Here is a 57456-nt window from a genome sequence, read left to right on the forward strand (position 1 = left end):
TCGAAGGGCCACCACTCCCAGGGCCCGTCGAAGCGCCAGGCCCGCCCCGCGGCGTCCGCGATCTCGTCACCGGGTTCGAGGAACGCGTAGGGGCGCAGCACGAGTTCGAGGACGAAGGGGATGTCGTCCTCGGGGTAGAACTCCTCGCCCTGCTCGTCGAACTCCCCGGGCTCCGGGTCGCGGGCCACCCCGGCCTCCAGGACCGTCACCGACACGGTGGGGCGGGGCAGCCGTCCCGTCTCCAGGGGCGGGTCGAAGCGGTCGACCCGGATGACGTGCGCCACGACCGCAGGGATCCCGACCGTGCAGGTGTCGCCGACGGTGAGCCGGTCCGGCGGCGGATCGGTGCGGAACAGGGAACGGTCGCCGGGGGCGGTGCCGAACGGCAGGGCCACCCGTCCGTTCCAGTGGATCCAGTCGCAGTCGGGGTCCCGCCGCCACCAGGGCCAGTCCAGGGAGATGTCGTCCCGGGAGACGCAGGCCACCGTGGCCGGGGTGTCCGGGCAGCTCACGCGCAGCACATCGCCCGGCCTGAAACTCGGCTCCAACGGTCCCTCCGTCTCAACGTTCCAGCAACATACGCTGCAACTCCCGCGCCGCCCGGGGCGGGGCCACGTCGCTGCGGTGGGCCAGCGCGATGGTCCGGTGCAGCCCCGGCCGGGCCAGCGGGGTGACCCGTAGCCCCCGTCCCGAGCGCGCGGCCACCATCCGCGGTACGACGGCCACGCCCAGCCCCGCCCGGACGAATCCCAGCACCGCGTCCATCTCGCCGCCCTCCACCGCGAAGTCCGGCTCGAAGCCCTCGGCGCGGCATGCGGCCACCGTGAGTTCCCGCAGGTCGTAGCCGTGCCGGAACATCACGAGCCGCTCGCCCTCCAGGTCGGCGATGCGTACGGTGCGGCGGGTGGGGCCGCCGGGTGCGGGGGCCTCCGGCGACGAGACGACGACCAGGTCCTCGCGCAGCAGTTCCACCGTCGTCAGCGCGGGGGAGGGCGTCGGCAGCGGGAGGACGACCAGGGCCAGATCGAGGGCGCCGCGCGCGAGCTCCCGTACGAGATCGTGGGAACCGCCTTCCTCGATCAGCAGCCGGATGCCGGGATAGCGGTCGTGGAAGGCGCGCAGCACGTCCGGCAGCAGACCCGTGCACAGACTCGGCGTGGCACCCAGCCGGACCCGGCCGCTGCGGAGCTGGACCAGTTCCTGCACCTCGTGCCGGGCCGTGTCCGCGTCGGCCAGGATTCGGCGGGCCAGCGGAAGCAGCGCCTCGCCCGCGTCGGTGAGGGTGATGTTGCCCCGCGCCCGCTGGAACAGATCGGCCCCGAGCTCCCGCTCCAGCGCCTTGATCTGCTGGGACAGGGACGGCTGCGCCACGTGGACCAGGTCGGCGGCGCGGGTGAAGTGCCGGGTCTCGGCGACCGCCACGAAGTACTGGAGCTGCTGGAACTGCATCCTCGTACGATAGCCGTTGCCTATCGAATCAAGCCGGACCATGTCTTGGACCGATCGGCCTGATGGGCCCTAGCGTCTTGACTCATGGCTCTGGCAACGCGGACGGACCGACGACCGTCCATGGCACGCACGGTGTGGGACAGCTCCGTCGGCAAGAAGACCGTCATGGCGGTCAGCGGGCTGATCATGCTGATGTACCTGGTCGTCCACATGATCGGCAACCTGAAGATCTTCTTCGGGCCGGGGGAGTTCAACCACTACGCGCACTGGCTGCGCACGCTCGGCGAGCCCTTCATGCACTACGAGTGGACGCTGTGGGTGATCCGGGTCGTGCTGGTGGCCGCGGTGGTCGCCCACGCGATCTCGGCGTACCAGCTCAGCCGCCGCGACATCAAGGCGCGCCCGACCAAGTACGTGCACAAGAAGCCGCGGTCCAGCTATGCGACGCGGACCATGCGGTGGGGCGGGATCATCCTCGGCCTGTTCATCGTCTGGCACCTGCTGGACCTGACGACCGGCACCGTGCACTCGGGCGGTTTCCAGGAGGGGCGGCCGTACCAGAACGTCGTGGACACCTTCTCCACCTGGTACGGCAACGTCATCTACATCCTGGCGGTCTCGGCCCTGGGCCTGCACGTCCGGCACGGCTTCTGGAGCGCCGCCCAAACGCTGGGCGCCGGCAACCGCACCCGCGACCGGGCCCTCAAGGCCACGGCCGACATCCTCGCGCTGGTGCTCACGGTCGGCTTCCTCGTCGTGCCCGTGAGCGTGATGACCGGAGTGGTGAGCTGAAGATGACTTCTTACACCGACTACGCGACCGGCGAACCGGTCGTCGACACCAAGGCTCCGACAGGGCCCGTGGCCGAGCGCTGGGACAGGCGCCGCTTCGAGGCGAAGCTGGTCAACCCCGCCAACCGGCGCAAGCACACGGTGATCGTCGTCGGGACCGGTCTGGCGGGTGGTTCTGCGGGTGCGACGCTTGCCGAACAGGGCTATCACGTCGTGCAGTTCTGCTATCAGGACTCCCCGCGCCGCGCCCATTCGATTGCCGCGCAGGGTGGTATCAACGCGGCGAAGAACTACCGCAATGACGGCGACTCCATCCACCGGCTCTTCTACGACACCGTCAAGGGCGGGGACTTCCGGGCGCGGGAGTCGAATGTGCACCGGCTGGCGCAGATCTCGGTCGAGATCATCGATCAGTGTGTGGCGCAGGGGGTGCCGTTCGCGCGGGAGTACGGCGGTCTGCTGGATACCCGCTCCTTTGGTGGGGTGCAGGTGTCGCGGACGTTCTATGCGCGGGGTCAGACGGGTCAGCAGTTGCTGCTGGGTGCGTATCAGGCGCTGAGCCGGCAGATCGCGGCCGGGAACATTGAGATGCACGCGCGGACCGAGATGCTGGATCTGATCGTCGTGGACGGGAAGGCGCGGGGGATCGTCGCGCGGGATTTGATCACCGGTCGCATCGACACGTATTTCGCGGACGCGGTGGTGCTGGCCTCAGGTGGTTACGGCAACGTCTTCTACCTGTCGACCAACGCCATGAACTCCAACGCGACGGCCGTCTGGCGGGCCCATCGCCGCGGTGCCTATTTCGCCAACCCGTGTTTCACGCAGATCCACCCGACGTGCATTCCGCGCACCGGTGATCACCAGTCGAAGCTGACGTTGATGAGTGAGTCGTTGCGTAATGACGGCCGGATCTGGGTGCCGAAGGCCAAGGGCGACACCCGCCCGGCGCACCGGATTCCGGAGGAGGAGCGGGACTACTACCTGGAGCGCATCTATCCGTCGTTCGGCAACCTGGTCCCGCGCGACATCGCCTCGCGTGCCGCGAAGAACGTCTGCGATGAGGGCAGGGGAGTGGGCCCGGGCGGCCAGGGCGTCTACCTCGACTTCGCCGACGCCATCGAACGCATGGGCCGTAAAGCCGTCGAGGCCAAGTACGGCAACCTCTTCGACATGTACCAGCGGATCACGGATGAGGATCCGTACGAGGTGCCGATGCGGATCTATCCCGCCGTGCACTACACGATGGGCGGTTTGTGGGTCGACTACGACCTCCAGACCACCATCCCCGGCTTGTTCGCGGTCGGCGAGGCCAACTTCTCCGACCACGGCGCGAACCGCCTCGGCGCCTCGGCCCTGATGCAGGGTCTCGCCGACGGGTACTTCGTCCTCCCGGCGACCATCAACGACTACCTGGCCCGCAACCCCCACCAGTCCACCGTGACGGCCGAACACCCGGCCGTGCAGGAGGTGCTGGCGGAGACCGAAGACCGGCTGCATCTGCTGCTGTCCGTGGACGGCGACCGCACCCCCGACTCCTTCCACCGCGAAGTCGGGGAACTGATGTGGGAGTTCTGCGGCATGGCCCGCACCGATGCCGGGCTGCGCAAGGCGTTGGAGCGGATCCCGCAGATCCGCGAGGAGTTCTGGCGCCGCATCAAGGTCCCCGGCACCGGTGAAGAGTTCAACCAGTCACTGGAGAAGGCGAACCGGATCGTCGACTACCTGGAGCTGGCCGAGCTGATGTGCCTGGACGCACTGCACCGCGCCGAGTCCTGCGGCGGCCACTTCCGCGAGGAGTCCCAGACCCCCGACGGTGAAGCGGCCCGCAAGGACGACGAGTTCGCCTACGCGGCCGCCTGGGAGTTCACCGGCACCGGTGATGCCCCTGTTCTGCACCGGGAAGACCTGGTCTTCGAGTACGTCCACCCCACCCAGCGGAGCTACGCATGAAGCTCACCCTGCGCGTCTGGCGCCAGAAGAACGCCGCCACCGAAGGCGCCATGTCCACCTACCAGGTGGACGGAATCTCCTCGGACATGTCGTTCCTGGAGATGCTCGACACCCTCAACGAGGAACTCATCCTGCGCGGCGAGGACCCGGTCGCCTTCGACCACGACTGCCGTGAAGGCATCTGCGGCGCCTGCTCGCTCGTGATCAACGGCGATGCGCACGGGCCCGAGCGGACGACCACCTGTCAGCTGCACATGCGGTCCTTCCAGGACGGCGACACGATCGACATCGAGCCGTGGCGGGCCTCGGCCTTCCCGGTGATCAAGGACCTGGTCGTCGACCGCACCGCCTTCGACCGGATCATCCAGGCCGGCGGCTACATCACCGCACCCACCGGCGCCGCACCGGAGGCCCACGCCACGCCGGTGCCCAAGCCGGACGCGGACGTCGCGTTCGAGCACGCGGAGTGCATCGGCTGCGGTGCCTGCGTCGCCGCGTGTCCCAACGGGGCGGCGATGCTGTTCACCTCGGCCAAGGTCAACCACCTCAACGTACTGCCCCAGGGCGCTCCCGAGCGGGAGACCCGGGTGCTGGACATGGTGGCGCAGATGGACGAAGAGGGCTTCGGCGGCTGCACGCTGGCCGGCGAATGCGCGACCGCCTGCCCCAAGGGCATCCCGCTGGTCTCCATCACCGCCATGAACAAGGAATGGCTACGAGCCACCCGCAAGGTGGCGAAGCGGTAGCGCCCCTCACCGACCGTTCGCCGTCCCGTGCGGACGGGCGGGACCGGGCGTGGTGCTCAACCCCGGTCCCGCCAAGTTCACACGGCCAGCGCCTCGTCGATCAGCTCGCGGAACTCCTCGTCCTGGAGGATCGCGCGATAGTCGCCGTACGCCGAGATACGACGGTCCTGGTCGCGCAGCGCCCGCAGGGCGTCCCGTACCGCCGGGCCGATCGCGCGGAAGCGGATCAGCGTCCGCAACGCGGAGTGGAACAGGCCGTAGAACTCGTGGTCACCCGAGGCGAACGCGAGCACCTGCTCCTCCAGAAGCGGGCGGGCGGGCTCGGGTACCTCCGTCACCGTCCACAGGGCTATGGCCACCTCCACGCCGAAGACGTCGTCGGCCTCCGCCAGAATGCGCCGCAGCTCGTCGGCGTACGGCGCGGCCCGGCGGCCGAAGTCGGCGAGCTGACCGAACGGGAAGTACGGCGGCTCGCCCGGCTTCGGCAGGGTTTCGCCGAGCGCCCGCAGCGCCTCGGCCGGGTCCGCGCCGCCGACGCGCCAGAGGACCCAGTGCAACCACCGGCGGTTCTCCGGTGGTTGGAGGGCCATCTGCTCGCGTAGCGCGGGTGCGGCGGAGACAGCAGCGGGGCCCATCGCCGCGAGTGCCATGGCGGCTTCGTGCCGGCGGAAGCGGTCCGCCAGGGCGGCCGTGACCTCCGGCAGCGCGGGCAGCGCGGCCGGTCCCCAGGTCTTGAGCGTCGTCAGGAGATCGGCCAGCACGGAGCCGGGCAGGTCGGGGTCGGCCAGTTCCCGCCGCAACTCCTCCCGCACCGCGGGCAGGAGAGTCTCCGCGTGCGCCCGGAGCGGGCCCAGGACGTCCGCGAGGTCGGGGCTGCGCGGGTCGCTGATGACGTAGCCCCGGCCCTGGCGCTCGCGCCAGGTCGCGCAGAGTCCCTCGACCAGGCCCGGCAGTGCCCGCGGGTCGTCCATCCGGGTCAGCGCCCAGCGGGCGTGCTCGCCGACGGTGCCCTCCAGGAACTCGTCCTCGCCGGGGTCGTCGAGCAGCGCGGCGAGCCGGTCGGCGTGGGCGGCGGCCCCGGGGCCGAGAGCGGCGAGGAGATGGACGGCCCGGTAGCGCACGGCAGGGTCGGAGTGGTCCAGGAGACCGGCGGCGAGCGGGACCAGCGCGGGTTCGACGGACCGTCGGCGGGTCAGCAGCCGCCAGGAGTGGTCCAGTACGGCCAGCAGCAGATCGGTGTCCTCGGCCGGGTCCGCCCTCGCGGCCAGCCGCGTCAGGAACGCGGTCGCCTCGGCAGGCGTGCCCTCGAACAGGACGGCTGTCCAGAAGGCGACCGCCTCGCGGGTGAACGGGTGTTCCCCGTCCGGCATGTACCAGACCGCCTCCCAGCGTGACCGTACGGCGGGGTCGACGAGGGCTGCCAGCAACTGCTCCCGTTCCCGCAGCGCGATCCCGGGGTCCGACCCCGAGGCGGCGTGCACCGCCGCGGCCCGTACGACGGGGTCGTCGTCCCGCAGTGCCTCGGCCAGGACCGCGCGGACCTCGGTGTCCTCGGGGAGCCGGCCCAGCATGAACAGCACGGGCAGCCGTACCGACAGATCCGGCTCGGTCCGCCACCGCTCCAGCAGCCGGGCGGAACCCTCCGCGAGGGGCACGGCCAGCCGTCGTACCGTCGGATCCGGGTCGCAGAGCAGGGCCTGGATCGTGGCGCGCTCCCGTTCCCAGGCCTGCGGCCAGCCCGGGTCCACCAGGTGCGGCGCGCAGTGCTGCGCACACGAGGCCAGGCTGTCCAGCAGCTCGACGAGCGTGCCGCGGGCGCCCGTGCGGGGGTCGGCGGCGAGCGCGACGACGAACGGCAGGGTGGCCGTGGCCGCCGGGCCGACACCGAGCTCCTGTTGCGCCAGGGCGGAGAACAGCGGCCAGCAGTCGTCCTCGGTCGACGCCGGACCGCTGCGCAGGAGATGGAGCAGCACCCGGCGGACCTCCTGGATCGACACGCCGGGATACATCGACGTCAGCCGCTCCCAGGGCAACTCATCCAGCGCCTGTACCGACGGTTCCCCCACGCGCGTGCGCCTCCATTGCCGGTGATCAGTTCCGGAAGAGAGACGGTCCTGCGGGGCCCGGGGTTGCCTCACCCCGTCGGCCACCTGTCCGACACCGGCCCGTCGACGGAGCCCGGCACGCCCGACACCCGGCCCGAGCCGTTCAGCCTCCCCACACCCGCGCTCCCGGAACCGGTCACGTACACGCCAATCGGCGCAGGAAGAACAGAGGGTGCGGGCCGGACCCACCGGCCCACCGGGTGCCGTCCCCGAACCGGCCCGTGACCTGGAGTGAGCCATGACCGCCGTATCCGCTCCGGCCTCCCCGCCCCTTTCCGCCGCTTCCACCCGCTACACCGTCACCCTCGCCCGCGACGAGTCCGACGTACGCGCCGCCCAGCGGCTGCGGCACGACGTGTTCGCCGGAGAGATGGGCGCCCTGCTGTCCTCCCCGCAGCCGGGCCACGACGTCGATCCCTTCGACGCCTACTGCGACCACCTGCTCGTCACCGACACCCTCACCGGCCAGGTCGTCGGCACCTATCGGCTGCTGCCGCCGGAGCGGGCCGCGGTGGCCGGACGGCTGTACTCGGAGAGCGAGTTCGACCTGTCCCGCATCGACGCCCTGCGGCCCGGCCTCGTCGAGGTCGGCCGCTCCTGCGTGCACCCCGACCACCGGGACGGCGCCGTGATCGGGCTCATCTGGGCCGGCATCGCCCGCTACATGCTCGACCGCGGCCACGAGTGGCTGGCCGGCTGCTGCTCGATCCCGCTCGCGGACGGCGGCGCGCTGGCGTCGGCGGCCTGGGAGCGGGTGCGGGACAAGCACCTGGCACCGCAGGAGTACCGCGTACGACCGCTGCTGCCCTGGGCCCCGGGACAGCCAGCCGCCGGCCGCGGTGAGCTGCCCGCCCTGCTGCGCGGCTACCTCCGCCTCGGCGCCTGGGTCTGCGGGGAGCCCGCCCACGACCCGGACTTCGGGGTCGCCGACCTGTACGTGCTGCTGTCGATGCGCCGCGTCGACCCGCGCTATCTGCGGCACTTCCTCTCCCTCGTACCGGCCTGATGAGCGGCTGGCTGCCCAGCGCGCCCTGCACCCCCGGGGCGTGTGTGGAGCCGACCGGGTCCGGCACGGCGGTACCGCGCGCCGTGCTGCGCCTGGCGGCGGTCCTGGTCCTGGTGCTCGCCGGGGTCGTGCTGTCGCCGTTCGGCGGGCTGATCCCCGCCGAGTCGGTGCGGCGGTGGTGCCGGTGGATCGTACGGGCCGCTGGGGTCCGGGTCCGGGTCACCGGCGCCGCCGCGCCCAGCGGCGGGCTGCTCCTGGTCGCCAACCACATCTCCTGGCTGGACATCCCGCTGCTTGCCGCCGTGCGCCCGGCCCGGATGGTCGCCAAGACCGAGATCCGGCAGTGGCCGATGGCGGGCGCGGTGGTGGCCCGGGCCGCGCTGTTCATCGAGCGGGACCGGCTGCGCGCCCTCCCGGACACGGTCGCCCGGATCGCACAGGGACTCCGCGGCGGGCAGGCGGTCGCGGTGTTCCCCGAGGGCAGCACCTGGTGCGGACGTGCCCAGGGCACCTTCCGCCGGGCCGTGTTCCAGGCCGCCCTGGACGCCGGGGTCCCCGTTCAGCCGGTGCGGCTGCGCTACCGGCTCGACGGCGGCACGGCCAGCACCGCGGCCGCCTTCGTCGGCGAGGACACACTGCTCGCCTCGGTGTGGCGGGTGGTGTCGGCGCGGGGGCTGGTGGCCGAGGTGGAGGTACGGGACGTCATCCCGCCCGGCAGCCACGCCGACCGCCGCTCCCTCGCGCTGGCCGCCCAGCCCGCGACGTCGCACCGACCCGGCTGGATCCACTCGGCGCTGGTCGCGGAGGTGATGTGATGGCGGGGTGAGCCGCACCGCCGAAGAGAGCAACCGCCGCATGCTGCGGGCCCGGGACGCCATGGACCGCGCGTACGCGCAGCCGCTGGACGTGCCGGCCCTGGCCCGGATCGCCCATGTGTCCCCGGCGCACTTCGCCCGCACCTTCCGTGCCACGTTCGGGGAGACACCGCACCGCTATCTCCAGCGGCGCCGGGTCGAGCGGGCGATGTTCCTGCTGCGGGAGACCGACCGCAGCGTGACCGACATCTGCTTCGCGGTCGGCTTCGGCAGCCCGGGGACCTTCAGCCGCACCTTCCGCGACATCGTCGGCCGGTCACCGAGGACGTACCGCGGGCAGACCGCGACGATCGCCGTGCCGACGTGCTTCACGAAGGCGTGGACGCGACCGAGGGCCTCGGCCGACTGAGCAGTTCTGGATAAGTTTTCGTCCGGCCCGCTCGGTAGCGTGAGGCGCATGCTCACCGCGATCACACACTCACAGATCTACGTCCTCGACCAGGACGAGGCCCTCGATTTCTACGTCGGCAAGCTCGGCCTGGAGGTCCACACCGACGCCGACCTCGGCTTCATGCGCTGGCTCACCGTCAACGTCCCCGGCCGGCCGGACCGGCAGATCCTGCTGGAGCGGCCGGGGCAGCCGGCGCTGTCCGAGGAGACGGCGGCTCAGGTCCGCGACCTGCTCACCAAGGGCGCCATGGGGGGCCACCTCATCTTCAGCACGGACGACTGCCGCAAGACGTGCGAGACCCTGCGCGGCCGCGGCGTCGAGATCACCGACGAACCCACCGAGCGCCCGTACGGCATCGACTGCGGTGTACGCGACCCCTTCGGCAACAGCATCCGCTTCACCCAGCCGAACGACTAGGGCCCCTCGTCGGCGGGGGCGCCCGGTGCTCCGAGCGCCGCGGCCAGGTACGCGGCCGTGGTGCTGCCCTGCGCCCGGGCCACCTCCGTGGGCGGTCCCGTCGCCACGACGCGGCCGCCCGCGTCCCCGCCGCCCGGTCCCAGGTCGATCACCCAGTCCGCGTCCGCGACGACGGACATGTCGTGCTCGACGACGATGACGGTGTGTCCGATGTCGACGAGTCCGTGGAGCCGGCGCATCAGCACCTCGACGTCGGCCGGGTGGAGGCCGGTGGTCGGTTCGTCGAGGAGATAGAGGGTGTGGCCGCGGCGCCCGCGCTGCAACTCACTGGCCAGCTTGATGCGTTGGGCCTCGCCGCCGGAGAGTTCGGTGGCGGGCTGGCCCAGCCGCAGATAGCCGAGGCCCACGTCCAGGAGCGTGCCGAGGCTGCGGGCGACGGCGGGGGTGTCGGCGAAGAACTCCGCCGCGGACTCCACCGTCAGATCCAGGACCTGGGCGATGTTCCGCCCCCGGTACGTCACTTCGAGCGTCTCGGCGTTGTAGCGGGCCCCGCCGCAGTCCGGGCACGGCGCGTACGTGCTCGGCAGGAACAGCAGCTCGACGCTGACGAACCCCTCGCCCTGACAGGTCTCGCAGCGTCCCCCGGCCACGTTGAAGGAGAACCGGCCGATACCGAACCCGCGTGTGCGTGCCTGGTCCGTGGCCGCGAACTCCTTGCGTACGACGTCGAAGAGGCCGGTGTAGGTGGCCAGGTTGGAGCGCGGGGTGCGGCCGATCGGCCGCTGGTCGACCCGGACGAGCCGCCCGACGCCCGCCGACTCCTCGGTGATCTCCCCGATGAGTGTGGACTTCCCGGACCCGGAGACGCCCGTCACCGCCGTGAAGGCGCCCAGCGGGAACTCCGCCGTCACCCCGCGCAGGTTGTGCCGGGTGACCGGGCCGACCTTCAACTGCCCCTTCGGGGACCGCACTTCACGGACGGGCGCGGGGGAGCGGCCGAAGAGGAACCGCGCCGTCTCCGAGCCCTCGACCGCGGCCAGTTCCGCCACGGGACCGCTGTGCAGCACCTCGCCGCCGTGCTCACCGGCGCCCGGACCCACGTCCACCAGCCAGTCCGCGCCGCGCACCACGTCGAGGTGGTGCTCCACCACGAACACCGAGTTGCCGGCCGCCTTGAGCCGCTCCAGCACCGTCAGCAGTGCCTCGGTGTCCGCCGGGTGCAGTCCGGCGGAGGGCTCGTCGAGGACGTACACCACTCCGAACAGTCCGGAGCGCAGCTGGGTCGCGAGCCGGAGCCGTTGCAGCTCACCGGCGGAGAGGGTGGGGGTGGAGCGGTCGAGGCTGAGGTAGCCCAGACCGAGTTCGAGGACGGGGGCGGTACGGGAGGCGAGGTCGTCGGTGAGGACACGCGTGGTCTCGTCGACGGCGCGCAGGTGCCCCATGAGCTCCGTCAGCGGCAGCGCCGCGAGCTCGGCGATCGTCCGGCCCGCGAAGGTCACCGCGAGCGCCTCCGGCCGTAGCCGGCTGCCGCCGCACGCGGGACAGGGCGCGCTGCTGAGGAACCGCTCCGCCTTCGTCCGCAGCGTCGGGCTCTTGGAGTCCGAGAAGGTCTTCATCACATAGCGCCGGGCGCTCATGTACGTGCCCTGGTACGGCCGTTGGATGCGGTCCGCATCCCGCACCGGATGCACCGTGACGACCGGCTGCTCGTCGGTGAACAGGATCCACTCCCGCGCCTCGGCGGGCAGCTCGCGCCACGCCCGGTCCACGTCGTACCCGAGCGCGTCCAGGATGTCCCGCAGGTTCTTCCCCTGCCAGGCGCCCGGCCACGCCGCGATCGCACCCTCCCGGATCGACAGCGACGGATCGGGGACCAGCAACTCCTCGGTCGTCCGGTGCACTTGACCCAGCCCGTGGCACTCCGGGCACGCCCCCGCCGCCGTATTGGGCGAGAAGGAGTCCGAGTCGAGCCGCTCGGCGCCGGGCGGATAGTCACCGGCCCGGGAGAACAGCATCCGCAAGGAGTTCGAGAGGTTGGTGACCGTCCCGACGGACGAGCGGGACGTCGGCGCCGCACGCCGCTGCTGCAGCGACACCGCCGGCGGCAACCCGGTGATCTCCCCGACCTTCGGCGCCCCCACCTGATGGATCAGCCTGCGGGCGTACGGCGCGACGGACTCGAAGTACCGCCGCTGCGCCTCCGCATAGACCGTCCCGAACGCCAGCGACGACTTCCCGGACCCGGAGACCCCGGTGAACACGGCCAGCACGTCCCGCGGGATATCGACGTCCACACCCTTGAGGTTGTGCTCTCGGGCGCCGCGGACTCGGACATACGGGTCATGTGGGTGGTGCATGAGGGGGAACTCTAGTCGGAGACGATCGAGGCGAGCCGTCGGTAGGAGTCCAGCAGCGCGTCACGGTCGTGGCTGCTGGTGGTGACGAGGACCTCCTGTGCGCCCGTCTCCTTCAGCACCGTTTCCAGCTCGTGCGCCACCTGGTCCTCGGTGCCGGCGATGTGGCCGGTGAGGCCGGACTCGTAGAGGTCGCGCTCCTTCGCGGTCATGGTGAGTGCCTCGACGCGCTCGGCGGCCGGCAGGGGCGGGAAGGTGCCGTGGGTGCGGGAGTGGGCCATGGACCAGGCCTCCGGGACCAGGAGGCGGCGGGCGTCCGCGGGGGTGGCGGCGACCGCGATCGTGCCGGAGATCACGACGTACGGTTCCGGTGCCCAGGGGGAGGGGCGGAAGTGGGTGCGGTAGTGGTCGATGCCGCGCTGCATCCGGTCGCGGCCGCGGAGGTCGCCGATGACCATGGGCAGGCCGGCGCGGGCCGCGATCGCGGCGCCCTCGCCCATCGCGAGGACGAACGGGGGCACGGTCAGACCCTCCGCGGGGCGCGCGTGCACACCGGTCGGGGAGGTGCCGCGGAACCAGCCGAGCAGTTCGTCGAGCTGGCCGGCGAAGTCGTCGGCGTCGTCCTTGCCGCGGCCCAGTGCCTTGCGTACGCCGTCGGTGAAGCCGACCGAACGGCCCAGCCCCATGTCGATGCGGCCGGGGAAGAGGGACTCCAGGACACCGAACTGTTCGGCCACGACCAGCGGCCGGTGGTTGGGCAGCATCACACCGCCCGTCCCCACCCGGATCGTCCGCGTCGCCGCGGCCACGGCGGCGGCCAGCACGGTCGGGGCGGAACCGGCGACGCCGGGTACCCCGTGGTGCTCCGAGACCCAGAACCGGTGATATCCGAGCCCCTCCAGCTCCTGCGCGAACCGCACGGTGTCGCGCAGCGCCTCGGCGTTCGAGTGGCCCTCGCGGGTGCGGGAGCGGTCGAGGACGGAGAAGCGGGTGGCGGTGGTCAGGTGGGTCACAGGGAGTTCAACGCCGGGGACGCCGTGACATTCCCGGCGTCACCCGGTGTCAGTGGACGGACACGGCGTGTTCCTGGGTGGATACGGCGTGTTCGTGCTCGCAGGTGTCCTCGATGCCGTACGTGTCCCAGGCCGGGAAGGGGTCGGCGCCCGGGACGCTCTCCTGCGGGTCCATGAGGCAGGCCGCTAGGGCGCTGTGGAGTCGCGCGGCCTCCAACTGTGTGCCGATGAAGACCAGTTCCTGTGCGTACGGCGCCTCGTCGTCGCGTGCCGCCGACGGTTCGAAGCGGGCCACCGAGCCGGCCTGGGACCACAGGCCGGTGACGTGGGGGCGGCCGGCCAGGGTGAAGAAGCCCTTGGAGCGCAGGACGCGGCCGTACGCGCCGCTGTCCAGGTGCTCCGTGACGAAGGACCACAACCGGGCGGGGTGGAAGGGGAGTTCAGAGCGGAAGACCGTGGAGGAGACGCCGTACTCCTCGGTCTCCGGGACGTGCTCGCCGTTGAGTTCCTGGACCCAGCCCGGCGCCTGCTGTGCGCGCTCCAGGTCGAACAGGCCGGTGCCCAGGACCTGTTGGAGGTCCAGGCGGGCGTGGCGTGCGTCGACGATCCGGGCGACGGGGTTCAGGCGGTGCAACGCCGCCCGCAGCCGGGCCGCGGCGTCCGTGTCCACCAGGTCGAGCTTGTTGAACATCTTCCGCTTGGGGACAGCCATGACAGGGACCTCCTCGGTGGGACAGCGAGCACCGAGGACGCTACATGAAAATGGATCCCATTAACAATTGGCTGCGGAGGGGCCTCCCGCCTCCGCCTGCGGGTTCTAGGGTGGAGTGCGTGACCGACAGCAGCAGACCGCCCCTCGCCGTGTTCGACCTGGACAACACCCTCGCGGACACCGCCCACCGGCAGCGCTTCCTGGAGCGCATGCCCCGCGACTGGGACGGCTTCTTCGCCGCCGCGCCCCAGGACCCGCCCCTGGCGGAGGGCATCGCCCTGGTCCTGGAGAGCGCCGAGGAGTGCGAGGTCGTCTATCTCACCGGCCGGCCCGAGCGCTGCCGACAGGACACCCTCGACTGGCTCGCCGCCCAGGGACTGCCCGAGGGGCGTGTCCACATGCGGCGCGACAACGACCGCAGGCCCGCCCGGCGCACCAAGCTGGAGACCCTCCGCCGGCTCGCCAGCACCCGTGAGATCCGGGTGCTGGTGGACGACGACGAACTGGTCTGCGAGGACGCCGAACGGGCCGGGTTCACTGTCGTACGTGCGCGCTGGACCGCCCCCTCCGCCGCGCTGAGGACCGCGCAGGAGCGGGAGGGGCGGACCTGAGCCGGTGTCGCTACTCCGAGTCCGACTCGTCCAGGCGGAAGCCCACCTTCAGGCCCACCTGCCAGTGCGCGACCTGTCCTTCCTCGATCTGGCCCCGCACCTGCGTCACCTCGAACCAGTCGAGGTTGCGGAGGGTCTGTGAGGCACGGCCGATGCCGTTGCGGATGGCCTGGTCGACGCCGTCGGGCGAGGTGCCGACGATCTCGGTCACCCGATAGGTGTGATTCGTCATGGCTCCACCGTGCCCCAAGTGGCGGCGGAGCGCGAGCCGTCCGTCACCGCACCGTGCTCAGCGACAGCGCGAACCGGCCCTGCTCGTCCGTCCACCAGTGGTCCAGTTCCAGTCCGGCGGCGGACAGTTCGGCCCGCACGCCCTCCTTCCGGAACTTCGCCGAGACCTCGGTGTGCAGCTCCTCGCCCGCCGCGAAGTCGATGGCGAGATCCAGCGTCGGGATCTTCACGGTCTGCGCGGTACGGGAGCGCAGCCGCATCTCGATCCACTCGTTCTCCGCGTCCCAGAGCGCCACATGGTCGAAGGCGCCGGGATCGAAGTCGGCACCCAGTTCGCGGTCGACGACGGTCAGGACGTTCTTGTTGAACGCCGCCGTCACCCCGGCCGCGTCGTCGTACGCCCTGACCAGTGTGTTCTCGTCCTTGACGAGGTCCGTGCCGAGCAGCAGGGCGTCGCCGGGGGAGAGCAGGGCACGGACCGAGGTGAAGAACTCCGCCCGCTCGGCCGGCAGCAGATTGCCGATCGTGCCGCCGAGGAACGCCACCAGCCGGGGGCCCGGCGTCCCGGGCAGGGCGAGCTCGGCCGTGAAGTCGGCGATCAGGGCGTGCACGTCCAGCCCCGGCCGCTCCGCGATCAGCGCGTGCCCGGCCTGCGTGAGGGCGCTCTCGCTGACGTCGACGGGCACGTACGTGTGCAGGTCGTTCAGCGCGTCGATGACGTACCGCGTCTTCTCCGAGGAGCCGGAGCCCAGCTCGACGAGGGTGCGGGCGCCGGAGGCCGCCGCGATCTCGGCGGCCCGGGCGACGAGGATCTCCCGCTCGGCGCGGGTCGGGTAGTACTCGGGCAACTCCGTGATTCGGTCGAAGAGTTCGCTGCCGTGGGCGTCGTAGAACCACTTCGGCGGCAGGGTCTTCGGGGTGCGGGTCAGGCCGCGCAGGACGTCGGCGCGCAGGGCGGCCTCGGTGGCGTCCTCGGGCAGGGTGCGGGTGAGAAGGAACGGGCTCACGTACGGGGCTCCTTCGACGGTGCGATGGCCGAGGCGGCGTCACTCGGCTCCTTCAGTGGGGTGAGCAGTACGTCCGTGCGGCTCGCCGCGAGCAGGGTGTGGTCGGGGACCTCCTGCCAGCGCGGATCGTCGTCGTAGGGCTCGGAGGCGACGACCGTGCCGCGGGAGGACGTCAGGTACCACAGGGTGTCGCCCCAGGTGGTCGCGGCGATGGTCTCGCCGTTGGTGAGCAGGAGGTTGAGGCGCGAGCCGGGGGCGGCCTCGGCGACCTCCAGGACCGTGTCGGCCAGCGCCTGGCTCTCGTCGTCGCCGGCGCGGAGGCGGGCGAGGACCAGGGCCCAGACGAACGCCGAGTCGTTGCGGGCCTCCATCGCCAGCAGGTCGGCGGCGGGCAGGGTCGGGGTCAGCGGTGCCAGGGAGCGCGGCCAGCCCTTGACCGCGCCGTTGTGGCTGAACAGCCACGACCCGCTCGCGTACGGCGCCGCGGCGGCCTCGGCGTCCGCGCCCGCCAGCGTGGCGTCACGGACCGCGGCGAGCAGCGCCGAGGTCCGTACGACGCGGGCCAGGTCCGCGAAGGACTGGTCCGCCCAGATGGGCCCGGCCCGGCGGTAGCGGGCCGGCGCCGGGTCGTCCTCTGCGTACCAACCCACCCCGAAACCATCGGCGTTGACGGTGCCGTGGCGCTGGTGCCGGGGCTCCCAGGACTGGCGGTACAGACTGTGCGGGGGCTCCGTGAGGAGCCGCCCGAGCGGCTCCTCGTGGCCCAGATACGCCAGGTGACGGCACATCAGACGCCCTCCGCGGAACGGGCGGTGCGGAAGCCGGAGAAGATCTGCCGCCGGATCGGGTAGTCCCAGTTGCGGAACGTGCCCCGGCAGGCGACCGCGTCGACGGCGAACGAGCCGCCGCGCAGCACCTTGTGCTCGGGGCCGAAGAACACCTCCGAGTACTCCTTGTACGGGAACGCCTCGAAGCCGGGGTACGGCTGGAAGTCGCTCGCCGTCCACTCCCACACGTCGCCGATCAACTGGCGCACCCCGAGCGGGGATTCGCCCTCCGGATAGCTGCCCGCCGGGGCCGGGCGCAGATGCCGCTGGCCGAGGTTGGCGTGCTCGGGCGCCGGGTCGGCGTCACCCCACGGGTAGCGCGTCGAGCGGCCGGTGGTGGGGTCGTGGCGGGCGGCCTTCTCCCACTCGGCCTCGGTGGGCAGCCGCCGCCTGGCCCAGCGGGCGTACGCGTCGGCCTCGTACCAGCTCACGTGCACCACGGGCTCGTCGGGCGGCACGATCTCGGTGACGCCGAAGCGGCGGCGCAGCCACTGGTTGCCGTCGCGCCGCCAGAACAGCGGGGCGTCGATGCCGTGCTGCCGGATGTGGTCCCAGCCGGCCGGCGCCCACCACCGGTCGAGCCGGTAGCCGCCGTCCTCGATGAACTCCTGGTACGCCCCGTTGGTGACCGGCGCCGTGTCGATGTAGAACGGCGCCACCTCCCGCCGGTGCGCCGGGCGTTCGTTGTCCAGCGCCCACGGCTCGTCGGAGGTGCCCATCATGAACGGGCCGCCGGGCACCAGGACTTCGGCCGGCCCGGTGTGCAGGGGCGCGGGGTCCGGGTCGGGGGCGGTCAGGGCCTGGGGGCCGGTACGGAGCTGATGGGTGATCAGCATCGTCTCGTCGTGCTGCTGTTCGTGCTGCGCGACCATCCCGAAGGCGAAGCCCGCCTCGGTGAGCCGCGTGCCGTGGAACGCGGTGGACTCCAGCAGGTCCAGGACCCGTCCCCGCACCTCCCCCGCGTAGCGCCGGGCCTCGTCGGGCGGGAGCAGCGGCAGCTTCGGCCGTTCCGCGCGCGGGTGTTCGAACGCGTCGTACAGGCCGTCGATCTCGGGCCGCATGGCCTCGCGCCCCGCGACGTTCCGCAGCAGCCAGAGCTCCTCCTGGTTGCCGATGTGCGCGAGGTCCCACACCAGCGGGGACATCAGCGGTGAGTGCTGGGCGGTGAGGTCGGGGTCCTCGACGCAGCTGGTCAGCAGCGTCGTGCGGTCGCGCGCCGTGGTGAGGGTGTGCAGCGCCCGGACGCGGAGCGTCTCGGCGTCGTCGGTCATGAGCGGAGGTCCTTCCCGTGCAACCGGTCCAGCAGATCGTCGGCGGGGCAGCGGCCCTGGCGTACGTACCGCTCCAGGTACGCCGCGACGGCGTCCGTCACCTCGGCGGTCGCGCCGAGCCGGGGCAGCGCGTCGAGGGCGGCCGTGAAGCACTGGACGGCCACGTCGTGCAGTTCCGGGTCGCCGAGGCCGGTGCGGGCCGCGTCGAGCCAGAGCGGGTTGTGCGGGGCGGGCAGCCCCAGTGCCCGCTCGGCCAGCGGTTTCACCGCGCGGTAGGCGGTCTCGGCGGCCTCGGGGTCGTCGAAGAGCGCCGTCGTCACGGCGAGCGGCACGATCCAGCCGTCGTCGCCGGGCTGGGCGTCGATCATGCGCAGCTCGAGGTGGCCACGCGGTCTGATCGGCGGGAACAGCGTGGTGAGGTGGTAGTCGAGGTCCTCGCGGGTGGGCGGCCTCGGGGTCGCGGAGCGGGTCCAGTCGCGGAAGGTCATGTGGTCCGGGACGTCCCAGGCGCGGTCGTCCTGGCGGATGCACATCACCGGGGCGTCGAGCACGTGCCGCGCCCACGACTCGCGCGGATCCCCCTCCAGCGGGGGAGCGCCCGCGCGGCCCGCGCCGATCTCCATCCACAGCAGCTGGCGGGTGGAGACCCAGCCGGTGGGCTCGCGGCCGGCCAGCGGGGAGTTGGCGAACGCGGCGACCAGGACCGGGCCCAGCTGGTGGGCCAGCCACCAGCGCCGCCCGTGCCCGAGCGGCCCCGGCTCCTCGTAGCCGGCGTCGAGGCACACCTGCACGGAGGCGGAGGTGCACATCATCGCGCGACCGGCGGGGCCCGTACGGTCCAGGCAGGCTTCCATGGCGTCGTAGCGGGGTTCGCGCAGATACCGGCGGGGTGCGTGCCAGGGATCGTTGCCGACGCCGACGAGGCCGAGACCGTGCTCGGCGAGCGTCGCGCGGACGGCGTCCAGGTCGGCGGAGACGGTGCCGATGCACTCCGTCAGGGAGGCGGCGGGCAGGGAGCTCAGCTCCAGCTGGCCGCCGGGCTCGACGGTGAGCGCCGAGTTCAGCGGAACGGCCCGCAGTGCGGCGTAGGCCGCTTCGAGCCGTTCGGGTGGGACGGGGAGCTGCGGCAGGCGCAGCTCGTGGACGAGCCATTCCACCTCGACCCCGACGGTGCGGGGTGGTCCGGTCTTGAAGCAGATGCCCCGGACAAGGGCCTCCACCTCGGCGGCGGACAGAGCGGTGCGGGGCTCCGTACAGTCGCTACAGTCGGTAACCGAATCGGACATGTCGGGATCCTCCTGAGATTCCACCATGCCGCCGGCCCGGATGATGTTGGCCGGACCGGCATAACTCGTCCCACCCAAAACCCTCGCGGCGAATCGCACAAGAGTGCATTTCGTCGTAATCAGGGCTGACGATCTCCGTTTTCGCTCCGTTCGCCGGGTGTTCCGAGGCCCGGAAACTCCGTTGCACCGTATGACCAGCATCGCCCAGGATGCCTGCATGAGCACGACGGGGGAGCGCGCACGGCGCGCGTTCACGGCGCCCACGGGGGTGGCGCCGTGAGCGCGCGCCTGCGGGGCATCGCACAGCAGACGGAGCAGATCGTCGAGGCGGGGTTCTATCACGCCTCCGACGGACGCGAGGTGTCCATCGCCGCGCAGTCCGAGGCCGCACGGGCCGGTACGCGGATGTACGGGCCGGATCCCGTGCCCGTGCCGGAGCTCCCGCACATCGACACGCTCGTCGAGGTCACGGGCGAGAGCAGCCTGGAGGCCGCCCGGCGGCTCGGCGGGGTGCCGGCCGTCCTGAACTTCGCCTCCGCCCGTAACCCGGGCGGCGGGTATCTCAACGGCGCCCAGGCCCAGGAGGAGGCCCTGTGCCGCGCCTCCGCGCTGTACGTCTGCGTACGCGAGGCCAGGGACTTCTACGACCACCACCGCGCCCACCGCGACGCGTTCTACACGGACCGTGTCATCCACTCACCGGCCGTGCCCGTGTTCCGGGACGACCGCGGCCGCCTGCTGGACGAGCCGTACACCGCCGGCTTCCTGACCGCCGCCGCGCCGAACGCGGGCGTCGTACGGCGTACGGTGCCGCAGCGCACGGCCGAGCTGCCGCGCGCCCTGGCGGTGCGCGCCGAGCGGGTGCTGGAGGTGGCGGCGGCCGAGGGGTACCGGCGGCTGGTGCTGGGCGCGTGGGGCTGCGGGGTGTTCCAGAACGACCCCGCGCAGGTGGCGGGGGCGTTCCACGCGCTGCTGGGGCCGGGCGGGCGGTTCGCGTCGGCGTTCGAGCACGTGGTGTTCGGGGTGCTGGACCGCACGCCCGGCCGTGTGGTGCTGAGTGCTTTCGAGAAGACCTTTCAGGTCCAGCCGTAGCGCTCGTGCAACCGCTGCCTGACCAGGTTGAACCGCATCCGGTCCAGCGCACAGGCCTCCCGGCGCATACCGTCCTCGTGCAGGCGCAGGACGCGGTCGACGGCCACCCAGGAGTCCCGGCCGGTGCGGTCCCAGGGCCCGCTGCCGATCGCCACCCACTCCCGGTCCCCGTCATGGCGCTTGCTGGACAGCTGCACGGCGAGGAACGTCCCGGCCGCCTCCCGGGCGACCACGAGCACGGGCCGGTCCTTGCCGCGGCCGTCGTTCTCCTCGTACGGCACCCAGGTCCACACGATCTCGCCCGGGTCCGGGTCGCCGTCGTGCGCGGGTGAGTACTCGGTACGCACCCGGCCCACCTCGCGGGGGTCGGCCTCGGTGGTGGCGGTGGCGCCGGAGCGGCCGGGAACGTTCTCATCGGTAAACGCAGTCACGGGGGCACCTTAGAGGCTGCCCCCGTGATCGGACGTGACGGGTCACTTGTCGTCCATCGGCACCTTCTGCGCCGAGGGCGGTGTCGCGATCCCGTTGAGGGACGAAGTGCCCGCCGGTTCCTGGCCGTTCTGGTTCATGGACGCCAGCAGCTGACGTGCCAGCCCCAGCCCGGTGCCGCCCATGGTGAGCGCCTTGGCGAGCATGTCCGCCATGCCGTCGGCCCCGTTGAGAACCACCATGTTGTCGACGCTGCCGAACGCGGACGCGCCCGCCCTGACGATCTCCGGCCAGTTCTCGGCGAGTTGCTGCGCGACCACCGCCTCCTGGTTCTCGGCGAGAGCGGCGGCCCGTGCCTTGATGGCCTCCGCCTCGGCCAGACCCTTGGCCTTCGTCGCCTCGGCCTGTGCCAGACCCCTGGCCTGAGCCGCCGCGGCCTCCGCCTCACCGGTGGCCCGGGTCGACGCCGCCATGGCCGTACCCCGCGCCTTGGTCGCCTCGGCCTCGGCACCCGCGGCCGTCTTGACCCGGGTCGCCTCGGCCGCCGCCGCGAGCTCCGTCTCCTTCGCCTTGGCCTCGGCCGCGGAGATCCGCGCGTCCCGCTCGGCCTCGGCGAGCGTGCGCTTCTCGTAGGCCTGGGCGTCCGCAGGCTTGCGGACGTCCGCCTGGAGCTGCTGCTCCCGCCGGTTCGCCTCGAGTTCGGCGATCCGGGTCTCCTGGACGACGACCTCCTGCCGGGCCGCGGCGTCCGCGAGCGGACCGGCCTGCCGCGCCTTCGCGCCCGCCTTGTCCCGCTCGGCCTGATAGCCGGCCTGGAGGATCTCGCTGTCCCGGGTGGCCTCCGCCATCCGGGCGAACGACTTCTGCTCGGCCTCCGTGGCCAGCCGGTTCGCCTCCGCCTGCGCGATGCGGGCGTCCCGCTGGACGGCCGCCGCGTGCGGCATCGCCAGGTTCTGGATGTACCCGGTCGGGTCCTCGATCTCATGGATCTGCAGGGAGTCGACGATGAGCCCCAGCTTCTCCATCTCCGTGCCGCACGCGGCCCGGGTCTGCCCGGTGAGCTTCTCCCGGTCGCGGATCATCTCCTCGACGGTCAACCCGCCGACGATGGACCGCAGATGACCGGCGAACACGTTGTGCACCCGCTCCGACATCAGCTTCTGCTGGTCGAGGAAACGGCGCCCCGCGTTGGCGATCGACACGAAGTCGTCGCCCACCTTGAAGATGACCACGCCCCGCACCTTGAGCGGAATGCCCTGGTGGGTCACGCAGTCCACGTGCAGCTCGGTCTCGTTGAGGTCGAGCGACAGCTTGCGGACCGCCTGCACACCGGGCAGCACCAGCGTGCCGCGCCCCGTGACGATGCGGAACCCCATGCCTTCCTCGAGGCCCTCGGTCTTGTGCTTGGAGCCGGAGATGATGAGCGCCTCATTGGGCTCGGCCACCCGCCACATCATCTTGAACACACCGATCAACGCGAGGACGGCCACGACCGCGACCCCCGCAACGACGCCGATGACCATCGGCATTCGCCCCCTTTGGATGGTGCCCTTTCGGCACCGAACGAAGGGAGTGTGCGCCTTGCCGAGGCCGGAGGACAGACCCTTGCGGATCCTTGTCACAACCTTGACGCACAACGCTCTCACCTGCGGTGGAGCATGCTCAACTGTCGTACGCCGCCTGGACGTAGACGGTCCTGGGCGCCTGGTACTCCACCACCATCACCACGGTGCCCCGCTCGATGCGGTCCGTGCCGGTGGCCGCGTAGGCGAGAAAGTGCTCGGCACCGCCCCGCACGCGGACGATCACCTCGCCGACGAGCCCGGGCCCCACCGTTCCGGTGACCCGACCCATGAGCCCGACCATCGACGCATCGTCCATGGTCACAGGGTACGGGCCGAACGCCGTCACGCGGCCGGGGAATCCGTCGCGATCTCCCGCGCCGGCGGCCATGCCTCGTGCCAGCGCAGCTCCGCCTCCAGCTGCGCGGCCAGCGAGACCAGCAGCGGCTCGCTGTTCGCCGGACCGAGCAACTGCGCCCCGACGGGCAGCCCTTGGCCGACGAACCCGGCGGGGACATTGACACCGGGCCAGCCCAGCACGTTCCACGGCCAGGCGAAGGGACAGGCGGCGATCATGGCGCGGTCGGTGGCCAGTCCGCCCAGCTTCAGCATCGAGCCGATGCGCGGCGGGGGAGCGGCCGTGGTCGGCGCGAGGATCACGTCGTACGACGTGAAGAATCCGCCGATTCGACGGTGCAGGACCGCCTCGGCCCGCCGCGCCGCCCGCAGCGGTGCCCCGCCCAGCAGCCGGCCGAGGCGGGCGGCGTCCCGGGTGCGCCGGTCGAGCAGCGCGGGGAAGGGGGCCTCGCCGACCCGCTCGGCGAGCCCGACCGTGGCGCGCGGGATGAAGGTGAGCCCGATCTGCCCGTACGGGGGGTCGGCCTCCTCGACGGTGTGGCCCAACGCGGCGAGTTTCTCGGCGAGTTCGACGACCTTCGCCCGTACTTCGGGCTGGAGCCGTGCGGGCAGCGCGGTGAACGGCGGCTTCAGGGCGAGCGCGATGCGCAGCCTGCCGGGGTCGCGTCCGACGGCGCCCGAGGCGTCGACGGCGGGCGGCCGGTGCGGGTCGAGGTCGTGGTTGCCGCTCGCCGCGTCCAGCAGGAGGGCGGCGTCGGCGACCGTGCGGGCCAGGGTGCCGTTGACGGTGATGCCCTGGAAGGACTCGCCGCGCGGCCAGGTGGAGATGCGGCCGCGCTGCGGCTTGATGCCGACGAGATGGGTCCAGGAGGCCGGGATGCGCACCGATCCGGCGCCGTCCGAACCGAGCGCGGCCGGTACGAGGCCGGCGGCGACGGCGGCGGCCGAGCCGCCCGAGGAGCCGCCCGGGGTGTGCTCGGTGCTCCACGGATTGCGGGTGGCGCCGAAGGCGGGCCCCTCGGTGAAGGGCCACTGCCCGAACTCGCAGGTGTTGGTCTTGCCGACCACGACGGCTCCGGCCGCCCGCAACCGCCGTACGGCTTCCCCGTCTTCAGCCACCGCCGGGAACTCTCCCTGGCAGCCGAACGCAGTCGGCTCGCCCGCCACGTCCATGTCGTCCTTGACGGCGACGGGTACCCCGAGCAGCGGCCCGCGCGCTCCGGCGGCGAGTTGTCTGTCCGCCGCGTCCGCCTCGGCGAGCGCGGCCTCGGCCCGGACGACCCGGAAGGCGTTGAGGGACCCCTGGCTGGCGGCGATCCGCTCCAGGGCCTGCTCCAGGAGGGCCCGGGAGGTCACCTCCCCGGCGGCCAGCGCGCGGGCCGACTCCGCCAGGCCTGCGGCACGGTCGAGCGTCATGTGAACTCCTCCACCGTCGGAGCGCGTTGTCTACCGAACGGTAACCTGTGGAAGCGCTGTCCCGGAACGCTCGCGGCGGGGGCGGAAGTTCAGCGCACGGCACAGCCTTCCCACAGGGCTCACCAGGTCGTGCGCAAACCATTGACGCGATTCAGCCTCGCCCCTACCTTCTGATCGACTTTCCGAACCTCGTTCGGCATGTCGGACACCTGAGCCGCGTTGTTTGTTTGTCCGAGGGAGAGCCGCCCGTGACCACACGACCCCCCGCCCCGTCCCGTCGCACCCTGCTGCGTGCGATGGCGGCCCTGCCCGCCTCGGCCGTACTGATGGGCGGCCTGCCCGGCGCGGCCTTCGCCGCAGCCCCGCCGAGCGGCTCCGCGACCCGCTACACCATCGTGCCGTTCCTCAACAGCAACGACGGCACGGTCAACGTCTACCAGTCGGACGACGCCCTCGACTTCCGGCTGCTGCAGTCCTCGGCCTACACCCCGCCGAGCAACAGGATCCGCGACGCCAGCATCTTCAAGCACACCAACGGCTACTACTACATCACCTACACCACCCACACCTGGCAGGACGCCAGCACCACGATCGGCTTCGCCCGCAGCTCCGACCGGGTCAACTGGACCTTCCTGTACGACTACACGGTCCCGATCGCCAACCTGTCCCGGGCCTGGGCGCCGGAGTGGTTCGTCGACAGCGACGGCAGTGTGAACGTCATCGTGTCCTGCTCCGTCACCAGCGACGAGTGGATCTTCACGCCGTATCTGCTGAAGGCGACGAACTCCGGTCTCACCGCGTGGAGTTCACCGGTCGCTCTCTCCGGCATCGGCGCGAACCACATCGACACGTTCCTCGTGAAGATCGGCTCGACGTACCACGCGTTCACCAAGAACGAGACGACCAAGTACATCGAGTACGCGACGGCCTCCTCGCTGACCGGCCCCTACACGATCTCCAGGACCGGCGACTGGGCCGGCTGGGGCAGCTACCGCGAGGGCCCGGCGCTCGTCCAGCTCGACAACGGCGCCTGGCGGCTCTTCTTCGACGGCTACGGCGACGGCACCTACTACTACAGCGACAGCTACGACACGTTCGCGACCTGGTCCGCCCCGGCGGCCCTGCCCGTGGTCTCCGGTACGGCCCGTCACTTCACGGTGATCAAGGAGACGGTGACGGGCGGCCCGAGCCTGGCGAAGAACGTCACGCGCTCCTTCCGGTCGGCCAACTACACCACCCGCTACTGGCAGACGCAGTCCTCTCTGCTCAACCTCCCGGTGGTGACCAGCTCCAGCACCACCGCCGAGAAGACGGCGTCGACCTTCACCGTCGTGGCCGGCCTCGCGGACTCGGGCGGCTTCTCGTTCCGCGACTCCTCCGGCAACTACCTGCGCCACTGGGACTTCCGCGCCCGCTTCGACGCGAACGACGGCACGTCGACGTTCGCCAAGGACGCGACGTTCATCGCCCGCACGGGGAGCACGAGCGGCTCGATCCGCTTCGAGTCGTACAACTACCCCGGGTACTACCTGCGCCACTACAACTACCAGCTGCGGGTGGAGCGTTCGAACGGCACCGATCTCTTCCGGACGGACAGCTCCTTCCTGCCGGTGACCGCCTGGGCCTGAGCCGCGGAAGCTAGAGCGGCGCCGGGGAGGAAGCACCGGCGATCAGCAGACGGGGCGTGCCCGTGCCGTTCGCGGGCACGCTCCACAGGTCGCTGGCGCCGACCTTGCCCTCGGCGGGCAGCGCGTAGGCGACCGTCTCGTCGTCCAGCCAGGTGGCCTGGTCGTCGACGCTGTGGCGTTCGGCCAGGGGAGTCTCCTTCAGGGTGCGCAGATCGAGGACGTATTCGCGCCAGAGATCCGTCCGCGACAGCACCCGCTTCTTGAAGGCGACCCGGGTCCCGTCGGGGGACAGGGACGGGCACTCCACGTTCTCGATCAGGGTGGTCACCGTCTGCCGGGAGAGCGAACCGCGGACCAGGTACGTCTTGTTGTCCGTGTTCAGGGTGGCGTAGAAGGTGTCGTCGTCGGCGGCGAAGGTGACACCCCAGTAGTTGACGTCCGCCGCCTTGTAGGACCTGCCGTCCAGATCGATGGCGAACGTCTCCAGGCTGGGGGTCAGCTTCATGGTGCGGGTGTCCAGGACCGAGGTCCTGGTGGAGAAGAACGCGGACGCGTAGGACTCGCCCGAGACGAAGACGGTCCAGGCGACGAAGCGGCCGCTGGGGGAGACCCGGGCCCGGCTGGGGGTGCCCGCGAGCGAGTAGGTGTGCCGGGTGCGCAGGTCGGAGTCCAGGAGCAGGGCCCGGTTGTTCTGCTTGAGGACGCCGGTGTCGGACTGGAGGCACACGCCCGTGCCGGCGGCCGCGTAGAAGCGCGCGCACTTCAGGTCCGAGGCGGTCCGCCCGCTCCCCGGCTCGGTGGACGGGACCGAGGCGACCGCGGTGCGGTGCGGGCCGGCGGCGGCGTTGACGAACATCAGCCGGTCCTTCTGGCCGAGCGTCACCTTGCCCCCGCTGACGGCGGGGCCGCCCGCCTGCGGCCGGTTCGCCCGGTCCGCTCGGTCGGCGGCGCGCAGGACCATGCCGGTGCCCAGCCCCGCGAGCAGCAGCACCGCCGTGACGAGGACGATCAGTCGGCGGCGCAGCGGTGTCATCTGGTTCCTCTTCGGTTCAGTCGTCATCGGGTCCCGCCTCGCCGTGGTCGTCATCCGGTGCCGTCCTTCGGCCTCAGCACCATGCCCGCGACGACCGCGCAGCACAGCAGCCCGACCGCGGAACCCGCCAGCGCCGGGCCGTAGCCCCACACCGTCCAGGCGGCGCCGAACCCCAGCGAGCAGCAGAACCGGGCCAGCGCCTGACTCGTGCCGACGATGGCGAGACCGCTGGCGCGCAGATGCTCGGGCACCGTGGCGGACAGGGCGGCGGGCAGCACCCCGTCGGTGGCGGCGTAGAACACGCCGTGCAGGGCGAGGACGAGGAAGGGCAGGGCGGGTGTGGCCGGGGCCCACAGCAGCAGCGCGTAGGCGGTGAGCAGGGCCATGTGCCCGGCGAGGAACACGGTGTGCCGTCCGATCCGGTCGGCCAGCGCGCCGAAGGGCACGGCCAGCAGCAGGAAGACGACGGCGGTGCCCAGCGGCAGCAGCGGGAACCACTCCTCGGCGAGGCCCGCGCGCCGTTGCAGGAGCAGGTAGACGAACGCGTCGCTGACGGTGGTCAGTCCGAGCAGCGCGGCACAGCCGGCGAGGGCCCGCAGCCGAGGCAGCCGGAGCAGGGCGAGCGCCTCACGGACGCGGACGGGCGGCCTGCCCTGCGGCGCGCCCGCCGCATCGGTCGGAGCATCGTGGAGTGTGCCTGCCCCGTCGGGCACCGTGTCCTGCCGTCTGCCCGGCACGAACAGCACCAGGACGACCACGCCGAGCACGGCCACGCACGCGCTCACCCCGAACACGGCGTCGTAGCCGTCGGCCGCCGCGTTGAGGATGAGGAACGCCGCCAGCGGGCCGAGCATCGCGCCGGTGGTGTCCATCGCCCGGTGGATGCCGAAGGCCCGGCCCTGGCGGTCGGACGGGGTGGACAGGGAGATCATCGCGTCGCGCGGGGCGGTGCGCAGGCCCTTGCCGGTGCGGTCCAGGGCGAGGACCGTGCCGAGCGCGCCGATGCTGCTCGTGAGCAGCAGCAGCGGTTTGCACAGCGCGGACAGGCCGTATCCGAGCCCGGCGATCAGCTTGTGGTTGCGGGCGCGGTCGGCGAGGTGACCGCCGGTGAGCTGGACCAGCGCGCTGACGCCGTTGTAGACACCGTCGAGGGCGCCGAATCCCAGGGGACTGAAACCGAGCGTGGTCACCAGGTAGAGCGGCAGGACGGCGGTGACCATCTCCGAGGAGATGTCGGTGATCAGGCTGACCGTGCCCAGCACGAGCACGACCGGGGCGACCTTGGGCCGCAGGCCGCGTCTTCGGCCCCGCTCGGTGTCCGCCCCGGCGGGTGCGGAGCGGTCGGTGAGATACATGTCCAGGACTCCAGGTGCGCTGCGTTCAGTTCTGCCGGCTGCTCTCGTCCCGCAGCCAGGTGCCGAAGTCCTGGGCCCTGACGGCCTTCTGGGCCTTGCGCCGGGCGACGACCGCCGCGGCGACGAAGACCACGACGGCAGGGAGGAGCTTCGGCTCCGCGCGGAGCAGGGCGATGAGATCCGCCTTGCTCGTGCGGGCGGTGGCCTCCTCCGGTCCCCGGTGCTGCTCGACCTGGGTGGTGGAGACCGCGGCCCGGATCCGCCGATTGATCAGATCCGGCCAGGTACGCGGCGGGTGGACGACGACCTCGGCCGCGCCGACCACGAGCCGCTCCGCGGGGGCGAACGCCAGGGACGCGGCCAGGTCGTCGGCCATCAGCGGCGGCAGCGCGGCGATCCGGGCATGTCCGGCCTTGGAGACCGCGATGACGCCCCGGCCGAACAACCCCTCGCGCACGACCGGCAGTCGCTGCCACACCCGGTAGTAGGCACGCACCCGCCAGGCACAGCCGTCCAGGGGAATCCGCCGTGCGGGCGCGGTGGCGAGGATGCCCGAGACGCCGTCGTCCAGGGGTTCCGTCAGCGCCCGTACGTCGGCTCCCGTGATCACGACGTCGGCGTCCACGTAGACGCGGGGGAAGCCGCGCGCGTGATCGTCACCGGCCCGCAGGGCGGCGTGCTTGGACGGGGTGGGGATCTCGACCACCCGCACACGGGGGCCGCGGGCGGCGGCGATCCGCGCCGTGTCGTCCGTGCAGCCATTGCATACGACCACGATGTCGTTTTCGTCCTCGCGGGATTCGGAATCGGCCAGAAGTGAATCCAGTAGCCGGGCGATGACTTGCGCTTCGTTGTGGGCCGGGATCACGATGCTCGTCACCTGGGCAGTATGCAGTCGATGTCACTAATGCGAAGTGTGTTTCGTCCAACTGTTCCCGTGGCTGTGTCCGGTGGTCTAGATTGAGGGCCGCCGAGACGGTTTGGGTGGGGAATGCGAGGCCGCGAGGCACAGGCCAACATGTAGGGGACATGCGGCGGTTGGGGAACCGCTGAGGCTTCTTTCTTTCATCTGCCGGTGTGCCGGGGGCACATCGGCGTTCGGTCAGCAGTAACCGCGCACGTGGTGGGGGGCGCATGACCATTGAGGTCACGCATGAGCAACTGGATGTGGAACGCAGGACTCCACAAGGCCGCCGAAGACCTTGGGAAAAGAAGTACCGGATAGTTCTGCTGGTCGCCGACGGCCTCGCGGCCGTCGTCGCGGCCCTGGTGATCCACGCGGTGTACGGCCGCTGGGCGGTGGCCCTGGTGCTGCCCCCGGTATGGCTCGCGGCCATGGCGGCCCACCGGTCCTACGACCGCAGGGCCCTGGGACTGGGGACCGAGGAGTACCGCCGCGTGCTCCGGGGCGCAGTCGCACTGCCGGCGCTGGCCGCCGTCGCGCACTGGACGTTCACGCGCGACCCGGGCCTCTTCCATGACATGACCATGGCCGCAGTGCCGGCCGCCGCCCTCGCCCTGCTGGTCCGGTACACGCTGCGCCGCCGGCTGCACCGGCGATGGGCCCGGGAGCGGGGCGGGAGCGCGACGCTCCTCGTCGGTCCGTCGCGCGGCATCGTGGAACTGGTCGCCGTGCTGCGGCGCGGCGGGGTCCAGGAACTCCAGGCCGCCGGCGTGTGTCTGAGCGACCCGCAGAACGCGGCGGAGATCCGCAGACTGGGGCTCCCGGTCCTCGGCGGCGTCGACACCATGGACGACGTCATCCGGGCCCTGGGCATCGGCACCGTCGTGGTGCTGCCCGCGCCCGAGTACGACGCCTCCGTCCTGCGCCGCATCTCCTGGACGGCCGCCGTGCAGGGCGTCGACTTCCTGCTGGCCCCCGTACTGGCCGACGTCTCCGCCGCCCGGCTGACCGTACGGCCCACCAACGGGGTGCCCCTGATGCGGATCCAGGCGCCGAAACTCTCCCGCGTCTCCCGGCTGCCCAAGGAACTCCTGGACCGCGCGCTCGCGGCGCTGCTCCTGCTCCTCCTCGCCCTGCCCATGCTGGCGATCGCCCTGATCGTCCGGCTGGACAGCTCCGGCCCCGCACTCTTCCGACAACAGCGGGTGGGCCGGTTCGGCGACCACTTCACCATGTTCAAGTTCCGCACGATGCGGCCCGACTCGGAGGCCCTGCGGGCCGAGTTGGAACACCTCAACCAGAACAGCGACGGCCTGCTGTTCAAGGTGAAGGAGGACCCGCGGATCACCCGGGTCGGTTCCTTCCTGCGCCGCACCTCGCTCGACGAACTGCCGCAGCTGCTCAATGTGATCGGCGGCCACATGTCGCTGGTCGGCCCCCGCCCGTCCCTGCCCGAGGAGGTGGAGGAGTACCCGTCGGAGGTCAAGCGGCGGCTGCTCGTGAAACCCGGCCTCACCGGGCTGTGGCAGGTCAGCGGCCGCTCCGACCTGCCCTGGGACGAGGCGGTCCGGCTCGATCTCGGATACGTGGACAACTGGTCGATGGGCCTGGACCTGTCGATCCTGGCGCGCACCGGCTCCGCGGTGGTGCGCGGAACGGGGGCCTACTGATGGACCGGAAGAAGAGGAACCAAGTGACCGAGACCGCGGAGCCGTTGGGAGTCGCAGTCGTCGGGGCCGGCTACTGGGGTCCCAACCTTGTCCGTAACTTCCAGGCCAGCGAACGCTTCAGGCTGCGCTGGCTGTGCGACCTCGACGTGGAGCGGGCCCAGCGGGTCCTCGGCGGCTACTCGACGGTGCAGCCCACCGCGGACTACGCGGCCGTCCTTGCCGACCCCTCCGTCGACGCCATCGCCGTGGCCACACCCGCCGGCACCCACCTCGACATCGCCCTGGCCGCCCTGCGCGCCGGAAAGCACGTCCTCGTGGAGAAGCCCCTCGCGGCGACCTACGCCGACGGGCTGCGCCTGGTGACCGAGGCGGAGGAGCGCGGGCTCACCCTGATGTGCGACCACACCTACTGCTACACACCCGCGGTGGGCCGCATCCGGGAACTGGTCCGCTCCGGCGAACTCGGCGAGATCCACTTCGTCGACTCGGTCCGGATCAACCTGGGCCTCGTGCAGAAGGACATCGACGTCCTGTGGGACCTGGCCCCGCACGACCTGTCGATCCTGGACTTCATCCTCCCCGACACCGTCGTGCCGGTCGCCGTCGCCGCCCACGGGGCCGACCCGATCGGCGCCGGACAGGCCTGCGTGGCCTATCTGACGCTCACGCTCAGCACGGGTGCCATCGCCCACGTGCACGTCAACTGGCTGTCGCCGACCAAGGTGCGGACCACCATGGTGGGCGGCTCCAAGCGCACCCTCGTGTGGGACGACCTCAACCCGGCCCAGCGCGTGGCGATCTTCGACCGGGGCGTGGACCTGGCCTCGCCCCAGGAGATCGGCGTGGACGAACGCCGGGACATGCTCATCTCGTACCGCTCCGGCGACATGGTCGCCCCCGCCATCGGCGAGAAGGAGGCGCTGCGCAGCATGGTCGACGAGTTCGGCGACGCGATCCGGCAGCGCCGGGCGCCGCTGACCGACGGCCGGGCCGGCCTCAGGGTGCTGGACATCCTCGAAGCGGCCTCCCGCAGCCTGGAGTTCCGCGGTGCGGTCGTCGGCCTGCGTACCGGCCACTGACCGTTCGCACGCATGGAGACATTCCTTGAGAAGTCCGGTGAGAGGGAAGTGCAGTTGAGCAGCGTACGAGGCAAGAAGATCCTGGTCACCGGGGGAGCGGGCACCATCGGCTCCAACCTCGTCGACCTCCTGGCCGAAGGCGGCGCCCGCGAGATCGTGGTGCTGGACAACTTCGTGCGCGGACGGCGGGCCAACCTCGCCCAGGCCCTTCCCAGCGGTGTCGTGGAGGTCGTCGAGGGCGACATCCGGGACATCGACACCGTGAAGAAGGTCACCGAGGGCGCCGACCTGGTGTTCCACCTCGCCGCGATCCGCATCACCCAGTGCGCGGAGGAGCCCCGGCTCGCCAACGAGGTGCTGGTCGACGGCACGTTCAACGTCCTGGAGGCGGCGGCCGCGGCCGGCGTCACCAAGGTCGTCGCCTCGTCGTCGGCGTCCGTCTACGGCATGGCCGAGACCTTCCCGACGACCGAGCGCCACCACGCGTACAACAACGACACGTTCTACGGCGCGGCCAAGGCCTTCAACGAGGGCATGCTGCGCAGCTTCCACGCCATGTACGGCCTGGACTACGTGGCGCTGCGCTACTTCAACGTCTACGGCCCGCGGATGGACATCCACGGCCTCTACACCGAGGTGCTCATCCGCTGGATGGAGCGCATCGAGTCGGGCGAGCCACCGCTGATCCTCGGCGACGGCACCCAGACCATGGACTTCGTCGACGTCCGCGACATCGCCAGAGCCAATGTGCTCGCCGCCGAGTCGGATCTCACCGACGAGGTGTTCAACGTCGCGTCCGGTACGGAGACCTCGCTGCGCGAACTCGCCGACGGGCTGCTGGAGGCGATGGGAGCGTCCGGTCTGGAGCCGGTGCACGGGCCCGCCCGCGCCGTCAACGGGGTGAGCCGGCGCCTCGCGGACACCTCGCGGGCCGCCGAGCGGCTCGGGTTCACGGCGCAGATCGATCTGCGGACGGGACTCAAGGACCTGGTGGCGTGGTGGCGCGCGGAGCGGGAGGCGGCCAAGTGAGCACCGACCGCATCCCCGTGATGATCCCCTGGCTCGGCGAGGAGGAGGCCAAGGCGGCCTCCGACGCGGTGCTGTCCGGATGGGTCGCCCAGGGCCCCCGGGTCGCCGCGTTCGAGCGGGCCTTCGCGGAGCGGGTGGGCGCCGAGCACGCCGTCGCGGTCAGCTCGTGCACCACCGCCCTGCACCTGGCGCTCGTCGCCCTCGGCCTCGGCCCGGGCGACGAGGTCGTGGTGCCCTCGCTGTCGTTCATCGCCACCGCCAACGCCGTACGGTACGTCGGCGCCGAGCCGGTGTTCGCGGACGTCGACCTGGCCACCGGCAACCTCACCCCGGCCACCGTCGACGCGGTCCGCACCCCTCGTACCAAGGCCGTCCTCGCCGTCCACCAGGGCGGCGTACCCGCCGACGTGCACAGCCTGCGCGCCGCCTGCGCCGACTGGGACCTGCCCCTCGTGGAGGACGCGGCCTGCGCCATCGGCTCCACCGTCGGCGGCAAGCCCGTCGGACACGGCGCGCTGATCGCCGCGTGGTCCTTCCACCCCCGCAAGCTCGTCACCACCGGTGAGGGCGGCATGGTCACCACCGACGACGCCGAGTGGGCGGCACGGCTGCGCCGGCTGCGCGAGCACGGCATGAACGCCTCCGCGGCGGACCGCCATGCGAGCAACAAACCCGTCCTGGAGAGCTACCTCGAGGTCGGCTACAACTACCGGATGACGGACGTCCAGGCCGCGATCGGTCTGGTCCAGCTCGGCAAGCTCGACGCGATGATCGCGCGCCGCCGCGAACTGGCGGCCCGCTACGACGAGTTGCTGCGGGACGTCACCGGCCTCACCCCGGTGCGCGACCCCGCGCACGGGCAGAGCAACTTCCAGTCCTACTGGGTGCTGCTGGACGGGGAGTTCCCCGTCGGCCGGGACGACCTGCTCGCCGCGCTCGCCGCGGCCGGTGTCTCCGCCCGGCGCGGGATCATGGCCTCGCACCTCGAACCCGCCTACGCGGGCCACCCCGGCGCACCGCTGCCGGTCACCGAGCGGATCACCCGGGACTCGCTGATCCTGCCGCTGTTCCACACGATGACCGAGGCCCAGCAGGACCGCGTCGTGGCGGCCCTGCGGGAGCAGGCCCGTAGATGAACGAACTGGTGATCATCGGCGCGGGCGGCTTCGCCCGGGAGACCGCACAGGCCGTACACGACGCGGGCGAACTCAAGCTGCTCGGACACCTCGACGACAATCCCGCCCTGCACGGCACGGAGGTCGACGGTGTCCCCGTCCTCGGCGACTGCGACCTGGTCCACGGTCTGCCCGGGGCCCGCGTGGTGATCTGTGTGGGCAACCCCCGGGACTACGCGGCCCGCGCCCGGCTGGTGCGCCGGCTCGGCCTGCCCGCGGACCGCTACGCCACCGTGGTCCATCCCACGGCGGTGGTGTCGGCGACCTCCGAGGTCGGCCCCGGCTCGGTCCTGCTCGCGCACTGCGTCCTGACCGCCGCCGTCAGGGTGGGCGCGCAGGTAGCGGTGATGCCGCACGTGGTCCTCACCCATGACGACGTGGTCGACGACCACGTCACGCTCACCTCCGGCGTCCGCCTGGGCGGGGGCGTCCGGCTGGAGCGCGGCGCCTATGTGGGTTCCGGGGCGCTGGTCAGGGAGGGCACGACGGTCGGTGCCTGGTCCCAGATCGGGATGGGGAGCAACGTGCTCGGCGACGTTCCGCCGGGCGAGGTCTGGGTGGGGAGCCCGGCCCGACGACTGCGCGCGGCCGGGGCGCCCGCGCTCGACGAACTGCGACGCGGGCAGGGCTCGCGCCACGAACAGTGGGGGGACCACTGACATGAACCAGATTCCGCTGGTCGACCTCAAGGCGGCCCACGAGGACGTCGCCGACGAGGTACGGGCCGGATTCGAACGGGTCCTGGCCAACACCGCGTTCATCGGCGGCGACGAGGTCCGCGGCTTCGAGCGCGAGTACGCCGACTTCGGCTCGGTCGCGCACTGCGTGGGTGTCGCCAACGGCACCGACGCCCTCGAACTCGCCCTGCGCGTCAGCGGGGTAGGGCCCGGCGACGAGGTCGTCGTCCCCGCCAACACCTTCATCGCCACCGCCGGTGCGGTGGCCAGAACAGGCGCGACGCCGGTCCTCGCGGACTGCCTGCCCGACACCTATCTGCTCGACCCCCAGGCGGCACTGGACGCGGTCGGCCCGGCCACCCGTGCGGTGGTACCCGTGCACCTCTACGGTCAGATGGCCGACGTGACGGCCCTGTCCGACCGACTCCCCGGCCATGTACGGATCGTGGAGGACGCCGCCCAGTGCCAGGGTGCCACCCGCGACGGCCGGTCACCGGGCAGCGGCCTGATCGCGGCGACCAGCTTCTACCCGGGCAAGAACCTCGGCGCCTACGGCGACGCGGGCGCGGTGCTGACCGACGACGGCGAACAGGCCGACCTGGTGCGGGCGATCGCGAACCACGGCGGCGTCGCCAAGTACCGCCACGACGTCCCGGGGTTCAACAGCCGGCTGGACGGGCTCCAGGCCGTCGTCCTGCGGGCGAAGCTCGCCCGGCTGGCGGACGGCAACGCCGCCCGACGGGCGGCCGCGGCCCGCTACGACACGCTCCTCGCCGACCTGGCGGCCGCCGGCCGGGTCGTGCTCCCGACGACGGACACGGGCAACGTCCACGTCTGGCACCTGTACGTCGTCCAGGTCGCCGGCGCCGACCGCGACGACATCGTCGGCAAGCTCAACGCCGAGGGCATCGGTGCCGGAGTGCACTATCCCGCCCCGGTCCACCTCACACCGGCGTACCGCCATCTCGGCCACGCCCGGGGCGACTTCCCGCACGCCGAACAGACGGCGGACCGGATCCTGTCGCTTCCGCTCCACCCGCACCTCACCGCCGACCAGCAGCAACGCGTCGTGGACACCCTCGCCCACGCCCTGCGCGGCTGACCGGCCCCTCAACACGCTCCACCCCCACGTCACGGGGCGCTCCTGCACAGCACCGCTGAGAGGTACACATGAACAGATGGGGCAGACGGCTCCGGGGCGGGCGCCTCGCCGTCGCAGCAGCATTGATATGGGCGGTGCTCCCGCAGGCCGTATCCGCCCAGGCGGCGGTGTCCGATCCCTGCGGTACGGGGTCGAACGCTGTCGTGTGCGAGAACTCCAAGGCGGGCAGCCCGATGTCCGACTGGTACTCGCCCAACTCCTACGGTGACATCAAGGGGTTCACCACCAAGGAGAGCGTCCAGGCGGGTGACACCGTCCAGTTCAAGATCCAGTCGCCGGTCACCTACCGCGTGGAGATCTACCGACTGGGCTGGTACGGCGGTGACGGGGCGCGCCTGATGTCGACCACGGCGCAGGCGGCCGTCACCTACCCGGCCAACTACACCAACAAGCCCGCCAGTTGCACCACCAAGGCGAGCACCGGCCTGGTCGACTGCGGCAACTGGCCCGTGACCGTGAACTGGACCGTGCCCAGCGACGCCGTGTCCGGCCTGTACATCGCGAACCTGGCACAGACCGACGGCGACGGCCTGATGCCGTACCCGTTCGTCGTCCGCAAGGACTCCAGCACCTCCGACATCGTCGTGCAGACCAGCGACCAGACCTGGCAGGCGTACAACGACTACGGCGGCCAGGACCTCTACGGAGGCGCCGGACCGGCACCGGACGGCCGTGCCTACGAGGTCAGTTACAACCGGCCGCTGGACATCGGCGGTGACAACGGCATCTACGGCTCCGAGTTCATGATGCTGGCGTGGCTGGAACGCAACGGCTACGACGTCAGCTATCTCTCCGGCGTGGACGTGTCGACCCGTGGTGACACCCTGCTGAAGAACCACGACGTGTATCTGTCCTCGGGCCACGACGAGTACTGGACACAGAGCCAGTACAACAACGTCCTGGCGGCCCGGAAGGCCGGTGTGCGGCAGGGCTACTTCAGCGGCAACGAGGTCTTCTGGAAGACGCGACTCGCCCCGAGCATCGACGGCACCAGCACCTCGAACCGCACCCTGACCTGCTACAAGATGACGAAGATGGTCCAGGGCAACGGCATCGCCGACCCCAGCGGTCAGTGGACCGGCACCTGGATGGACCCGACCAGCACCCAGTACGGCATGGACTACCAGCCGCCGAACATCCTCACCGGCTCCATGTTCACCGTGAACGGCTACCGCGCCGACGCGATCACGGTCCCCGGCTCGTACGGCAAGAACCGGCTGTGGCGCAACACCTCCATCGCGAACCTCACCTCCAGCCAGACCGCCACGTTCCCGGCGGGCACCCTCGGCTACGAGTGGGACAGCGACATCGTCAACAGCACCAGGCCCGCCGGCGCGATCCATCTGTCGTCCACGACGGTGGACATCGACGACGGCAAGTACCGCCTCGACTGGGGCAACATGTACGGCAACGGGACGGCGACGCACAATCTCGTCGAGTTCCGCGACCAGGACTCCGGGGCCCTGGTGTTCGGGGCGGGCACCGTGCAGTGGTCGTGGGGCCTGACCAACCTGCCGGCGTACGACCCCGACGACGTCGTGGTCACCGAGGACGTCCGCATGCAGCAGGCGACCGTGAACGTCCTCGCCGACATGGGCGTCCAGCCGAAGAGCCTGCAGAGCAACCTCACCGCCACCACCGCCTCCACCGACACCACCGGCCCGGCCATCACGGTCACCGCCCCGGCCTCCGGGGCCACCGTCCCGGCGCTGAAGCCGGTCACCGTCAAGGGCACCGCCACCGACTCCGGCGGGGGCGTGGTGGCCCGTGTCGAGGTGTCCACGGACGGCGGAACCACCTGGAACGCCGCCACCGGCCTCGCGTCCTGGACCTACAGCTGGACGCCGACGACACCGGGCAGCGCGTCCGTCAAGGTCCGCGCGGTGGACGACAGCGTCAACATCGGCGCCGTCACCACCATCCCGCTGACCGTCGGCCCCCAGGCCTGCCCCTGCACCATCTGGCCGGCCACGGCCGTCCCCGGCACCCTCAACGCGGGTGACGCCGGTCCGCTCGAACTCGGCGTCAAGATCCGTACCACGGTGGCCGGTTCGATCACCGGTGTCCGCTTCTACAAGTCGCCCGCCAACACCGGCACCCACACCGGCAGCCTGTGGAGCGCCTCCGGCACCCGCCTGGCCACCGGCACCTTCACCAACGAGACGGCCTCCGGCTGGCAGCAGCTGAACTTCTCCACCCCGGTGACCGTCAAGGCCAACACCACCTACGTCGCCTCGTACTTCGCCCCCAACGGCGGCTACTCCTACGACGGCGGCTACTTCTCGAACAACTCCGCGGGGCTCGCCCCGCTCACGGCCCTGAAGTCCGGCACCGACGGCGGTAACGGCGTCTACCGCTACAGCTCCACCAGCGCCTTCCCGTCCTCGGCGTCCTCGGGCAGCAACTACTGGGTGGACGTGGTGCTGGACACCGCGACGGCCAGTACGACCCCGCCCGCCGTCACCTCGACGTCCCCGACCTCGGGAGCCACCGGCGCGTCGATCACCACACCGGTGTCGGCCGTCTTCGACCACGCCATCGACGGCGACACGCTCACGTTCACGGTGAAGGACCCGAACGGCAACACCGTGCCGGGCGCCAAGACGCTGCCCGCGTCGAACAAGGCGACCTTCACCCCGTCGACGGAGCTGGAGCTGCACACCACGTACACCGCCTCCGTCCAGGCGGAGGACCTGTGGGGCAACGCCATGGGGGCCCCGGTGACATGGACGTTCACCACCAGCTCCTCCCCGCCCGCGGTCACCTGCCCCTGCACGCTGTGGAACTCCGCCACGGTGCCGGCCAGGACCGCCGTCACCGACGACCCCAACTCCCTCGAACTGGGCACCCGTTTCCAGTCCTCGGCGAGCGGCTGGGTCACCGGCGTCACCTTCTACAAGGGCGCGACCAACACCGGCACCCACACGGGCAGCCTCTGGTCCACCGACGGCACGCTCCTCGCCTCCGGGACCTTCACCAGCGAGTCCGCCTCCGGCTGGCAGACGATGACCTTCGCCACCCCGGTGGCGATCAGCGCGGACACCGCGTACGTCGTCTCCTACCACGCACCGAACGGCAACTACGCGGTGGACGGCGGCTACTTCGCGTCGGCCCACAAGTCGTATCCGCTGACCGCCACCGCCGACATCAGCACGGCCCACAACGGGCTCTACCGGTACGGCAGTGACGTGGCCTTCCCCAACGGTTCCTACGGATCCGCGAACTACTGGGTCGGGCCGCTCTTCACCGCCGAGAACCCGTCCGCGTCACTGACGTCGGGCACCACGTCGGAGGAGACCGCCTCCTCGCTGGCGCGCACGGCCGACGCGGCGCACCCGCTCGTCACGACGCTGCCCAGCTCGACGAAGGTCGGGTCGGTGAAGGCGACGGTGACCATCCTGCCGGGCGCCAAGGCCGCGGTCGCCCGCAAGCTCCACGTCAAGGCCGTCCTCGACTACGACCGGGCCACCCACAAGGTGTCCGTCCATCTGTCCACCCCGCTGCCGGACGGCACGCGGTTCACGATCACCGTCACCGCCAAGGACAAGAAGCACCACACGGTGAAGTCCCGTGACTGGACCCTGACCAGCAAGACCGTCCGCAAGAAGCACTAGTGCGCACCGGTGCCGGTCTCCACGGAGGCCGGCACCGGGGATTGGCCACATCACCGATGTCCACCGTCAGTGTCGTGATCCCCTGCTACAAGTACGGCGACTTCCTCGCCGACTGCGTCAGCAGCGTCCTGGACGAGCAGGACGGCGTCGACGTCCGGGTCCTCATCATCGACGACGCCTCACCCGACGACTCGGCGGAGACCGCGCGCAAGCTGGCGGCCTCCGACCCGCGGATCGAGGTCCTCGTACACGAGACCAACAAGGGCCACATCGCCACCTACAACGAGGGCCTCCTCGAGTGGGCCGACGGTGACTACGTCGCACTCCTCTCCGCCGACGACCGCCTGGTCCCCGGCGCCCTGGTACGCGCCGCCGGACTCCTCGACGCCCATCCGGAGGCGGGGTTCGCCTACGGCCGTCCCCTGCGCTTCCAGCACGGCGGCCCGCTGCCCAAGGCCCGCACCGGCGGCACCGGTTCGGTCGTCTACCCCGGGCACTGGTGGCTGGAGCGCCGCTTCCGCGAAGGCACCGGCTGCATCACCTCGCCCGAGGTCGTCGTCCGCACCAGCCTCCAGCGCGAGGTGGGCGGCTACGACCCCGCGCTCCCGCACGCCGGCGACATCGAGATGTGGATGCGGCTCGCGGCCCGCGCCGACGTCGGCTACGTACGCGGCGCCGACCAGGCCTACTACCGCGTCCACGGCAACAACATGTCCACCACCGACTTCGGCGGTCAGCTCGACGACCTGCGCCAGCGACTGGTGGCCTACGACTCCGTGCTCGACAAGTGCTTCGACCTGCTGCCGCAGGCCGACCGGCTGGCCGGCGCCGTGCACACCCGCCTCGCCCGCTTCGCCCTGCGCCGGGCCTACCGTGCCTACGACCGGGGCCGCACCGACGTCGTCCCGGTCGACGAACTCGTGGACTTCGCGCGGGAGTGCCTGCCGGGCTACGCGCGGCTGCCCGAGTACCGCGCGCTGCGCCTCAGACAGCGGATCGGGGCGAAGACGATGCCGTATCTGCAACCGCTGGTGTGGTCGGCCGTGGCCGAGCGGGGGCGGGAGTGGCTGTGGTGGGAGTCCTGGAAGCGCCGCGGCATCTGATGACCACGCCCGACCCGAGGGCCGCGACCGGCCGCCCCGGCCCACCGCGCGGCAACTCAGCCCGCCACCGGAACCCCGCCCACCTGGGGCAGCGGTTCCGGGGAAGCCTCCTGCCTGCTCCTGCGACGCAGCGCGTACCGGTCGAACCACAGCGCGCCGAGGACCGCGGCGAGCCCGCCCAGCAGCGCCGTACCGGCCAGCGCACGGCTCTTGGTGCCCTGGACCTGCGCGGCGCTCGGGGCGACCAGGACCGACGCGTTGATCCGCGCCTCCGGCGCGATCCCCTGCGCCTCCTGGATGTCCGCCACATGCCCGGCGTAGACGCCGATGATCCGGCGGACCGCGCTGTCGGCCGCGGCGGGATCGCCCCCGCGCGCCTGCACCTGGACCGAGGGGATCAGATAGCGGGGCGTCGCGCTGGTGCCGCTGTTGCGCGGGATCAGCTGATAGGTGCCGTGCACGCCGGCGGAGGCCAACTCCTTGCGCCCGCCGGGCGATTCGAGCTGCTGGATGACGCCGTACGAGAGCGTGGCCAGCGGCGGTTGCAGATTCGTCAGCTGGTTCGGCTGGTTGCCCGTCGCCGGCGGCTTGAGGACGACCACCGCCGAACTCAGGTACTCCGGGGTCGGGCGGAGCACCGGATAGGCTCCGGCGGCCGTCAGCAGGAGCCCGAGCAACAGCACGTACCAGCGGCGGAGCAGCGCTTCGGCGACGTCACGGGGCGACACAGGGTTTCCTTCCGTCGGCCTCGATCCTCGCAGGCGTTGGGGCGAGCCGCTACCGAATCACACCGGGGAGAGTTCTCATGAGCCTGGGCGACATCTGGGCGATCATGTGCAGGCGCTGGTACTTCATGGTGCCCCTCACCCTGCTCAGCCTGTTCGCGGGCGGCTATCTGTACCGGACCGTTCCGGTCTCCTACCAGTCGCAGAGCTCCGTCACCCTGCTGGACTCCACGGCGGTCGCCGAGTTGGCGCCGACCTTCGGCAATCCCATTTCGAACGCAGGCGGTTCACTGGTCGTGACGGCCGACGTGCTGATCAGGACGCTCCAGTCGAGCGACTCGGCCAAGGAACTGCACTCCCGGGGCGTCACGGACCGGTACACGGTCGGATTCGCGCCGGCCGCCGACAGCCCGCTGCTCACCCTGAGTGTCACCGGAACCGACCGGGAGAAGGTGCTCCAGGAGACCACCACCCTCACCAAGTTCACCGGGGAGCAGCTGAAGGCCCTGCAGGCCGCGTCCAAGGTGCCCACCGGGTACCTCGTGCAGGCCGCGCCGGTCGTGCTGCCGCAGACCCCGGTCTCGCAGCCGAAAGCCCGGTACCAGAACATCGCGTCGGTCGTCATCGTCGGCGTCGTCAGCGCGTTCCTGCTGGCCATCCTGGCCGAAGGCGTCGCGGTGGTCCGCCGCCGGGGACGGGCCCGGGAGGGATACGTCCCCCGGCGCCATCGCGCCAAGCCCCCGGAGCGGGCGCCCAAGGGCCTGCTGACACGGAGGCTGGACGCCACGACGATCCTCACCGGCTATCTGGCGCTCGCCTTCTTCGTCCCGTCGAACCTCACCCTGCCCGCGCTCGGCGGCGTCGGCACCCCGGCCAACGTCTTCGCCCTGCTGGGACTCCTCTGGTATCTCGCGACATGGCTCGGCGGCCGTATCCGTCCGGCCGAGGGCACCAGACTGCCGCGCGTGGCGATGTGCCTGCTCGCCGTGGCGGTGCTGCTGTCCTACATCGCCGACGCGACCCGCAGCAGCACGCACGAGGAGGTCCTCGGGGCCGACCGCGGACTCATCGGACTCGGGGTCTGGGTGGCGCTGGTGGTGCTGGCGTCGGCCGGCATCCAGGACCGCGGCCGGCTGGAGACCCTGATGCGCCGGCTCGTCGTCCTGGGCACGGTGGTCGCCCTCATCGGCTACTACGACTTCTTCGCCGCGACCAACATCGCCGACTCCATCCACATCCCCGGCCTCCAGTCGAGCACCGCGGGGATCAGCGCCATGGACCGCGGCTCCTTCACCCGGCCGCGCTCGACCACAGCCCATCCGCTGGAGTTCGGCGGGATGCTGGCCATCCTCGTTCCCTTCGCCGTCCACCAGGCGTTCGACCCGGTCCGCCGGCACGCCGGCGCGCTGCGCCGCTGGGCCCCGGTGGCGATCATGGCGGGCGCGCTGCCGCTGACGGTGTCCAGGACGTCCATCATCGGCGCGCTCATCGTGATCCTGGTGATGGTGCCCCGCTGGAAGCCGCAGCGGCGCTGGGCCGCCATCGCCATCATCGTGGGGTCGGTGGCGGGCTTCAAGGTGATCATTCCGGGGCTGATCGGCACCATCACCAACCTGTTCGCGAGCTTCCTGTCCGGCTCCGACAGCAGCACCCAGGCACGCACCGTGAAGTACAGCGCGATCGTCCCCTACCTCGACGAACACCCCTGGTTCGGCCGGGGATTCGGGACTTTCACGCCCGACCTGTACTTCTTCACGGACAACCAGTACATGCTGACCCTGGCCGAGATGGGCATCGTCGGGCTGGTCGCGCTGCTCGCCCTGTTCATCACCGGCATCCACACCGGCGGCACCATCCGCCGCCTGGCCCGCACCGACTCCGACCGCGAACTCGGGCAGGCGTTTCTCGCCTCGGCGCTGGTCGCGCTGGTCATCAGCGCCACGTTCGACGCGCTCAGCTTCCCCATGTACGCCGGGATGTTCTTCCTCACCCTGGGGGCCGGCGGCAGCTACCTCGGCTTCATCCGCCGCGAGGCCGCCGCGGCGGCGGCCGAGGTCCCCGCACCCCGTAAGCCGTCCCAAGCCCAGCTCCCTGAACTCGTGGAGTCCCGATGAGCCCCGTCGCCGTCATCGTCGTCACCTGGAACAGCGCCGCGGTGCTCCCCGGGTTCCTCGCCGCCCTTCCCGAGGGCATGGCCGGCCTCGACTGGAGGCTGGTCGTCGCCGACAACGACTCCGCCGACGACACCGTCGCCGTTCTGCGGAAGCTGGCGCCGGACACCACGATCGTCCAGACCGGCCGCAACGCCGGGTACGCGGCCGGGATCAACGCGGCGCTGGGCGCGGCCGGCGCATACGGGGACGTGCTGATCTGCAACCCCGACATCCGGATGCGGCAGGGCTGCGCCAAACGCCTCGTCGACAACCTCGGCGACGGGGTGGGGATCGCCGTACCCCTTCTCTACGAGGAGGGCAGCGACACGCCCCACCGCTCACTGCGCCGCGAGTCCACCGTGCTCCGGGCTCTCGGCGAGGCCGTGATCGGCAACACCCGGGCCGGACGCTTCCCGGCCCTGAGCGAACTCGTCACCGACCCGGCCGCGTACCGGCACCCCACCCGCGCGGACTGGGCGACCGGCGCGCTCATGGCGATATCGGCGGACTGCCTGACCGCGTGCGGCCCGTGGGACGAGTCCTTCTTCCTCTACTCGGAGGAGACCGAGTACTGCCTGCGAGCGCGGGACAGGGGTTACGCCACCCAACTGGACCCGACAGCCGAGGCAGTACACCTGGGCGGCGACTCCCAGGTGTCCCCCCGCCTGTGGACCCTCCTCACCCTCAACCGGGTCCGCCTGTACGGGAAGCGCCACGGCCCCCTGGCCACGACCGCCTTCCGCACAGCGGTCCTGCTCCGCGAAACCTCACGCGCAGCCCTCGGCCGCAAGGCGAGCCGAGCGGCAGCGGCAGCCTTGGCCAGACCAGGCACCTTGAGCAAGACACCGGGTCCATAGTGACGAACCTCGCCCAGTCTCCCTAGGGGCGCGGGGAACGGCGCGACCAGCCACGACGGCGCAGCAGCCGACAGTCGACATGCCCCGGCACCCCCTTAGTCCACCCGACGCGGCCGACACACCATGGCCACGAAATCGTGCCCCACATCAGCAAGCGCCGCATCCTCCGCAGCGAAACACCGCTCCAGCAACGCCAACGTCTCCGGCTCCTGATCCCGGAAGTTGTGCGCGATCCCCGAGAACGCGATGTGCAACACCGTCCCCCCGTACGGCCGTTCCTCGACGACATCGAACTCGCGCCGCAACCCCGGCAACAACGTCGCCGCGTCGACCGCCTCGGAAGGATCGTCCAGCACCATCGACAGCCTGCTCGGCCGCACCACCCGCCGCTTGATCCGCCCGTCGGCCAGTCGCCGCCGCTCCTCGGGGAGCTGAGCCAACAGATCGTTCGCGGCCTCCAGTTGGGCGTCGGTCCACTGGAACCGGGTGGGCCCCACGAACTCGTCGACGACGAACGTCCCCTCGGGCTCGATCAGCCGGGACAGCCGCGGCAGCGTCTCGTCGAGGTTGTCGAAGTGGTGCAGCGACTGCAGGCCCAGCAGCACGTCGAAGCGTTCCCCGTCGGCGGCCATTCGGTTGACGTCGGTGACCCGGAAACGCAGGACGTCGGAGAGGCCCTCCTCGGCGGCGGCCCGGGTGGCGAAGTCGATCCGCTGCTGCGCCACGTCCACGCCCTCCAGGAGGGAGAACGCGCCGGTCTTCGCCCAGAGCAGCTCGTTGCCGCCGGTGCCGCACCCGAGGGACAGGCCGCGCAGATCGGTACGCGGCGCGAAGTGCTTGGCGGCCACGTACTGGGGGAAGGACGTCTCCGCGTCGCCGGTCATCAGCAGGTTCCACCGCTTGATGACCGCCGGTATCGCCCACCACTCGGTGAGCGACGGGTCGACCTGGGACCAGTGCTGGACCACGCGCGCGCCGCCGCGCACCCGGAGTTTGGCCAGCACCGGGTCCAGGTCCAGCTTCCGCACCTTGCGCAGCAGCCGGTCCGCGTCATGCCTGTTGATGAGGTTGTTCAGCATCAGCGCTCCGTCCGTACGGCGATGAGCGATTTCGGGGCACCGAGGATCCGCTCGCTGAGGAGCGCCGAGCCGGGGAACAGGTAGCGCATCTCGGTGCGGGTCAGCAGCTCGATGTTGATCACCGCGTTCATCGCCGACTCCGGGCTGTCGGGGCGGCTGTGCACCAGCGGCCAGCGCCGTACGAGGCGGGCTCTGGCGGCCAGCGGCAGGAACTGGAAGCCGGGTGCCACGAAGTGCGGCTCGACGGGGAAGTAGCGGTAGGGGGTCTGGATCCAGTGCAGCGGGGCCAGTTGCTCTACGGCGGCGACGAACTTCTGCCGCTGGCTGTGGCCGCCCACGTGCTCGATGGTCGAGTTGGAGAAGACCAGGTCGTAGCCGCCCTTGGCGCTCAGTTCGGCGGCGACCCGCGGGTCGGTGACGTCGGCGACCTCGGTGGTGATCCAGTCGGGCACCTCGGCGGGATGCTCCTCCAGGTTGATCAGGTGGACGTGCTTGGCGCGCAGCGGTGCGCGCAGCCACATGTCGGCCGTGCCGCCCAGGTCCACGACGCTCATGTTCTCGATGCCGGGGAAGCAGCGTCGGAACCGCTCCCAGCGGGCGACGCGCATGCGTTCGCCCAGGGAGCCGGGCGCGTCGACGAACTTGTTTCTGAGGGCCCGGGATCGGGGCATCGGATCAACCACCTGTGGTCGGAGCGGAGGGACTGCGGAGAAGGGCGCGCGCTTCAACTGGGCTGTCGCCACTGCGTGTAGAAGCTGGCCGGGTTCATCAGGTATCGGACGGTGGGGTGCGGCACATGGCGCACCCGGTGCCGGCGGCCGTACCGGCGGATCAGCTCCCAGTCCTCGCGGGGCAGCACCTCCGGTGTGCGGCGCAGCCGGCTGAAGTGGAGGGAGCGATTGCGGCGGGCGACGAAGGCGTTGGTGTCCAGGAATGCCTCGCGGGCGGCGCGGCGCCGGTCGTAGGGCACCGACAGGACGTCGTTCTCGGTGCCGTCGGGCAGGACGCGGCGCAGTGCCGTGTAGACGCCGTCGGGTCCGGCGGGGGAGTCCAGGACCGCCAACGCGCGTTCCAGGTGGTCGGGTTCCCACAGGTTGTCGTCGTCCAGGAACGCCACGTACCGGGAGCGGGTGAGGCGGATGCCCACGTTGCGCACGACGCCGGCCACGGCGGTGTTGTGTGCCAGCGAGACGGCGAACAGCCGTGGGTCGCCCGGGAGTTCGGGCAGTCCCGCGCCGTCGTCGACGACGATGACGACCTGGTCGCGAACGGTCTGGTCGAGGGCCGAGCGGACCGCGGCGCGCAGTGCCTCGGGGCGTCGGTGGGTGGCGATGACGGTGGCGACCAGCGCCGAGGGCGGTGCCGGGAGGGTGGCGGCCAGCCGTCGGGTCTCGGCGTCCTCGATCCGGCGCAGCCGCACCGCGGAAGGGGCCAGCAGGATCTTGTTCCTGGTCTCGAAGAGCACCAGCCAGCCGAACACCGCCTTCAGCAGTGTCCAGGGCGCCCGCGCGACCCGGCGCACGAGGGCGCTCACGCGGCGGGCTCCGGCTTGACCAGGCGGCCGTCGGAGAGCCGGTTGTTGCGCCACACGTTTCCGGCGCCGCCGTGGTTCCAGTGCGCGACCACGCCGTATCCGCCGGACGCGGGGTGGTACTCGGTCGAGAAGATGTTGTCGGTGACCTTGATCCCGGTGGCGCCCGTGGAACCGCCGTACAGGGCGTACGCGCCGCCGGCGATCCAGTTGTCGTCGACGGTGACGTTGCGGACCACCCCGGTGTCCGCGAACAGGCCGATGCTTCCCGAGGCGCCCTGCTTGAGGCTGGTCTCGTTGAGCAGGGTGTTGTGGCGGATGGTCAGATGGCCGGTGTTGCCGCCGCCGCTGATCACCGTGTTGGTGTGCTGCCACTCGCCGCCCAGATTGACGAACGGCTCGATGTCGTGCACGTAGTTGTCGTGCAGGTTGCCCTGTCCCATGGAGAGGGCGTCGCCGAACACCGAGACGTCGCACCAGCCGACCTCGATGGAGCTGCCGCCCATGTTGGACACCGCGTAGTCCACGCCGCCGTTGTCCGGCCCCTTGCCGGGGACGGCCGTGATCTCCGTGTGCAGGACCTTCAGGCCGCTGAAGCCGGGGCGCAGGTTGATGCCCCACCAGCTGTCCGAGGTGATCCTGGAGTCGATGACGGTGACGTTGTTCGCGTAGATGTCGAGGGAGCCGGTGATGTCCTGGCCCCGGATGACGAGCCCGTCGGTACGGATCGCCCAGTACCCGGTCTTCTTGGGTTTGAGGGCGATCCGCGGACCGGTGGTGTCGGCGTCGGGGAAGCCGCAGGCGCCGGGTGAGGCGCAGCCGACCCGGGCCGCGGGGGCGCCGGACGTGCCGCCGGGGCTCGCGCTCGCGGTGGGTTTCTTCGTCGGGGAGGGCGAGGGGGACGGCGAGGCGGCGGGGCGGTCGGTCGCTTTGCCGACCGCGGTCGACGCGGCGGGGCCGGGCGACGCCGGGGACCCGCTCGTACGACAGGTCGGCCCGTCCCCCGGGCACTTCGACGACGCGGCGCGGTCCGAGCCCGAGCCCGAGCAGGCCGCGCACAAGACGGCCACCAGGGCCGCGAACAGCAGTCCTGTGAGCGAGTTACGGCTTGTGCGCCGTGACATCGGGTTCACCTCAAGTCCTGTTGGGTGGGCCGACCGGTGCGGTGGCCCGGTGACGGCCGCGCTGGGGCCGGTCGCCGCCGCCGACGCCGCGCAGGAAGTCGCGGCTGGGCAGGACGCACAGCGTGTAGCCGGCCAGGGCGATCGTGCTGAGGGCGAGCAGCGCGAGCGGACCGTCGCCGAACGGGCCCTCCAGGCCGAGGATGATCGCGGCCATCACGGCCCCGCCGAGGAAGGGCCAGGCGCAGGCCCTGGCGATCAGGCCGACACCGACGCCACCACGGTTCAGGGCGAACAGGAAGACGGGTACCACCACGCCGCCGCCGACCAGGACATGGGCCTGGGAGGCGCCGACGATGCCGTTCATGCGGGCGCCGACGAGGAGTACCGGGATCAGGGCCACCAGCCACAGGCCCTGCACCACGAAGAGCGAGCGGCGCTGTCCGATCGCGACCAGACAGTCGTAGGCGAGTTCGCTGCCGATGCGGATCAGGCCGAGGGCCATCAGCCAGGGCAGGGCCGCGGCGGCGGGGGTCCAGTGGCCGCCGTAGATCAGCTCGATGGCGGGCCGCGCGAGGCCGGCCAGCAGGACACAGAGCGGGACGGTGGCGGTGACCACCACACCCAGGGCCCGACTGAAGCCCTGGGCGAGCGCCTGGGGCGACTCGGCCAGGCGCGAGAACCCGGCGAAGGAGACCCGGCGGACGGCCTCGGAGATGATCCGCACCGGCCAGCCGGAGATGTTGAAGGCGAGCACGTAGAAGCCCAGCGCCACATTGCCGAGCGTCGCGCCCACCACCATGGTGTCGACGTTGACCACCGCGAGGGCCAGCATGCTCGCCCCCGCGAGCGGGAGCCCGAACCGGAGCAGCGCCCGGGCCTGCTCGGGGTCCCAGCCGAACTTCAGGGTGCCCGGTGCGGCCAGCGCGCAGCCGACCAGCGTCACGACGTTGCCCGCCACGGCTCCCACGGCGAAGCTCATCGCGCCCCAGCCCGCGAAGGCCAGCAGCAGCGTCACCGAGGTGCTGATCAGGAAGTTGAGCGCGTCGATGATCATCCGCTTGCCCTGGGCGAACTCCCGGGTGAGGAAGTTGGCGGGCACCTGCGCGACCCCGTCGATCACCACGCACAGGCACATCACCCGCAGGACGCCCGCGGCGTGCGGCGAGCCGAGCAGACCGGCCACCGTCGGTGCCGCCGCGAACAGCGCCACGTACAGCAGGCCGCTGGAGAGGACGCTGAGGGTCAGTACGGTCGGCGCGAACCGCCGCGCGTCCCCCTCCCAGCGCACGATGGCCAGGCCCACGCCCAGTTCGTTGGCGGAGAGCAGGACCAGCAGCACGGTCTGGGCGATGCCGTAGACGCCCCACTCCGCGGGGCCGAGGGCGAAGCGCGCCAGCACGATGCCGGTCGCGAAGGTGCCCAGCCGCATGACAACGGTGTTGATCAGGCTCCAGCGGGCCGCCGAACGGACCTTCGTGCCGAGGGAGGCGGCGACCGCGGGAGCCGGGGTGTCGCCCGGCTCAGCGGTCTCGCTGTCCGGTGTGCGAACGCTGTCCACTGGTCGACTCCTCGTCGAGCGGCTCGGCGGCGGGTGCCATGACGACGGCGGACCGCCCCGCCTTCGTCTCCGCGGCAGGTCTGTTCCCGGCGGACCGTGCCCAAGTGGGCGGGGTGCGCAGCGCGATGGTCTGTTCCGTGGCCGACTCCTCGGAAGCCGGAGCGGGGGAAGGGGTGCGGGACTCGGTTGCCGGCTCCGGTGTCTCGACCGGCGCCGCGCCGTCCCGCGGCTGCGAGCGGCGCCGCGCCTCCACGTAGAAGACCGCGACCAGGGTCAGTACCAGGCCCAGGCCCCCGGCCATGATCATGTACTCGAGCCGGGTCTTGGTCTGCGCGACCGGTGGCTGCGGGGCCACGATCGTCGTGAGCCGGATCATGGCCTTGGGGGCGACCGACTGGTCCTCCTGGAACTGCTTCAGCCGCTCGTTCGCGTACGCGGTCAGGATCTTGTCCGAGGTCAGCACGGCACGCTGGTCCGTGCCTGTGACGGTGAGCCACATCAGCGGCCCCTGGGCGTTGTCGGCGAGCTTGGCCTCGAACGTGCCGGTCGCGCCGCGGGACTTGAGCTCCCGGACGGAGTCGTCGGAGTTGAGGTTGCGGGCCAGGCTGTCCGCCATGCCGGTGAGCGAGGTCTGGGTGCTCAGGAACGGGTTGCCGTCGTAGGCGACGGTGGCCTTCTGCGAGTTGAGCAGGATCACCGTGCTCTGCGACTGGTAGGTGACGGGAACCACCAGCGTCACGGCGAACGTCAGGCCCGCGGTCAGCAGCAGCCCGGGCAGCAGGATGTACCAACGCCTGCGCATGACCCGGAAGATCTCAGCGAGATCCATGATGGTCCCCCCTAGCGACCAGATGTTCGACGAGCATATGTTTCAGGCGGATCATATGGGGAGGGATGGGTCACCGGGTCTCGGTTGATCAGTGGGTCTGGGGCGGGTGTGCGCGGTGCCTCCGGCCAGCAGCACGTCGGCGATGCGGTCGCTCGCGCGGCCGTCCCAGAGTTCGGGCCGGCGCGGCGCGGGAGGCGCGTCCAGTACGCGGTTCACCGTGGCCACGATGCGTGCCGGATCCCGGCCGGCCAGCGCGTTGGTGCCCTGCTCGACGGTGATGGGCCGCTCGGTGTTGTCGCGCAGGGTCACACACGGCACGCCGAGTGCGGTGGTCTCCTCCTGCACCCCGCCCGAGTCGGTCAGCACGACACGCGCGGAGTCCTGGAGGGCGATGAAGTCCAGGTATCCGGCGGGCGGTACGAGCCTGATGCCCCCGGGGACACCGATCTCGGCCAGCCGCTGGGCCGCCCGCGGGTGCACGGGCAGCAGGAGCGGACAGCGGCCGGCGATCTCGCCCAGGGCCTTCAGGAGCCCGGCGAGGACCTCGGGGTCGTCGACGTTGGCGGGGCGGTGCAGGGTGACCAGGCCGAACTCGCCTCTGGTCAGGCCGTACCGGTCGAGGACGTCCGAGGCCCTGGCCCGCTCCAGGTTGGTCAGCAGCGTGTCGATCATGACGTTGCCGACGAGGTGGATCTGGTCCTCCCGGTACCCCTCCGCGCGCAGGTTCTCGACCGCGTCCGGCGAGGGGGCCAGCAGGTAGTCGCTGACGCGGTCGGTGGCGACGCGGTTGACCTCCTCCGGCATGCCCCAGTCGCGGCTGCGCAGACCGGCCTCGACATGGGCGAGGAGCGGCCCGGCCTTGGCGGTGACCAGGGCGCAGGCCAGCGTGGAGTTGATGTCGCCGACCACCACGACGATGTCCGGCCGCACCTCGTCCAGGAGCGGCTCGAAGGCGGTCATCACCCGGCCGGTCTGCTCGGCGTGGCTGCCCGAACCGACCCCGAGGGAGCGGTCGGGCGGGCGGATGCCGAGGTCGGCGAAGAACACGTCGTTCATCGCCGGGTCGTAGTGCTGGCCGGTGTGGACGAGGACCACCTCGGCGCCCCGGCGTTCCAGGGCGTCCATCACCGGTTTGATCTTCATGTAGTTGGGGCGGGCCCCGGCGACGCAGACGATGCGCGGCATGGTTCAGAGCACCTCGATCGTGGGTCCCGACGGCAGCCGGCGGCGGCAGTCCAGGACCAGGGGAGCGTGTTCGGCGACGAGTTCGTAGTCGAAGCCGTCATGGTCGGTGAGCAGGACCACCACATCGGCGGCCGACAGCTCCTGCGGAGTGGGCTCGACCCGCACCAGGCGGGTGTCCACCGGCAGACTCTCGACCACATGCGGGTCCGCCGCCCTGACCTGGGCCCCCATGTCGAGCAGCAGCTGGGAGATGCGCAGGGCGGGCGACTCCCGGGCGTCGCCGGTGTTCTTCTTGTACGCCAGTCCCAGCAGCAGGATGCGCGAGCCGTTCACCGAACGGCGCCTGGCGTTGAACAGGTCGCCGATGCGGCGCGCCACGTACTCGGGCATGTGGTTGTTGATGTCGTTGGCCAGCTCCACGAACCGGAAGCTCTGGCCGAGTTCGCGCTGCACCCGCCAGGACAGGTACGAGGGGTCGATCGGCAGGCAGTGACCGCCGACGCCCGGTCCGGGCGTGAACTTCATGAAGCCGAACGGCTTGCTGGAGGCGGCCTCGATGGCCTGCCAGACGTCGATGTCCAGGTGGTGGGCGAACATCGCGATCTCGTTGACCAGCGCGATGTTCACATGACGGAAGGTGTTCTCCAGCAGCTTGGCGAGTTCGGCCTCCTTGGGCGAGCTCACCGGCACGGTGGTGTCGACGAGTTCGGCGTAGAAGTCCTGAACTGCCTTCAGGGAGGCGGCGTCGACGCCGGAGACGACCTTCGGGGTCTCCTGGAAGCCCCAGACGGCGTTTCCGGGGTCGATGCGCTCCGGGCTGTAGCCGAGGTGGAAGTCGGTGCCCGCGGCCAGACCCGAACCGTCCTCCAGGAGCGGGCCGAACAGCTCCTGGGTGGTGCCGGGATAGGTGGTCGACTCCAGGACGACGGTGGCCCCGGGGCGCAGATAGCGGCCGAGGGTGACCGCCGACTCCTTGATGTACCTCAGGTCGGGAGTGCCCTCGTGCAGCGGGGTCGGCACGGTCACCACCGCGACGTCGAACCCGCCGCAGTCGCGGGCCGATTCGCTCGGTCTGTAGGTGCCGTTGTCCAGCGCCGCGCGGATCCGCTCGGAGGAGACGTCCTCGACGAAGGACTCACCGGCGGCCAGGCTCTTGATCCGCCGGGCGTCGACGTCGTAGCCGATCACCTCGTGACCGACCTCGGCGGCGCGGATGGCCAGCGGCAGCCCGACGTATCCCTGTCCCACCACGACGACACGCATCAGTGACTCCTGTTCGCGGAAGCGGCCTGCGGCGAGAGCCGGATGAACTCGCGCGCCGTCATGAGGACGAAGGCGGCGTTGGTGGTGAGATAGCGCCGGCCCAGGCGGCGCGGCTCCTGCAACGTGCGGTAGAGCCACTCGAGCCCCATCCGCTGCCAGGCGGCGGGGGCCCGCTTGGTGATCCCGGCCAGGATGTCGAAGGAACCACCGACCCCGTGCACGACCCGGGCGCCGGTGCGCGCGCCGTAGGCGGCGGTGAAGATCTCCTTCTTCGGCGAGGTCATGCCAAGGAAGAGCATCTGGGCGCCGCTGTCCGCGATCGCGTCCGCGACGGCCTCCTGCTGGGAGTCGTCGAAGTAGCCGTCGCGGCTGCCCGCGACCTTCAGACCGGGGAAGCGGTCGGCCACCCGGCGCAGCATCTGTGCCAGCACCTCCTGCCGGGCGCCGAGGAAGTACACCGAGATGCCCGCCGACTCCGCCTCGCCCAGCAGCCGCAGGAACAGGTCGATCCCGGCCACCCGCTCCGGTAGCGGGGCGCGCAGCACCCGGCCGGCCCAGACCACGGCCTGTCCGTCGGCGACGACGACATCGCACCCGGACACGGCCTCGGCGAGCCTGGGGTCGCGCCGCATGTTCACCAGCTTCGCGGCGTTGACCACCCCGATCTCCAACTGGCGGTCCTCCCGGACCGCGTCGAGGCAGCGCGCCACGGTCTCGTCCATGGTCAGCGGGTCCAGCTCGACCCCGAACAGGGTCCGGCGCTCGCTCATATCCGGCCTCCCTGCCAGGCGTGGAGCATCCAGCCGAACTCGTACGGCCGGCATTCGCGGTCCACGGACAGGGGGCGGTACACCCGGTCCAGGGACTTCAGCCGCAGGCCCGGTACGACCCGGGTGCCGAGGCCCCGGGCGGCGCGTACGGCCTTCTTCGGGTCGCCCCGGTAGACCTTGCGCCAGGTGGCGCCGAGCTCGTCGAGGATCAACGGCTCATGGTCGGCGCCCAGTTCGGGCACCTCCGACATCCAGCGCAGACCCTTGCGGATCGACGCGCCGAAGTCGCTGCCGCCGGCGTCGGTGAGGTCGAACAGGGCGGTCGGCGCCATCGCGTGCTGGTGGACGCTGTAGACCGGGTAGCCCTCCACGACACCGCCGGTGCGCGCGTCGTAGTGCCACCACCACTGCCCGCCGTCGCCCTGCAGCTCGCAGATGCGCCGCGCGCACGCCTCGGAGGCGGCCAGGGCCTCCGGGTCGCCGCCCTGGTCGTCGCTGGCATGGGCGCGGGCCAGGGCCTGCAACGGGTAGGTCTGGTCGGCGAAGCAGGCGACATGGGCCCGGTACCAGGGCACCAGACCGGGGCCGGTGGCGTGCGGGAAGAGCGGGCTGTCGCCGATACGGGCCCGCAGCAGACGGTCGCGGGCGGCGGTGAAACGTCTCTCCACGTCGACCGTGCCGCGAGCGGCCGCGAGCGCGGACAGCACCCATGCGGCCTCGACGGTGTACTGGGGCCGGCCGTCCTCGTCCAGGTCCTCGACCCGTGCGAGGGCGTCGGACAGTTTGGGGTGCCCGGTCTCGGCGGCGGCCCAGGCGATGAGTGCGGCGTCACCGAGGTTGGTCACCGCGGGCAGCGACTCGATCAGCAGGCCCGTGAACTCCTGGGCGGTGCGTCCCGCGAGCACCGCGCGCTGGCGGTCCTCGGGGAGGAACTCGACTCCCAGCGCGGTGATGGCCGCGTACCGGGTGCTGGTCCCGCGCCGGTCAAGGGTCCAGGAACCGTCGGAGGCTTTGCGTCCGGACATGGTGAAGGAGAAGGCTTCACCACCCGGGAGCAGCATCTCCGGGAGCCCCAACTCGGCTACCGACAGCAGCCGTTGGGCGAGCGAGAGCAGTGGCGGTTCCTCATGACCGAGTGCCGCCAGACGTGTGGTGGTCATCTTTTGGGCACACCAACCCCCCTGTGGGTCCTGTTTTGCGCAGACTGCGATCGCCGCTGGCACGGATGGCCATACGGCGGAAGAAGGTGGACGTCAGGCGCCGGAGTGGTCGTCGCTCCTGGCAGCAGGCATAGGTGTCCCCACCCCGTAACCCCCCCTGGGCACTACTGGTTCGTGTGCCCATTGTGCTAGGTCTGCACAGTTCGCACACACGTTATGCCTGTAGATGTTCGATGATTTGCGTTTTTAGCGAAACAACGGAAACAGGGTCATGCGCGTTCGACGAGCTCGCCGTCCTTCTCGTCGTACAGCTCGCCCGTCTCGGGGCACTCCCACACGCCCGACTCGCCGTCCCGCGCGGCCAGTCGTACGCCGGCCCGGCCGACCCAGCCGATGCGGCGGGCCGGAACGCCCGCCACGAGCGCGAAGTCGGGCACGTCCCGGGTCACCACGGCGCCCGCCGCGACGAGCGCCCAGCGACCGATGCGCACCGGCGCCACACACACCGAACGGGCCCCGATCGACGCCCCCTCGGCCACCACCACCGCCACGGCCTCCCAGTCGCCGCCGCGCTTCAGCCGGCCCTCCGGGTCCACCGAGCGCGGGAAGTGGTCGTTGGTGAAGACGGCCGCGGGGCCGACGAACACCCCGTCGGCGAGCACCGCGGGTTCGTAGACCAGCGCGTAGTTCTGGAGCTTGACGTTGTCGCCGATGCGTACGCCCGGACCGACATACGCTCCCCGCCCCACGATGCACCCGCTGCCCAGCCGGGCGTCCTCCCGGATCTGGGCCAGGTCCCAGACCGTCGTCCCGTCGCCGATCGTGGCCGTCTCGTCGACCTGGGCGGTCGGCTGGATCCTGGAGCTCATCGGGAGGGACCTCTCTTCTCGAACGGAGCTGAGCGCCGCCCCAACGGGGTGGCGCAGGAGGAAGGGCTCGTCATGACGAGGTCCGGACCGCGACCGGCACAGGCTGCTCGGCCGGCGTACGGGTGGTGGGGCGCGAACGGATACCTGAGCCGCCGGACGACAGGAGTGCCTTCACGAGATCACCATACGTACGCCACACTCACCGAAGAAAGGATTCCGCGCAGGTCGGCCGGTTCCGTGCGCCCCGGGCCCCGCGGGCCCGGAGAGGTCGGGGCGCGCGACCGCGTCGTCCAGGCGGTGACGGCCCTGACCAGGAAGTGCCTTGCGCGGCCGACGGCTAGGACGCCAAGGCCGTCCGCCGCGCTCCCCACCGGCGTACGCGCCGCTTGCCTGCCAGGCGGCAGACGACGTAGATCGTGAACGACACGGTGGTGACGTAAGGGCTGATCGGGAGGGAGCCGCCGAGCGCAAGCAGGATGCCGCCCTCGATCGAGAGGACCGCGAACAGCACGCTCAGCGTGGGCAGCAGCACCGGTGACGCCGTGACCCGGGCGGCGGCAGCGGCCGGTGTGACGACCAGGCTCAGGACCAGCAGTGCGCCGACGACCTGCACCGACAGGGCCACCGCGAGCCCCAACACGAGCATGAACGCGAAGGACAGGGTGCGCACCGGCACCCCGCGTGCCTCGGCGACGTCCGGGTCGGCGCTGGCGAAGGACAGCGGCCGCCACATGACCGCCAGCGCGACCACGACCAGCGCCGAGGTGCCCAGCAGCCAGGTCATCTGCGGGGTGTCGACCGCGACGATCTGCCCGGTCAGCAGGCCGAACTTGTTGGCCGCCCGCCCTTTGTAGAGGGCGAGGAAGAGCACGCCCAACCCGAGCCCGAACGGCATGATGATGCCGATCACCGAGTTGCGGTCCCGTGCCCGCGCCCCCAGGACCCCCATCGTGCCGGCCGCGAGCAGCGATCCCAGGATCGAGCCCACCACGATGTTCGCCTCCAGCAGCAGCGCCGCCGACGCCCCCGCGAAGGACAACTCGCTGATGCCGTGCACCGCGAACGGCAGGTCACGCATCATGACGAAGACCCCGGCGAGACCGCCGACCAGTCCGAGGGCGGCCCCGGCGAAGAGCGAGTTGCGGACCAGCGCGAGGAGTTCGCCGTAGTTGTCGAAGCTGAAGATCTGCTGCCAGACCCCGTCGGCGACCGTCATGAGCGCACCTCCTCGATCTCGGGAGCGGTGGGGGTCCCCCCGCTCGAGCGAAGCCGAGAGTGGGGGAGCGGCGGGGCGGCCGTCTCGTCCGGGGCGCCGACGACCACGATCCGTCCCTGGACGCGGACGACGTCGACCCGTGTGCCGTACAGCTCCGACAGGGACGCGGAGGTCAGGACCTCCTCCGGCGCACCGACCCGGTGACCGGCCCGGGCCAGGTAGAGCACCCGGTCCACCAGCCCGAGCACCGGATTGATCTCGTGCGTCACGAAGACCACGGCCGTGCCGTGCGAACGGCGGCGGGCGTCGACCAGTTCGGTGACGGCCCGCTGGTGGTGCAGGTCGAGCGAGAGCAGCGGTTCGTCGCACAGCAGGATCCGCGGATCGGTCGCCAACGCCTGCCCGATGCGCACTCGTTGGCGCTCTCCGCCGGACAGCATGCCGAGCGGGACATCCGCGTACGCCGACGCCCCGACCGACTCGAGGATCTCGTCCACCCTGCGGCGGACGGCGGTGGTGCGCAGCCGTGGCCCGAAGCGGTGCCCGTCGATGCCGAAGCGCACGAGGTCGCGGGCGCGCAGCATGGCCTGCGCCGACAACTCCGCCTGCTGGGGCACGTATCCGATCTGCCGTGCCGCCTCACGGGGAGAACGGCCGAGGACCGTCAGTGTCCCGGCGGACAGGGACTGCCGGCCGAGCAGAGTCTTGACGAAGCTGGTCTTGCCGGCCCCGTTCGGCCCGAGCACGGCCACGAACTCGCCGGGCCGTACGTCGAGTTCGAGACCGCTCCAGACGACCCGTTCGCCG

The 57456-nt window shown here is 71.3% G+C and carries 51 protein-coding genes and 1 pseudogene (2 of these 52 running past the window's edge); 20 read left to right on the plus strand and 32 right to left on the minus strand.

All coding sequences use genetic code 11. The features are described 5' to 3' along the window. Positions 1–548 carry the 5' portion of a hypothetical protein gene (locus tag OG381_RS40475; protein WP_327720938.1) on the minus strand. 181 nt of this gene lie to the left of the window's left edge, so 548 of the gene's 729 nt are visible here — the first part of the coding sequence; it begins with the start codon at positions 546–548; its stop codon lies beyond the left edge, outside the window. Positions 549–561: 13 nt separating this feature from the next. Next, positions 562–1449 carry a LysR family transcriptional regulator gene (locus tag OG381_RS40480; protein WP_327720939.1) on the minus strand — a complete coding sequence of 296 codons (888 nt, stop codon included), beginning with the start codon at positions 1447–1449 and terminating at the stop codon, positions 562–564. Positions 1450–1569: 120 nt separating this feature from the next. Here OG381_RS40480 and OG381_RS40485 point away from each other — a divergent pair, with 120 nt between their 5' ends. The 3 genes from OG381_RS40485 to OG381_RS40495 are packed head-to-tail and all read left to right on the plus strand — an operon-like array spanning position 1570 to position 4939. Next, a complete protein-coding gene (locus OG381_RS40485) occupies positions 1570–2241 on the plus strand; it encodes a succinate dehydrogenase (protein WP_327722686.1) in 672 nt (223 codons plus the stop codon). Between the two features lie 2 nt (positions 2242–2243). Next, positions 2244–4193, plus strand: coding sequence for a fumarate reductase/succinate dehydrogenase flavoprotein subunit (locus OG381_RS40490; protein ID WP_327720941.1), 1950 nt, complete (start codon positions 2244–2246; stop codon positions 4191–4193). Then, the gene (locus OG381_RS40495) at positions 4190–4939 is read left to right on the plus strand and encodes a succinate dehydrogenase/fumarate reductase iron-sulfur subunit (protein ID WP_327720942.1); all 750 of its coding nucleotides are present in this window, start codon (positions 4190–4192) and stop codon (positions 4937–4939) included. Before OG381_RS40490 ends, OG381_RS40495 begins: the two co-directional genes overlap by 4 nt. Before the next feature lie 77 nt (positions 4940–5016). On the opposite strand, the gene OG381_RS40500 is transcribed toward OG381_RS40495, so the two are convergent. Beyond that, positions 5017–7005: a HEAT repeat domain-containing protein gene (locus OG381_RS40500; RefSeq protein ID WP_327720943.1), complete on the minus strand. Its 1989-nt coding sequence runs from the start codon at positions 7003–7005 to the stop codon at positions 5017–5019. Positions 7006–7282: 277 nt separating this feature from the next. Here OG381_RS40500 and OG381_RS40505 point away from each other — a divergent pair, with 277 nt between their 5' ends. The 4 genes from OG381_RS40505 to OG381_RS40520 are packed head-to-tail and all read left to right on the plus strand — an operon-like array spanning position 7283 to position 9733. Then, complete coding sequence (locus tag OG381_RS40505; protein WP_327720944.1) at positions 7283–8050, plus strand: GNAT family N-acetyltransferase; 768 nt, start codon at positions 7283–7285, stop codon at positions 8048–8050. After that, positions 8050–8865, plus strand: coding sequence for a lysophospholipid acyltransferase family protein (locus OG381_RS40510; protein WP_327720945.1), 816 nt, complete (start codon positions 8050–8052; stop codon positions 8863–8865). Before OG381_RS40505 ends, OG381_RS40510 begins: the two co-directional genes overlap by 1 nt. 40 nt (positions 8866–8905) lie before the next feature. Further along, positions 8906–9274 (plus strand): helix-turn-helix domain-containing protein, encoded by a 369-nt coding sequence (locus tag OG381_RS40515; protein ID WP_443062061.1) that lies wholly within the window; start codon positions 8906–8908, stop codon positions 9272–9274. Positions 9275–9322: 48 nt separating this feature from the next. Continuing rightward, positions 9323–9733, plus strand: coding sequence for a VOC family protein (locus tag OG381_RS40520; RefSeq protein WP_327720947.1), 411 nt, complete (start codon positions 9323–9325; stop codon positions 9731–9733). On the opposite strand, the gene OG381_RS40525 is transcribed toward OG381_RS40520, so the two are convergent. From OG381_RS40525 to OG381_RS40535, 3 genes and pseudogenes are all read right to left on the minus strand, one after another. Further along, complete coding sequence (locus OG381_RS40525; protein ID WP_327720948.1) at positions 9730–12090, minus strand: excinuclease ABC subunit UvrA; 2361 nt, start codon at positions 12088–12090, stop codon at positions 9730–9732. The two genes, OG381_RS40520 and OG381_RS40525, sit on opposite strands and share 4 nt — an antisense overlap. 11 nt (positions 12091–12101) lie before the next feature. Next, on the minus strand, positions 12102–13100 hold the full coding sequence (locus OG381_RS40530) for an LLM class flavin-dependent oxidoreductase (RefSeq protein ID WP_327720949.1): 999 nt from the start codon (positions 13098–13100) through the stop codon (positions 12102–12104). Positions 13101–13149: 49 nt separating this feature from the next. Beyond that, positions 13150–13791 (minus strand): annotated as a pseudogene (locus OG381_RS40535) (GTP-binding protein); the annotation flags it as partial. A gap of 140 nt (positions 13792–13931) precedes the next feature. On the opposite strand from OG381_RS40535, the gene OG381_RS40540 reads away from it, so the two are divergent. Then, positions 13932–14423 (plus strand): phosphatase domain-containing protein, encoded by a 492-nt coding sequence (locus OG381_RS40540; RefSeq protein WP_327720950.1) that lies wholly within the window; start codon positions 13932–13934, stop codon positions 14421–14423. Between the two features lie 10 nt (positions 14424–14433). Here the strand turns inward: OG381_RS40540 and OG381_RS40545 are convergent, their stop codons facing one another. The 5 genes from OG381_RS40545 to egtA are packed head-to-tail and all read right to left on the minus strand — an operon-like array spanning position 14434 to position 19045. Continuing rightward, a complete protein-coding gene (locus OG381_RS40545) occupies positions 14434–14655 on the minus strand; it encodes a dodecin (protein WP_327720951.1) in 222 nt (73 codons plus the stop codon). Positions 14656–14698: 43 nt separating this feature from the next. Continuing rightward, positions 14699–15661 (minus strand): L-histidine N(alpha)-methyltransferase, encoded by a 963-nt coding sequence (gene egtD, locus OG381_RS40550; protein ID WP_327720952.1) that lies wholly within the window; start codon positions 15659–15661, stop codon positions 14699–14701. Further along, positions 15658–16449 carry an ergothioneine biosynthesis protein EgtC gene (gene egtC / locus OG381_RS40555; protein WP_327720953.1) on the minus strand — a complete coding sequence of 264 codons (792 nt, stop codon included), beginning with the start codon at positions 16447–16449 and terminating at the stop codon, positions 15658–15660. The genes egtD and egtC overlap by 4 nt, the downstream gene beginning before the upstream one ends. Further along, entirely contained in the window at positions 16449–17759 is a 1311-nt protein-coding gene (gene egtB, locus OG381_RS40560) for an ergothioneine biosynthesis protein EgtB (protein WP_327720954.1), read from the minus strand. The genes egtC and egtB overlap by 1 nt, the downstream gene beginning before the upstream one ends. Then, on the minus strand, positions 17756–19045 hold the full coding sequence (gene egtA / locus OG381_RS40565) for an ergothioneine biosynthesis glutamate--cysteine ligase EgtA (protein WP_327720955.1): 1290 nt from the start codon (positions 19043–19045) through the stop codon (positions 17756–17758). The genes egtB and egtA overlap by 4 nt, the downstream gene beginning before the upstream one ends. Before the next feature lie 276 nt (positions 19046–19321). Here egtA and OG381_RS40570 point away from each other — a divergent pair, with 276 nt between their 5' ends. Next, a complete protein-coding gene (locus OG381_RS40570) occupies positions 19322–20137 on the plus strand; it encodes a TIGR02452 family protein (RefSeq protein WP_327720956.1) in 816 nt (271 codons plus the stop codon). Here OG381_RS40570 and OG381_RS40575 read toward each other — a convergent pair. The 4 genes from OG381_RS40575 to OG381_RS40590 all read right to left on the minus strand — a co-directional run bounded on the left by OG381_RS40575 (position 20122) and on the right by OG381_RS40590 (position 23901). Further along, positions 20122–20568, minus strand: coding sequence for a type II toxin-antitoxin system PemK/MazF family toxin (locus OG381_RS40575; RefSeq protein ID WP_327720957.1), 447 nt, complete (start codon positions 20566–20568; stop codon positions 20122–20124). The two genes, OG381_RS40570 and OG381_RS40575, sit on opposite strands and share 16 nt — an antisense overlap. 42 nt (positions 20569–20610) lie before the next feature. Then, complete coding sequence (locus OG381_RS40580; RefSeq protein WP_327720958.1) at positions 20611–22095, minus strand: SPFH domain-containing protein; 1485 nt, start codon at positions 22093–22095, stop codon at positions 20611–20613. A gap of 133 nt (positions 22096–22228) precedes the next feature. Further along, on the minus strand, positions 22229–22447 hold the full coding sequence (locus tag OG381_RS40585; protein WP_171139045.1) for a hypothetical protein: 219 nt from the start codon (positions 22445–22447) through the stop codon (positions 22229–22231). Between the two features lie 26 nt (positions 22448–22473). Further along, on the minus strand, positions 22474–23901 hold the full coding sequence (locus OG381_RS40590) for an amidase (RefSeq protein WP_327720959.1): 1428 nt from the start codon (positions 23899–23901) through the stop codon (positions 22474–22476). Positions 23902–24149: 248 nt separating this feature from the next. On the opposite strand from OG381_RS40590, the gene OG381_RS40595 reads away from it, so the two are divergent. Next, positions 24150–25529 carry a glycoside hydrolase family 43 protein gene (locus tag OG381_RS40595; protein WP_327720960.1) on the plus strand — a complete coding sequence of 460 codons (1380 nt, stop codon included), beginning with the start codon at positions 24150–24152 and terminating at the stop codon, positions 25527–25529. A gap of 10 nt (positions 25530–25539) precedes the next feature. Here OG381_RS40595 and OG381_RS40600 read toward each other — a convergent pair whose 3' ends face one another. The 3 genes from OG381_RS40600 to OG381_RS40610 are packed head-to-tail and all read right to left on the minus strand — an operon-like array spanning position 25540 to position 28797. Next, on the minus strand, positions 25540–26589 hold the full coding sequence (locus OG381_RS40600; RefSeq protein WP_443061977.1) for a TolB-like translocation protein: 1050 nt from the start codon (positions 26587–26589) through the stop codon (positions 25540–25542). Positions 26590–26612: 23 nt separating this feature from the next. Continuing rightward, positions 26613–27917: an MFS transporter gene (locus OG381_RS40605; protein ID WP_327720961.1), complete on the minus strand. Its 1305-nt coding sequence runs from the start codon at positions 27915–27917 to the stop codon at positions 26613–26615. 25 nt (positions 27918–27942) lie between these two features. Further along, positions 27943–28797 carry a glycosyltransferase gene (locus tag OG381_RS40610; protein WP_327720962.1) on the minus strand — a complete coding sequence of 285 codons (855 nt, stop codon included), beginning with the start codon at positions 28795–28797 and terminating at the stop codon, positions 27943–27945. 254 nt (positions 28798–29051) lie between these two features. Between OG381_RS40610 and OG381_RS40615 the strand changes: the two genes are divergently transcribed. The 8 genes from OG381_RS40615 (at position 29052) to OG381_RS40650 (ending at position 40330) form a co-directional block, all read left to right on the plus strand. After that, positions 29052–30491: an exopolysaccharide biosynthesis polyprenyl glycosylphosphotransferase gene (locus OG381_RS40615; protein ID WP_327720963.1), complete on the plus strand. Its 1440-nt coding sequence runs from the start codon at positions 29052–29054 to the stop codon at positions 30489–30491. 23 nt (positions 30492–30514) lie between these two features. After that, the gene (locus tag OG381_RS40620; protein WP_327720964.1) at positions 30515–31570 is read left to right on the plus strand and encodes a Gfo/Idh/MocA family protein; all 1056 of its coding nucleotides are present in this window, start codon (positions 30515–30517) and stop codon (positions 31568–31570) included. Between the two features lie 48 nt (positions 31571–31618). Then, complete coding sequence (locus tag OG381_RS40625; RefSeq protein ID WP_327722688.1) at positions 31619–32599, plus strand: SDR family NAD(P)-dependent oxidoreductase; 981 nt, start codon at positions 31619–31621, stop codon at positions 32597–32599. After that, positions 32596–33735 carry a DegT/DnrJ/EryC1/StrS family aminotransferase gene (locus OG381_RS40630; RefSeq protein WP_327720965.1) on the plus strand — a complete coding sequence of 380 codons (1140 nt, stop codon included), beginning with the start codon at positions 32596–32598 and terminating at the stop codon, positions 33733–33735. Before OG381_RS40625 ends, OG381_RS40630 begins: the two co-directional genes overlap by 4 nt. Then, entirely contained in the window at positions 33732–34433 is a 702-nt protein-coding gene (locus tag OG381_RS40635) for an acetyltransferase (RefSeq protein WP_327720966.1), read from the plus strand. The genes OG381_RS40630 and OG381_RS40635 overlap by 4 nt, the downstream gene beginning before the upstream one ends. A gap of 1 nt (position 34434) precedes the next feature. Continuing rightward, a complete protein-coding gene (locus OG381_RS40640; RefSeq protein ID WP_327720967.1) occupies positions 34435–35553 on the plus strand; it encodes a DegT/DnrJ/EryC1/StrS family aminotransferase in 1119 nt (372 codons plus the stop codon). Between the two features lie 68 nt (positions 35554–35621). Next, the gene (locus OG381_RS40645) at positions 35622–39227 is read left to right on the plus strand and encodes a DUF4082 domain-containing protein (RefSeq protein ID WP_327720968.1); all 3606 of its coding nucleotides are present in this window, start codon (positions 35622–35624) and stop codon (positions 39225–39227) included. Between the two features lie 56 nt (positions 39228–39283). Then, the gene (locus OG381_RS40650) at positions 39284–40330 is read left to right on the plus strand and encodes a glycosyltransferase family 2 protein (protein WP_327720969.1); all 1047 of its coding nucleotides are present in this window, start codon (positions 39284–39286) and stop codon (positions 40328–40330) included. Between the two features lie 56 nt (positions 40331–40386). Here OG381_RS40650 and OG381_RS40655 read toward each other — a convergent pair whose 3' ends face one another. After that, positions 40387–41058 carry a hypothetical protein gene (locus OG381_RS40655; RefSeq protein ID WP_327720970.1) on the minus strand — a complete coding sequence of 224 codons (672 nt, stop codon included), beginning with the start codon at positions 41056–41058 and terminating at the stop codon, positions 40387–40389. A gap of 77 nt (positions 41059–41135) precedes the next feature. On the opposite strand from OG381_RS40655, the gene OG381_RS40660 reads away from it, so the two are divergent. Together OG381_RS40660 and OG381_RS40665 are read left to right on the plus strand one after the other, a co-directional pair. After that, positions 41136–43169 (plus strand): O-antigen ligase family protein, encoded by a 2034-nt coding sequence (locus tag OG381_RS40660; RefSeq protein ID WP_327720971.1) that lies wholly within the window; start codon positions 41136–41138, stop codon positions 43167–43169. Beyond that, positions 43166–44065, plus strand: coding sequence for a glycosyltransferase family 2 protein (locus tag OG381_RS40665; RefSeq protein WP_327720972.1), 900 nt, complete (start codon positions 43166–43168; stop codon positions 44063–44065). The genes OG381_RS40660 and OG381_RS40665 overlap by 4 nt, the downstream gene beginning before the upstream one ends. Positions 44066–44160: 95 nt before the next feature. Here the strand turns inward: OG381_RS40665 and OG381_RS40670 are convergent, their stop codons facing one another. From OG381_RS40670 to OG381_RS40730, 13 genes are all read right to left on the minus strand, one after another. After that, complete coding sequence (locus OG381_RS40670; RefSeq protein WP_327720973.1) at positions 44161–45144, minus strand: class I SAM-dependent methyltransferase; 984 nt, start codon at positions 45142–45144, stop codon at positions 44161–44163. Beyond that, complete coding sequence (locus OG381_RS40675; RefSeq protein WP_327720974.1) at positions 45144–45815, minus strand: class I SAM-dependent methyltransferase; 672 nt, start codon at positions 45813–45815, stop codon at positions 45144–45146. Before OG381_RS40675 ends, OG381_RS40670 begins: the two co-directional genes overlap by 1 nt. A 53-nt stretch (positions 45816–45868) precedes the next feature. Beyond that, positions 45869–46678 carry a glycosyltransferase family 2 protein gene (locus tag OG381_RS40680; protein ID WP_327720975.1) on the minus strand — a complete coding sequence of 270 codons (810 nt, stop codon included), beginning with the start codon at positions 46676–46678 and terminating at the stop codon, positions 45869–45871. After that, positions 46675–47799, minus strand: coding sequence for a hypothetical protein (locus tag OG381_RS40685; protein ID WP_327720976.1), 1125 nt, complete (start codon positions 47797–47799; stop codon positions 46675–46677). Before OG381_RS40685 ends, OG381_RS40680 begins: the two co-directional genes overlap by 4 nt. 10 nt (positions 47800–47809) lie before the next feature. After that, positions 47810–49357 (minus strand): lipopolysaccharide biosynthesis protein, encoded by a 1548-nt coding sequence (locus OG381_RS40690; protein WP_327720977.1) that lies wholly within the window; start codon positions 49355–49357, stop codon positions 47810–47812. Then, complete coding sequence (locus tag OG381_RS40695) at positions 49320–50186, minus strand: Wzz/FepE/Etk N-terminal domain-containing protein (RefSeq protein WP_327720978.1); 867 nt, start codon at positions 50184–50186, stop codon at positions 49320–49322. The genes OG381_RS40690 and OG381_RS40695 overlap by 38 nt, the downstream gene beginning before the upstream one ends. Before the next feature lie 51 nt (positions 50187–50237). Next, the gene (wecB, locus tag OG381_RS40700; RefSeq protein WP_327720979.1) at positions 50238–51371 is read right to left on the minus strand and encodes a non-hydrolyzing UDP-N-acetylglucosamine 2-epimerase; all 1134 of its coding nucleotides are present in this window, start codon (positions 51369–51371) and stop codon (positions 50238–50240) included. 3 nt (positions 51372–51374) lie between these two features. Beyond that, complete coding sequence (locus tag OG381_RS40705) at positions 51375–52634, minus strand: nucleotide sugar dehydrogenase (protein WP_327720980.1); 1260 nt, start codon at positions 52632–52634, stop codon at positions 51375–51377. Then, positions 52634–53404 carry a WecB/TagA/CpsF family glycosyltransferase gene (locus OG381_RS40710; protein WP_327720981.1) on the minus strand — a complete coding sequence of 257 codons (771 nt, stop codon included), beginning with the start codon at positions 53402–53404 and terminating at the stop codon, positions 52634–52636. Before OG381_RS40710 ends, OG381_RS40705 begins: the two co-directional genes overlap by 1 nt. After that, entirely contained in the window at positions 53401–54564 is a 1164-nt protein-coding gene (locus OG381_RS40715; RefSeq protein ID WP_327720982.1) for a hypothetical protein, read from the minus strand. The genes OG381_RS40710 and OG381_RS40715 overlap by 4 nt, the downstream gene beginning before the upstream one ends. 269 nt (positions 54565–54833) lie before the next feature. Further along, entirely contained in the window at positions 54834–55433 is a 600-nt protein-coding gene (locus tag OG381_RS40720; RefSeq protein ID WP_327720983.1) for an acyltransferase, read from the minus strand. A gap of 337 nt (positions 55434–55770) precedes the next feature. Next, on the minus strand, positions 55771–56649 hold the full coding sequence (locus OG381_RS40725; protein WP_327720984.1) for a metal ABC transporter permease: 879 nt from the start codon (positions 56647–56649) through the stop codon (positions 55771–55773). Further along, positions 56646–57456, minus strand: the 3' portion of a protein-coding gene (locus tag OG381_RS40730) for a metal ABC transporter ATP-binding protein (protein WP_327720985.1). Its footprint extends 77 nt past the window's final position; 811 of the gene's 888 nt are visible here — the last part of the coding sequence; the start codon falls outside the window, past its right edge; it ends in the stop codon at positions 56646–56648. The genes OG381_RS40725 and OG381_RS40730 overlap by 4 nt, the downstream gene beginning before the upstream one ends.

The organism is Streptomyces sp. NBC_00490 (assembly GCF_036013645.1).
In the GTDB taxonomy this organism is placed as follows: domain Bacteria; phylum Actinomycetota; class Actinomycetes; order Streptomycetales; family Streptomycetaceae; genus Streptomyces; species Streptomyces canus_F.

Coding starts and splice junctions, on each gene's coding strand:
- OG381_RS40480 (WP_327720939.1), bottom strand. CDS start 1,449: ATGCAGTTCCAGCAGCTCCAGTACTTCGTGGCGGTCGCCGAGACCCGG.
- OG381_RS40485 (WP_327722686.1), top strand. CDS start 1,570: ATGGCACGCACGGTGTGGGACAGCTCCGTCGGCAAGAAGACCGTCATG.
- OG381_RS40490 (WP_327720941.1), top strand. CDS start 2,244: ATGACTTCTTACACCGACTACGCGACCGGCGAACCGGTCGTCGACACC.
- OG381_RS40495 (WP_327720942.1), top strand. CDS start 4,190: ATGAAGCTCACCCTGCGCGTCTGGCGCCAGAAGAACGCCGCCACCGAA.
- OG381_RS40505 (WP_327720944.1), top strand. CDS start 7,283: ATGACCGCCGTATCCGCTCCGGCCTCCCCGCCCCTTTCCGCCGCTTCC.
- OG381_RS40510 (WP_327720945.1), top strand. CDS start 8,050: ATGAGCGGCTGGCTGCCCAGCGCGCCCTGCACCCCCGGGGCGTGTGTG.
- OG381_RS40515 (WP_443062061.1), top strand. CDS start 8,906: ATGCTGCGGGCCCGGGACGCCATGGACCGCGCGTACGCGCAGCCGCTG.
- OG381_RS40520 (WP_327720947.1), top strand. CDS start 9,323: ATGCTCACCGCGATCACACACTCACAGATCTACGTCCTCGACCAGGAC.
- OG381_RS40525 (WP_327720948.1), bottom strand. CDS start 12,090: ATGCACCACCCACATGACCCGTATGTCCGAGTCCGCGGCGCCCGAGAG.
- OG381_RS40545 (WP_327720951.1), bottom strand. CDS start 14,655: ATGACGAATCACACCTATCGGGTGACCGAGATCGTCGGCACCTCGCCC.
- egtC (WP_327720953.1), bottom strand. CDS start 16,449: ATGTGCCGTCACCTGGCGTATCTGGGCCACGAGGAGCCGCTCGGGCGG.
- egtB (WP_327720954.1), bottom strand. CDS start 17,759: ATGACCGACGACGCCGAGACGCTCCGCGTCCGGGCGCTGCACACCCTC.
- egtA (WP_327720955.1), bottom strand. CDS start 19,045: ATGTCCGATTCGGTTACCGACTGTAGCGACTGTACGGAGCCCCGCACC.
- OG381_RS40580 (WP_327720958.1), bottom strand. CDS start 22,095: ATGCCGATGGTCATCGGCGTCGTTGCGGGGGTCGCGGTCGTGGCCGTC.
- OG381_RS40585 (WP_171139045.1), bottom strand. CDS start 22,447: ATGGACGATGCGTCGATGGTCGGGCTCATGGGTCGGGTCACCGGAACG.
- OG381_RS40590 (WP_327720959.1), bottom strand. CDS start 23,901: ATGACGCTCGACCGTGCCGCAGGCCTGGCGGAGTCGGCCCGCGCGCTG.
- OG381_RS40600 (WP_443061977.1), bottom strand. CDS start 26,589: ATGACGACTGAACCGAAGAGGAACCAGATGACACCGCTGCGCCGCCGA.
- OG381_RS40605 (WP_327720961.1), bottom strand. CDS start 27,917: ATGTATCTCACCGACCGCTCCGCACCCGCCGGGGCGGACACCGAGCGG.
- OG381_RS40615 (WP_327720963.1), top strand. CDS start 29,052: ATGACCATTGAGGTCACGCATGAGCAACTGGATGTGGAACGCAGGACT.
- OG381_RS40635 (WP_327720966.1), top strand. CDS start 33,732: ATGAACGAACTGGTGATCATCGGCGCGGGCGGCTTCGCCCGGGAGACC.
- OG381_RS40640 (WP_327720967.1), top strand. CDS start 34,435: ATGAACCAGATTCCGCTGGTCGACCTCAAGGCGGCCCACGAGGACGTC.
- OG381_RS40645 (WP_327720968.1), top strand. CDS start 35,622: ATGAACAGATGGGGCAGACGGCTCCGGGGCGGGCGCCTCGCCGTCGCA.
- OG381_RS40650 (WP_327720969.1), top strand. CDS start 39,284: ATGTCCACCGTCAGTGTCGTGATCCCCTGCTACAAGTACGGCGACTTC.
- OG381_RS40660 (WP_327720971.1), top strand. CDS start 41,136: ATGAGCCTGGGCGACATCTGGGCGATCATGTGCAGGCGCTGGTACTTC.
- OG381_RS40665 (WP_327720972.1), top strand. CDS start 43,166: ATGAGCCCCGTCGCCGTCATCGTCGTCACCTGGAACAGCGCCGCGGTG.
- OG381_RS40670 (WP_327720973.1), bottom strand. CDS start 45,144: ATGCTGAACAACCTCATCAACAGGCATGACGCGGACCGGCTGCTGCGC.
- OG381_RS40675 (WP_327720974.1), bottom strand. CDS start 45,815: ATGCCCCGATCCCGGGCCCTCAGAAACAAGTTCGTCGACGCGCCCGGC.
- OG381_RS40685 (WP_327720976.1), bottom strand. CDS start 47,799: ATGTCACGGCGCACAAGCCGTAACTCGCTCACAGGACTGCTGTTCGCG.
- OG381_RS40695 (WP_327720978.1), bottom strand. CDS start 50,186: ATGGATCTCGCTGAGATCTTCCGGGTCATGCGCAGGCGTTGGTACATC.
- wecB (WP_327720979.1), bottom strand. CDS start 51,371: ATGCCGCGCATCGTCTGCGTCGCCGGGGCCCGCCCCAACTACATGAAG.
- OG381_RS40705 (WP_327720980.1), bottom strand. CDS start 52,634: ATGCGTGTCGTCGTGGTGGGACAGGGATACGTCGGGCTGCCGCTGGCC.
- OG381_RS40710 (WP_327720981.1), bottom strand. CDS start 53,404: ATGAGCGAGCGCCGGACCCTGTTCGGGGTCGAGCTGGACCCGCTGACC.
- OG381_RS40715 (WP_327720982.1), bottom strand. CDS start 54,564: ATGACCACCACACGTCTGGCGGCACTCGGTCATGAGGAACCGCCACTG.
- OG381_RS40720 (WP_327720983.1), bottom strand. CDS start 55,433: ATGAGCTCCAGGATCCAGCCGACCGCCCAGGTCGACGAGACGGCCACG.
- OG381_RS40725 (WP_327720984.1), bottom strand. CDS start 56,649: ATGACGGTCGCCGACGGGGTCTGGCAGCAGATCTTCAGCTTCGACAAC.